This is a genomic window from Natronobiforma cellulositropha (genome assembly GCF_025629245.1).
Lineage (GTDB): Archaea > Halobacteriota > Halobacteria > Halobacteriales > Natrialbaceae > Natronobiforma > Natronobiforma cellulositropha.
The window spans coordinates 229,303-270,905 of the sequence record NZ_JANZXN010000030.1 but is presented as its reverse complement, the minus strand read 5'-3'; the positions used below and the strand labels follow the sequence as shown (position 1 = coordinate 270,905).

The following is a 41,603-nucleotide window of genomic DNA, read 5'->3' as shown; positions in this document are numbered from 1 at the left end:
CGGAGTATGTATCGTCTACACACTCACACGTAACGTGGTCAATTCGGCGACTCCGATCGATTCGACCGATCGAGCGTCACCGAACTATCGAGGCTCACATCAGATCCCTTCTGTACGGCGGACCGCAGGGGAAGGATCCTCATTTCCTTCGGATTTAGTTGTAGTGCCCGACCAGTACTTAACGCCTTCGAACCAACTGCTCATCGACAGAGAATACCACGCCCGATCCGGGTGAGACGAGTGACAGTGAGAGCGACAATATCGAGGCTGACTCGAATTTAGTGTTTCTTTCGCGCGTGCACGCGAGACCGAAGTGTCGGCAGAACCGGGCGGGCGGGACGAACCGACGGCCGCGAGCGGGGGTTACAGCTCGAGGAGTGTCTCGAGCGTCTCGAGCGCGTCGTCTCTCGAGTCACAGTCCTCGCGGAAGACGACACGGTGGCAGTCGGTACGGACGAGTTCGACGCGCCACCGACGACGAACCGACACCTGTCGGCCGAAGAGGGGAAAGTCGGCCCACGAGGTGGCGTAGGCGAGCGCCGTCCGCGGCGGAGCCTCATCGGCGGTGAGTTTGACCGCGTCGTCGTCGGCCCGTTCGACACTCCAGCCCTCGAGAACGGTGTACGAGGGGAGGGGACACTCATCGGAAGACGGCTCGGGAGGGCTGTCGCGAGCGTGGCGCTCGAGTACGCGCATACGCCAAGCCGTCGTGAGACGAGCATATGCTTTCTGGTGGTGCGCGCGAACGTCCGGCGACTCACCGAAGCGCGCCACTCGAGGAGCGTACACGAACCCGAGTACGTATTCCGGCAGCGTACACCGCCCTCCCGAATCGTTTTCCGCGGGCCGCCCGTGCTCGAGATATGGCACGGATTGCGTTACAGCTCTACAGTATCAACGACGTCGACGACGACCTGCTGACCGTTCTCGAGACCGTCTCGGAGACGGCGTTCGACGGCGTCGAGTTCGCGGGAGTCGAAGGGGAGACCTCGGAGATCGCGACGACGCTCGAGGAGACCGGTCTCGAAGCACCGAGCGCACACGTCGGTATCGAACAGCTAGAAGACGACCTCGAGGGGACGCTCGAGACCTACGAGGAACTGGGCGTCACCGAACTCGTCGTGCCCTACCTGCCGCCGGAGGACTTCGAGACGCGCGAGCGCATCGAAGAGACCGCCGAACGACTGTCGGCGGTCACAGCGGGTCTCGGGGAGGGACAGTCACTGCACTACCACAACCACGACCACGAGTTCGTCGAGGTCGACGGGCGGCCGGCGCTCGAGCACCTGATCGACCTGACCGACGACCTGCAGATCGAACCCGATCTGGGGTGGGTCGGCGTCGCAGGCTACGATCCAGTGGCGTTCCTCGAGACCCACGCCGACCGAGTCTCGCTCGTCCACATCAAAGACTACCAGGAGGGTGGCCAGCCGGTCGAAGGAGGCACCGGCGACCTCGATATCGAAGCCGTGTCAGCGGCGGCACAGGAAGCGGGTGCGGAGTGGCTGATCTACGAACACGAAGAGCGCCAGGACTCCTACGAGACGGTAGAGAACGGCGCGGCGTACCTCGAGCCGTACCGCGGGTAGTCGGACGCTCCGTCCGCCCCGACGGAGTGTGGAACAGAGGCAGTGGCCGACTTCTCAACGGAATTTCCGAATGGCGAAGTGATATGTGCGTGCAATCGTACTATCGTCCATGTCAGACAGTGGGCGGACGGCCGCGGTCGGGGTGGTGGGTCTCGGTGGGATGGGATCGAACCACGCAAGCAACGTCGTCGACCTCGGTCACGAGGTTGTGGCGGGGACTGATGTCGTCGAAGCGGGGAGAGACCAGTTCGGACGCGAGTTCGACGCGAGAACGTACGAACACGTCGACGAGATGTACGAGCGTGAGGACCTCGACGCCGTCATCGTCACGACGCCGAATACGTTCCACGAGCAGGCGGCCGTCGGCGCGCTCGAGCACGGGTACGACGTCCTCTGTGAGAAACCGCTGGCGCACACGCTCGAGTCGGCCGAACGGATCGCCGAGGCGGCAGCGGAGTCGGACGCGTTCTGCATGGTCGGCTTCCACAACCGGTTCTCCGCGCCCGCACAGCTGTTCAAGGCCCAGCAGCGGACCGGACGCTTCGGCGACGTTCGCCACGTCGAGGCCAGGTACATCCGCCGCCGGGGCATCCCGGGTGTCGGCTCCTGGTTCACCAACCGGACGCTCGCGGGCGGCGGCGCGCTGATCGACATCGGCGTCCACGTCCTCGACCTCGCGCTCTACGTCCTCGAGTTCCCCACGGTCGTCGAGGTGCTCGGCGTCACCCGCGCGGACTTCGGCGGGAGCGGGTCGTACGCCGACCCGGAGGGCTTCGCGGGCAACTGGGAGGCGGGGAGCGAAACGTTCGACGTGGACGATTCGGTGACGGCGCTGGTGCGCTGTGACGACGGCCAGACCATCTCACTCGACGTCGCCTGGGCGGCGAACCGCCAGCCCTCGAGCGGGCTCACCGTCTGTGGCACCGACGCAGGCGCGGAGTTCTCGCTCTACGAGGAGTCGCTCACCATCCTCGAGGCCGCCACTGCCGGGTCCGATCACTACGCCGACACCGAGTTGCGTGGGTCGCCCGAACGGACGGGCCACGCCGCCGAAGCCGCCTGCTTCCTCGAGGGCGTCCTCGAAGGTGAGGCACCCGAGATCAACACGCTCGAGGAGGCGTTGACGGTCCAGCGGGTCGTCGACGCCATCTACCGCTCGTGTGCCGACGGGGAAGCGAAGAATCTAAAGGATCTGAACAAAGCAGCCACAAGACCTTGATATGAAATGTGGAGGAAAGATACCCTCACCAATTATTGGGAAGGGGCTGGATTGGCTCTGTTGCTAATATGACTTGGCGACTGATTTAGTAATCTCTCAACGATCATCTCTTTTCTTTTGTTGAAGAACGCCTCTGCGTTACTAAGCTCGTAAAGTTCGGGGTCTGTAGGAATCAAGTGGCGTTCAAGATATTCATTAGTCCTCGTCAGAAGCCAATCGCCAGGATCCTTATCTGACTTTTGTCTGTTTTCACCCTTTTGAATGAGTTGAAGATTAGCAGGATTGTCCCGATATCTCGACATAGAGTGTGCTTTTTCAGTAGACATTCCCAATTCATCAATTAGATACTCTTTTTTTAGCTTTGACTTGGGGAAGATGTGATCTAGTTCATAATCGTAATTTTCGTTCGCGATGTTAGGGAAATAGAGTAAAGACAACAGCACCTCAGACACTTGGTTATTGGACGTATTATTGTTGAAACGCCTCTCAATATTTTCCCTATCAAAGGCCATAGACTTATTATAATTATTGATGGCTGCTTCAATGTCAGCTATTGGGAACTCGTTCTTCTTTGCTTCCTTTAAGGCATTCCTCACACCTTGAATGGTTTGTGTGGTACCACCCGTAGTCAAGTCTCCTGTAGTCACCATAGAACAGATCCAATAGAGAATTCTCTGTCTGGTTTCTGCACCCTGGGTAGAGTCGTAGGACAAAGAAGGATTGCCATTTATGTAAAAGTAGTATATTATTGGCAGAGGAATCATTTTGCTTCGGACATGGCTCGTAGTAAATCCATAGCTTGCTAAGAGATCCAGCGTTTTGAAGATGGACTTCTCAAATTCAGGGTCCATCCAGGTTTCCTTCATTTTCGAAAGAGTGGTTTTGTTGAAGTTAGCTAGAGAGAAGGACAAACTAGTCACATCGCCAGCCAATAATAATGCTCGCAACACAAAATTTGAGTCAAACTCTTGACTGCCTCGCGCATTGTGTTGGTTCATTTTATCAACCAGATGTTGGATCTCCTCTCTTGCAACAATTCCCTGAGTATGATCATCATCACTCCAGTGAGCAGTAGCAATTGATAGAAGAATGTCGGACTTCTTTAACTGAGTTCCACCCTCATTCGCCCTAATAAATATATCCAACACTTTGTCTTGGCTTTCTTCACCCTCTTGAAAATAAGAGATAACTTCTTTTTCCCGGATAGCACGATACAAGTGATTGATGTTTTTACTCACTACGCCACGCGCCAGTTCAGCATTAATACCATCAATTCCCTCAATTTCTTCAATTATCCTTTCACCTTCTTCAGCAAAATCAGTCACCTGTAAGATATCTCCGACTCGATACCAATATTCCCCTTCTGTATGTGCAGGGTTAGGTTTTTTAAACTCAAACTGATATCTTCTCCCGTTAACTATTTTGTTGGTCGGTGATAAAAGATTTAAATATAGTTGCTTTCGATCCCACGAATCCAATTTATTACGTCGCTTATTTAACTTCTTAGTAGTCAAAGACCCTTTTAATCCGATATAAAAGGTGGTGAGGCGTTGTTGGCCATCTAAAACCAGATTGATACGATTTGGAGGGTTTTCAAATTCATCTAGATATCGCTCATTATGATAACGGACATCGGATAATTCTTCAGGGTGAATTGGGTCCTCAATGTAATTTTTCACAAACTTGTACTTGATTCTATTTTGCGCATATCCGCCACTAACTCTCCAGAATAAGAAAGATCCAATCGGGTATCCTCGTAATACAGAATCGAATAAATCAAGCATTTGTCCCTTTTCCCAGACAAACTCCCTCTGAATTGCAGGTATCAAGTAGTTATAATTTATGTCTTCGATGATACTGTCGATTGTGGTAGATTGATATCCCATTTACTGTGAGGTCAGTACTCATTACTAATAACATTTGTCTTCCGCATAAAATGGTCCGGTGATGGTTCAAGGGAATCTGTGTATCCACACATAATTTGAAATGGTGTGCGCCGCATTGACACCACGAGACGCATGAGTGAGACGACGACACTGTCGCACGAAACGTTCGAAGCGTACGAAGGAGCGACGTTCGAGGTCGCAGACGCCGCGGGACTCGAACTCGAGTTGGCCACGGTCACCAGGGCGAACGCCCCCGACGGCTGGGAGCGGTTCACACTCGAGTTCGACGGGCCCGACGACGGCGTCCTCGACCCGGCGTGTTACCGACTCGAGCACGGCGACCTCGGCGCCTTCGACGTGACACTGAGTCCGACGCAGTTCCTGACGGCCGATGGGGCGTCGCTGTACTACGAGGCGGTGTTTTCCCGCAGGGCGACGGATGCAGACGGCACAGCGCGGGCAGAGGCGAGGGAGGCGGAGCGAACCGGTGGGCCGGTGGGAATGTCGGTCGATCCGTTCCTCGGGAGTGTCAGTATGTTCGCGGGGAACTTCGCCCCGAGGGGGTTCATGTTCTGTGCTGGCCAGAGGGTTTCAATCGAACAGAATCAGGCGCTGTACAGCCTGCTGGGGACGACCTACGGCGGTAACGGCACCACCTACTACAACCTCCCGGACCTGCGGGGGCGGACCCCAATCGGCGCTGGAGGCGGTCCTGGTCTCACGAGCCGAGAGCCCGGCGACGAAGGTGGCGAAGAGCGCGTCACTCTCGGGACCCATCAGATGCCCGAACACACCCACGAGGCGAGTGCGAGTCTGCCGGTGAGCCGAAGTCTGGCCGACAGTCGGGCCCCGGCGGGGAACCACCTCGCCCAGCAGCCGACGGGAGACCAGGGCGTCGACATCTACGCGGAAGACGGACACGGCGGTCAGATGGCAGTCGATAGTCAGACCTATCCGGCAGGAGGGTCGAGACCACACGACAACATGCCGCCGTTTCTGGCGATGAACTACGTCATCGCCGTCTACGGCACCTACCCCGCACACAAGTGAGCGGCGCACGGCCGGCGTCTCCGAGCGCCGGCGTGCAGACGACCGACACACAAAACCAAATTATTTCCACCGGTAGTTTTTGTTATAAACATATAGGAATGTTAAATAGAGTACCTTCCGAAGCGTTATCATGATCCGGACGACGCGGTATCTCCATTCGGCCCGGCCGTTCGGCCGCTGGCCGGTACTCTGTCTCTGTCTCGTCCTCGCAATCGGCGTCCTCGCCGTCGGCGGGCTGGCGCTCTCGACGAGCGGCGAGCCGGCCGCACCGCTCGAGGAGTCGCTCGGTCCGAACCTCCTCGAGAACGGTGACTGTCGTGACTTCGACAGTGGGTCGATCCACCCCGACGGCTGGGTACAGGTGTCGACCAGCGGAACTGGTGTTCAGTGTCTCGAAGAAGAGGAGTGGTCACCGCCCCCGGTCAGCGGTGATCGGGTCTTCCACGACAACGGAGAATCCGCCGAATCGGTCGTCGAACAGACCGTCTCCGGAGTCGAGGGTGGTCAGGAGTACCAGCTGAGCGGATGGGTCGGCTCCGACGAACTTACCGAGAACGACCACGCCCGACTCGAGGTCCGCTTTCTCGACGGCGATGGAAGCGAGGTTGGCGGTGCACTCACGCTCGACGGACTGCAGTCTGACTCACACGAGGCGATGGAGGAGTTCAGCGACACGACGGTCGCACCTGCCGAGGCGACCCAGGCGGTCGTCAGCATCGCACTCGTCAAGGCTGGCGATGGACTGAATTTCCCGTTGATCTACGTCGACGACGTGCAGCTACGCCAGTTCAGCGGCCCGCCGACCGCCTTCGACGTCGACGCTGGCGAGGTGGGAATCGAGCACACCTTCGAGCCCGAGCAGACGCTGTTCGACGACTGGGGCGAGGGCGCAGACGACCGTGGCGACGAGCCAGCCGAGGTGTCACACTTCGGCGGCGGCGACCTCAGCAGTGAAGTGACCGACTACGCCGCCGGGTCGACGGCGACCCTCGCGGGCGGCGAGCTGGCGGTGAACGCCGACGGCAGCTTCAGCCTGGTCGAACCGACGGAAACCGGCGAGTTCGCGTTCGAGTACCGGCTGGCGAAAGCCGATGGAGTGCGCTCCGACGACGCGACGGTGACGATCACGGTTCGCGACCACCAGCTGTACAACCCACAGTGTGAGGAGGCGGACGGGAACCAGCAGCAGAAACCGGTCGGCTGGGACCGCGCTGAAGGCACGATTCAGTGTCTCGACCTCGAGTCGGACCCGGTGACCGAGCACACGTCCGTCGGTTCCGCCTCGTTCGCGGACTTCCAGTCGAGCGAGGCGTTCGCCCGTCTCGAGCAGACCGTCTACGTCGTCCCCGGCCGAACCTACACGTTCACGGGTCTCTACGGCACGGACGACGTCGACGACTACGGGACGGTGACCGTCGACTTCCTCGACGAGGACGGAGCGGTGCTGACCGAAGGCGCGATCGAACGCACCGACCTCCAGTCCGAGTCGACGACCGACTTCGACCGGTTCACCGAGGCGAGTGAAGCCCCCGCCGACGCACGGCAGGCGGTGATCGGCCTCGAGATCGAGAGCGTCGAGAGCTACCCCGATGAGCCAGCAGGCGTCTACTTCGACGACCTCGAGTTCGAACCCGGTGATCCGGCCGACGAACCCGTGGTCGCCTACGACGTCGACGGGCTCGAGGTCGGACTCGAGCACACGCTCGCACCGAGCGACTCCCTGCTCGCAGACTGGGGTAACGGCGCGGACGAACTGGGCGAGCCCGAGGCCGAGGTGATCGGCTTCGGCGGCGGTGACCTCGGTGGCGACGCCGGAGCGCACGCGCCGGGAGCGAACACCACACTCGCTGGCGGCGAGCTGACGGTGAACGCCGACGGCACCTTCAGCCTGGTCGAACCGACCGAGACTGGCACCTACACCTTCGCGTACCGACTCGAGAACGAGTACCACACGGACGAGGCGACCGTCGAAATCTGGGTCAGAGACAGTAGCCTGCTGAATCCCGCCTGCGAGGAGCAGTTCGAGGAAGGGTGGAGCGACGTCTCACCAGGTGATGGACACATCGGCTGTCTCGACCCACAAGAGTCGTCCGTCGGCGGAACGATGGAGCCAGCGGTGGGTGACGCCGTCCTCGGGGACGTGGCAGGAACCGGTGACGACGCCGTCGCCGAGCAGACCGTCCCCATCAGGCCGGGATACACCTACGAACTTCGCGCGCTGGTCGGAACCGAGACGGTCCCCGAAGACAGCGCCGTCTCGCTCGCCGTCGAGTTCCTCGACGGCGACGGCGAGGTGCTGCCCGACGAGGGACTCGAGCGAGAGGGGCTCCGCTCGGCGGACGCCAGTTTCGAGCCGGTGGAGGAGACGACGGTCGCCCCCGAGTCGGCCACCCACGCCACGGTCCGGGTGACGATCACGAACGGTGCCGAAAGCGGCTACGCGGGCGCGTACGCGGACGACCTCACGTTCGACGCACTCGGCACGCCGCCGACCGCGATGGCCGTCGACGGTCTCGACCTCGCCATCGGGGCCACACTCGAGACCTCGGTCTTCGACGATCACGGCCACGGGGCGGACGACCGCGGCGAGCCGCCCGCCGCCGTCGCTGGCTTCGGCGGCGGGGACCTCGGCGGGGACGTAACGAGCCACGACGCCGGGACGAACACCCCGCTCGCGGGCGGAAACGTCAGCATCGACGCGGACGGGACGCTCAGCGTCGACGCGCCGACCGAAGACGGGACCTACAGCGTCGAGTACCGACTCGAGAACGAGGCCGGAGCCGACGAGGCGACGGTCACGATCACCGTCGAGGACCGCTCGGAATTCGCCGTCAGCATCGAGGAGACACCGGAAACGGTGGTCGAAGGTGAGCCGCTGAACGTCAGCGCTGGCGTCGAGAACGTCGGCGAGAACGAGGGAACCCAGACCGTCACGCTCGAGGCCCGCTACGAGAACGAGACGGTGGCGTTCACCGACGACCACGAGGTAAGCCTCGGTGTCGGGGAGAACGAGAGTCTCGAGGCGTCGTGGGTTCCAACGGCGGCGGAGAACTACACCGTGGCCGTCTCGAGCGAGGACGACCAGGCCAGTACGACCGTCCGAGTGCTCGAACCTGCGGCATTCGCCGTCTCCATCGAGGATACGAACTCGCCAATCGCAGCGAACGAGACGTTGCTCGTGAACGCGACGATTTCGAACACCGGCGAGGTCGACGGTACGCAGACCGTCGAACTCGAGGTCAACGACTCGGTCCGCGATTTCCAGGAAGTGGCGCTCGAGGGCGGCGCGAACGAGACGGTCAGCCTCGCGTGGGAAACGGGCGTGGGCGATATCGGGAACCACACCGTGTCTGTCTCGAGCGACGACGGTCAGAACGAAACAGATGTCCGAGTACTCGAGCCAGCGAACTTCACAGTCTCCATCGACGAGACGAATTCGCCCGTCGTGGCGAACGAGAGTCTCGTGGTGAACGCGACGATTTCGAACGAGGGAGAGGCCGAAGTGACCCAGACCATCGAACTCACGGCGAACGACTCGGTCCGGGATTCGGGGCCAATGACGCTCGAGGGTGGCGCGAACGAGACGGTCAGCCTCGAGTGGGAGACCGGTGAATCGGACGCCGGAAATTACACCGTCACCGTCTCGAGCGACGACGATCAGAACGAAACAGATGTCCGAGTACTCGAGCCAGCGAACTTCGCAATCACCATCGATGGGACGAACTCGCCCGTCGTGGCGAACGAAACCCTGCTCGTGAACGCGACCGTCTCGAACACCGGCGAGGTCGACGGGACCCAGACCGTCGAACTCGAGATCAACGACTCCGTCACCGATTCCGAGGACGTGACGCTCGAGGGCGGCGCGAACGAGACGATCACCCTCGAGTGGGGGACCGGCGAGGGTGACGCCGGGAGCTACAACCTCACCGTCTCGAGTCCGGACGATCAGGACACGGCAGCGGTTCGGGTGCTCGAGCCAGCGAACTTCAGCGTCAGCATCGACGAGACGAACTCGCCGGTACTCGTCAACGAGACAGTGATCGTGAACGCGACGGTCTCGAACACCGGCGAGGTCAACGGTACGCAGACCATCGAACTCGAGGTGAACGACTCGGTTCGCGACTCGACGACCCTGACGCTCGAGGGCGGTGCGAATCAGACCGTGACCCTCGAGTGGCAGACTGGCGAAACAGACGCAGGCAACCACACCGTCACCGTCTCGAGTGAAGACGACGAGAGGAACGCGACCGTCACCGTCGTCCCGTTCGTCACCGTCGAGGGGACCGTCAGCGAGAGCGCGACGGGTGAACCACTCGAGAACGCGACGGTCGAACTGGAGACCGCAACCGAGACGTACACGACAGCGACCAACGCGAGCGGCGTGTTCGCCATCGATGCAGTCCCCGGAACCGGTGAGAACGCCACCGTCAACGTGAGCGCGCGGGCGTTCGACCCGGCGAGCCTCGAGACGACGGTCACGGAGACGGGCGCGACGACCGACGTCGACCTCGAGCGGACGGCACACTTCTTCGGCGTCGAGGGCGTCGACGGACCCGACGAGGTCGAGGCGGACGAGCCGTTCTCGATCACCGCAGCGGTCGCGAACCTCGGCGCATCGGACTGGACGGACACGGTGAACGCCACCGCCGGTGGCGAGCTTCTAGCAACGGAGAACGTCTCGCTCGAGGCGGGTGCGAACACCACTGTCGAACTCGAGGGTGCGCTCGCGGAGACCGGCGTCGTCGACGTGGTGGTCGCGACGGCGAACGAGAGCGAGAGCCACACACTCGAGGTCGTCTCAGCCCCCGGTCCGGGCGGGTCGTCAGGGTCGTCGGGGTCGTCGGCGACGCCCGCGGACATCGTCATCGAGAGCACCACCCTGAGCGAGAGTGAGACCGGCGTCGGCGAGGCGGTCACGGTCGACGTGACACTCACGAACGCTGGCGAGAGAGACGGCAGCACCGACCTGGCGCTCACCGTCGATGGAGAGCACGTCGACTCGACGCTGGTGAACGTCGGCGGCGGCGAGACAGTGACTGAATCGTTCACGCTGACAGTCGACCAGGCGGGCGTCTACGAACTCGCAGTGTCCGGGTTCGACGTGGGAACGCTCAGCGTCGGTGAGGTCGACACCGCGCCGTTCACCTACACTGTCACGGCAGAGCCCGAAACGCCGGTCGCCGGTGACGACGTAGTGATCCGACTCGACGTCGAGACCCTCCCCGGTGAAGAGCGAGACGCCACAGTCACCGTCGAGTTCGACGGGACGATCATCCTCGACGAAGACCGGCGACTCGAGGGTGGAGCGACGACGTCGATCGTCGCACAGACCGGCCCGCTCGAGGCTGGTGAGTACTCCTGGATCGCGATAGTGGACGAACGCGTCGAGACGGGGACGCTGACGGTGGCACCCGACGAGGCGGCGGACGGCGAGCCGGCGGACGAGAGCGACGACGGGACCGGCGGAGCCGACGACATTCCCGGATTCGGCGCCGGGGTCGCACTGCTCGTCCTGACGGCGGTCGCGGTACTGGCTGCTCGGCGCCGACGCTGACGCCGGCTAGCGCCCGACGAGAGAAGGGGTTTGCGGATCGGTGTGGGAGCCACCAGGCGGTGCGAGGTGCTCCGAACGGATTCAGAGGGTTCTCCGGACGGATTTAGGGTTCTCCGGGCGTACGAGCGCCTCCGGCCGGAGCCTGGGGCGGTCGGGAACTGTTCAGTCCTCGAGCCACGACTCGAGCGCACCGACGACAGCCGCCGCGATGGCGTCGCCGATTCGCTCGGGCGCGTCGGTGAGGTCCCAGAGGTACGCACCGTTCTGGGTGACCGTCACGCACTCGAGGAGCCCGTGTCGGTCGAGTTCGACGAGGAGCGGCTCGAGCGCCCCCTCGTCGACGTGACAGTCGAACGCGTCCGCCATGTACGAAGCGAGCTGTGCGGTCGTGACGACGACGCGGTCCTCGAGGTGGCAGCCGGCGGAGAGCGTCGCGGCCGTCGGGACCAGTGGCGTCGGCGGCGATGGCGGCCGGTGGGTCATGTGCGCCGGGAGTTTGGACGCAGCACCTATCAGTGCGTGCGTGTATCGAGACAGTGACGACCCCCCGAGGGCCGAACGCCCCGCACCGACCCCGCCACTTTTCGTCACACTCGTCTATCACCACACATGGAGTTTCCGGACGCCGCCACCATCGACGCTGCACTCGAGTCGGTCACGTTTCCGACGTTCGTCGAGGCACGCCTCGAGCGGTCGACGCCGGTACTCGAGAATCCCACAGACACCGCGCGGGCGGCGCTGGATCGACTCCCGCTCGAGCGCGTCCCCGCCGGTGGGACGGTCGCCGTCGGCGTGGGCAGCCGCGGCATCGGCGAGATCGAGCGGATCGCCCCGGCGGTGGTCGACGAGCTGAGGGCCCAGGGGTTCGATCCGGTGGTCGTCCCCGCGATGGGCAGCCACGGCGGGGCGACCTCGGAGGGCCAGCGGCGGACGCTCGCGGCCCTCGGCCTGAGCGAGAGGCGGCTCGGTTGTGAGATCGACGGCCGGATGGCGACGCGGGCCGTCGGCGAGACCGCGAGCGGCCAGCCGGTGTACGTCGCCGAGGCGGCGCTCGAGGCAGACGGGATCGTCCTCCTCAACCGGGTGAAGCCACACACGAGTTTCGAGGGACCTGTCGAGAGCGGTCTCTGTAAGATGGCGGCCGTCGGCCTGGGAAAACGCGAGGGCGCAGCCGCGATGCACGAACGCGCACTCGTCGATGGCTACGCCGAGACGATCACGGAGGCGTTCGCCGTCGTGCGCGCGGAGACGCCGCTGCTCGGCGGCGTCGCGGTCGTCGAGAACGGGGAGGAACAGCCCGCGGCGGTCGAAGGGATGTCCGCCGACGCGCTGCCAGACGCGGAAGCGGCGCTGCTCGAGCGCGCGAAGGCCCACCTGCCGACGCTGCCGTTCGACGCCCTCGACGTGCTCGTGATCGATCGGATCGGCAAGGACGTCTCCGGGACGGGGATGGACACCAACGTCGTCGCGCGCACGCCGATGGTCGGTGCGAGCGGTCCCGAGGTCCCCGAGATCACCCGCATCGTCGTCCGCGGGGTGAGCGAGGCGAGCCACGGAAACGCCCACGGCATCGGTCTCGCCGACCTCACGACGACGGCCGTCCTCGAGGAGCTGGATCTCGAGGCGATGTACACGAACGCGCTCACGAGCGGGTCGCTCGAGCTAGACCGGCTTCCGGTGGCACTCCCGACCGAAGCACAGGCGCTGACGGCCGCCGTCTCGTGCATCGGTCCCTCCGACCCCGAGACGGTGCGGATCGCCTGGATCCGCGACACCGGCCACCTCACGCGATTTTACGTCTCGAGTGCGCTCGCGAGCGAGTCGCTCGAGGGCGTCCGGTTCGGCGAGCGCTCCCGGCTGGTGTTCGAGGACGGGGAGGCGCGACTCGAGGCGCTCGAGTCGCACACGGCGGACGAACGGGCGTGAGTCAGTCGTTGAGACGCGCCTGTTCGAACGGCCGCGGCGGCAAACGCAGGTCGTCGAGACTCGGGAGGTACTTCACGTCGTAGACGACTTTCGTCTCCTCGGTCGTCGGCGCGCCGACACAGGAGAGGCGAATACCACGCTCGAGCATCTCACTCGGGAGGATGTGATCGACGGGCATCGAGAGGTCGCCCTCGACGACGGCGACCGCACAGTTCGCACACGCGCCGCCCCGGCAGGCGTAGGGCCACGCGAAGCCGCGGTTTTCGGCGGCCTCGAGCAACGACTCGTTCGGTTCGACGAGGAGACGGCCGTGGGCGTCCGGGTCGAGACCGCAGGCGGACGCTCGCTCGAAGAGGTCGTCGTCCTCGAGTTCCCAGCCGTAGTCCTCGAGGACGTCGTAGCTGAGGTACTCGACGCGAGCGCCATCCGGCGTCTCGTCGTCGCCGTCGGCGGTCGGCTCGAGTTCGTCGAGGACGTGGTCCGAGTCGGCGGCCGTGAGACGGAGGTAGGCGGTTCGAACGCGCTGGAATTCGGCGGCCGAGCCGCCGTGGTCGGGGTGGGCGTCGAAGATCCGACGACGGTAGGCGCGCTCGATCTCCTCGTCGCTTGCATCCGGATCGACCGAGAGGACCTCGAACGGAGACTCCACGCGTTCACGTAGCGGAAGCTCCGTATTAAGCACCTCGTCGAACCACGGAGGGTGATTCGAGGGCGACGTCACGGAGTGTCGATGGGACGTCGTTGCCGAACGAACCGCGTGCGGTCTCGCAACGAGAGTACGGTGTGATCGCATCACCAGAGCGAGAGAGTGCAGATGGAGGGGGCGCACCAACGTAACATATATAGTAGTATGTTACTATAACGATGTTTTGGGTATACTCTCGTATGAGAAATCGAATATATCGAATCAGTCAGTGGAGATAGTCAAGAAGATTCGAGAGTTTAGTAGGGAAAGAACGAGAATTTTCTGAAAAGGTTTGTGTGTATCAAATACTGAAGGAGGAGGAGAAGATGGAGAGGGTCGATAGGTAAGTGACGCATAGAATGTAGTTGTTAATACCCATATGGGGTATAGGTATTAGGTTTCCAGAATATATCTCCTCTCCGAAACGGAGAGTACCGGACGAACGGCCTTCCAGTGGCAGCACCACCCGGAACGTTCGAGACGAAGATAACATGGCGGTGATATTTTCGATGTTGGAATTATTGTCACCGGAGAATGTAAATGTTGAGATGAATTACACCAGTATGATTGTAATGTAAAGCTAATGGTTATGCCCTTACGCGGTTCGGCCTGGCGGCAGCAATCGCGAACGGCAATCGGCCACCGGCGGCGAGCGCGTCGGGTTCAGAGAGGGGGTGAGTTCGAGACGGCGAGGGAGGACGAGACGGCGGATTACCCGCACTACATCTGCTATCGTGTAGGTTAGCACACATATATGTGCCCGGGGCGAGAACGACCAGTTGTGACGAGAGGCGAGAAACACCCCACACGGACTGATCGGACGCACGATGTCGAACACACGTCGGACCAGCGGACGGTGATCACACACGAACGGTAATCCAAAATACGGCGACACGGTGGGCAGAGGAGGCTGTTGCACACCCTTCCCCCCACGGTGAGACGGTGTACGAACGCGAGAACGGCTCGAGATTCAGTAACACGTGACACGACCCCAACATCTGAGCGACGGCGCCGGTTCCAGTCAGGCGCGCTGGCAGTCGACGACAGTACTCACGATCCTCGCGACTGCAGCAGTCGTCCCAATGGACGTCCCACTGGTGAGTCCAGGTCTCGGTGAGATCGAACGTGCGTTCGGTATTTCGGGTACGCAAGCGGGTCTACTCGTCACCGTATACGCGTTACCAGCACTGCTCGTCGCCCCACTCGTCGGGATGTACGCCGACCGACTCGGTCGGAAACGGCTACTCACGGCGTGTTTGGTCGTGTTCGGGACAGCGGGCGCAGCGATCAGTGTCGCACCGAGTTTCGAGGTCGTCCTGGCGCTTCGTCTCGTACAGGGGTGTGCCTCCGGCCCGATCCTGCTCTCGCTCGCGACCACACTCGCCGGGGACACGTTCGTCGACAGACGCCACGACACCGTCATCGGCGCGACGATGGCCACCATCTCCCTGGGCGCGGCGATCTACCCAGCAATCGGTGGCTACCTCTCCGCTATCGCGTGGAACCTGCCGTTCGTCCTCTACGGACTGGCGGTCGTCGTCGCCGTCTTCGTCAGTGTTGGATTCGACGAACCGGTGGCGACGGCCGAGGAGAAGCCGCGGGCGCGAGTGTACGTCCGCGAAGCCGCCCGCGCTGTGCCAACGGTTCCAGCAGTTCGGCTGTACGGACTGGTGTTTCTCACCTACCTCCTGGTGTTCGGCCTGTACACAGCGCTGCCGTTCTATCTCGAGCGCGCCTACGGCCTGGGCGCGGCTCAGATCGGTCTCATGACGATGGGCATGCTGCTCGTCTCGGCGACCGTCTCGATGGGGAGCGGCCTACTGTCCGCGTGGGCTCCCGACAGAAGCCTGCTCGTCGGCGGCGTGCTCGCGTACGCGAGCGCCCTGGCACTGCTCGCACTGACGCCGGGAGTCGTCGCGACCTTCTGTACCCTGGGGCTGTTCGGCGTCGGAAGCGGCGTGATCACACCCAGGCTCCTCTCTTCGATCAGCACGCTCGCGCCCGACGAGTTCCGGGCGGGCGTAACGAGCATCCAGACCGTAACCATCAGCGCCGGCCAGGCTGCGGGACCCGTGTTGTTCATCGGTCTCGGGAGCTGGCTCGGTTACCAGCGGCTCTTCGGTGCCACAGCCGTCGTACTCGTCGCGACGACCGTCGGCTCACTGATCGTCTACGAGTTCCAGCGCGTGCCGAGCAGGGAACGGCTGTCGGTCGGTAAGTGAACCCACCGTCACAGCGGGGCACCCGGAGGTGGAACGACCGCACCGGGAAACGAAAGCGACGGTCTCCCGATGTGGTCGCTCCGCCGGACAGTCAGACCACAGTGTATTAAGATGGTCCGCTGCGGGATGTACGGTAGATCATGTCCAGATCGACACAACGGACAGAGGTGATCGAATCGTTCATCAACGGCGACTATCGTCACGACGAGATCCGCGAGAAGGTCGGGACCCCGATCGGTTACCTCGAGGAGGACGCGTTCGACGGCATCGAGACCGCCTCGAGCCAGCCGTCGGACGTGTTCGACGAACTCGAGGAGATCGCAGACGTCTACCGAGAGAACCGAGAGCGCTACGCCGAGACGCTGTGTGAGGAGACGGCGTATCCGTTGTCTGACTGTTTCGACCGCATCGACAGCATTCCCCGGTATCTCGACGGCGTGAGAGAGTACCACGACCACGTCCGAGAGGAGACCGGCGCGGTCGACGACTACAACGCGACGACCGACCACGAGCGACGGGTCGTGACCGTCCCGCGCCCGATCGGACACGTGCTCATGGTGACGCCGCGTAACGCGACGATCCTCGCACCCGTCAACACTGCCTCGGCGCTGGTCGCCGGCAACACCGTCACCGTCCGCCCATCGACGCGAACGCCGGCGTCGGCCGCGGCGCTCCTCGAACCCTTCCTCGAGCGCTTCCCCGAGCGGGTGAACGTCGTGTTCACCGAGCCGGAGATCATCTACGAGCCGTCAGTGCTCTCCCGATTCGACCTCCTCCACTACGAGGGGAGCAGCAACTACTACCCAGAGATCAAAGAGTCCGCCGCGGCGGCGGGCATCGAGAGCAACGTCGAGGGAGAGGGCAACGGCGTCTTCATCGTCGACCACGAACCCGAACGAGCGGCACGTACCTTCGTGCGCGCGCTCGTGCGCTGTAACGGACAGCTGTGTTCGACACCCTCGGGGCTGCTCGTGAACGAGGCGATCGCCGAGGAGTTCGAAACCACACTCGAGAACGAGCTACGGGCGGTGACCGTCGGCGACCCACGCGAGGAGGCGACCGACGTCGACGAGAACGCCGAGGTACACGCACCCGAGGCGGAGCCGTTCGTCGACCTCGGAGACAGCCCCGTTCGCATCCTGACGTTCGAGGAGGGTCTCGAAACCGTCGAACTGTTCGGTCCGGGTGCGTGGTACGACACCTGGGAATCGCTCGAGGAGGTCCGAACGTTCCTCGGAGCGCGCGAACACGGGCTGAGCATGACGATCTTCTCGGACGAGCCAGAACAGTATCTCCGCGAGAGTAAGGCGCTCACCTCGCGCGTGTGTTTCAACCTCGACCCGACGATCATCTCACACTTCTCGCCCTGGGGTGCGCTGAAGCGAAGCGGGGAGAGTCCGGTGACGACCCGAATCGAGAAATTCACCCAGCACGTCACCGTCGTCGACCACCCCGAGAGCGAGACGGACCACGACGCACTGTCGATCTACTGACGGCACTCGAGTAACAGCGGGTCGACGGGTGAGTACCAGAACGTGCCGTTCCCGCGCTCTACCGGACGAATTCGAAAGTCGTCCGCCATCGCCTTCAGCGCCTGCCCGGCCTTCGAGACGCTCACGTCGTACACCGTCGCGACCTCCTGTGCCGTGACGCTGCCGTAGGCGTCGACGAACTCGCCGAGCGGGCGTGGTGCCACCGGGTCGAGCGGCGGGGAAACGTCGGCGATCGCAGCCTCGAACGACTCGAGTGACGTGTTACCATAGAGCCAGGTGGTCCCGCTGGGACCGGTGAGCGAGTAGGTTGGCAGCGCCGTGACGGCGTGTGAACGCGCACGGTCGAGATCCGCCTGGAGCGCCGTGTGTGCAGCGTTTCCCCCGAGGTCGGAACTGAGGCGGTCGCCGTCCAGTCCGACAGCAGTCGCGAGTTCACACAGCGTCGGTTGGTGCTCGAGGTCGACTCGTTCGGTCGCGGCGGCCGCCCGGAGCCGTCTGAGATACCGCCTGGCGAGTGCGCCGTCCTGGAGTTCTGCGGCCTTGTACGCGAGGCTCGACGGCCGACTCGACGGAGAGGGGATTTCGCACCACTTGTCGGCATTGATCGGCATGCTGTGGTACCGGGCCGCGTCGCGCCAGTGGGACGTCACGTCGACTGACTGAGCGGGTTCACTGTGGCCGCTCGTGAGTTCGGTCATGACGAATTCGACGGTGAGCTGCCCGCGGTAGTGCTCAGAGAGTGCGCGGATGGTCGGCTCTGCATCCCACGACCACGCACAGAGCGGATCGGTAAACTGCGTGACCGTAACCGACTCCTCGGTCATGGGTGTGTGTGGGGACCGCACTGCTTCGAAGGTGTACAGAAAGCGGCTACTGACGGCGACATCCGGTGGACGGACCACGTGTCGGAGGTGTCGCTACGCCGTCTGCAACCGTTCAGCGTGCGTCTGCAAGTCGTCTCTTCCATACGTAGTCACGACACGGCCGGACCACATAAGTCTCAGGTAAATTATGATTCACCAGGGGTCACCGGGGTGACCAGGTGTACTGGAGTGGACCACGGCCTGACGGACGAGGGCGTCGGAGATGGGGACGACGCTGTGGGGAGAGGTCTTAGACGGAGTCGGCCGGGACATCGTCGAGCCAGTCAGCAGCCCAGTCGTCGAGTTCGTCGAACACCGGTTTGAGGGCACGCCCCTTCTCACTCAGGCTATAGAAAACAGCGATCGGTGCGGCCTCCTCGGTACGACGTTTTACGTACCCGTTTTCGATCAGGGAATCGAGTGCATTCGAGAGCGTCCGAGACCGGGCGTTCGTCGAACGTTTAAGTTCGTTGAACCGTTTCTCCTCGTCCATCAGGTCGTGGAGGATGTTGAGTCGCCAGATTTCACCGATTTCGTTGAGCGATTGGATCGTCGGACAGGCACTTTGGTTCCGCTTCTCGATTTCCTCCTGTCGATCGTTTGCTGACATGAGCGTTAGCAGATTATCACCAATGCAAATAAATGTAGTGTATACTCGGACTCGCACACACGCGCTAAAGATACTTTGGCCGCTTCGTCACGCGGTCTCGAGGACGGCCGAGACGAACGGAGCGGTCCTAACACGAGCTTTTATATTCATGTACTCAACTATCTATGGCATGAAACTAGAGGAGCGGATTGCTGCTGGACAGCTGATCGAGTCGGGTGACGAACTCACCGACGAGTACCGTGAGCTGCTCTGTGGCATCATCCAGTTTACGGCCAACAGCGAGTTTATGGGAGCGTTCGCGGAGAGCGAGTGGATCCCTCGAGCGCCGAGTTACCAGCGAAAACTCGCCCTGATCGCGAAGAACCAGGACGAGATCGGCCACGCACAGATGCAGTACCAGCTGGCCGAAGACCTCGGACGGGACCGCGAGCAGATGCTCACCTCGCTGTTAGCGGGTGAGAACGGCTTCGGGAACGCGTTTCACTACCCGGCCGACGAGTGGATCGACATCGGGCTGTTGGCCTGGATGCTCGACGGGGCGGCGATGCAACTGCAACACTCGCTGATGAAGACGAGCTACGGGCCGTACGCACGCATCATGAAACGCGTCTGCCGGGAAGAGGAGTTTCACATCCGCCACGGAGAACACATCGTCCGCGAGTACGCGACGGGGTCGCGCGAGAAACAGGAGCGGCTACAGGCGGGTGTCGACCGCTGGTGGTCTCGAGCGGTGATGTTCTTCGGTCTCTCGGACAGCCGCAGTGAGAAGAGCGAGCGGATGGACGAACTCGGAATCAAGCCCAAGACCAACGACGAACTGCGCCAGCAGTACTTCGATACGTACGTGCCGAAGCTTCGGAACTACGGTATCGACATCCCAGACGAGAACCTCTATTACGACGAGGAGACCGAACAGTGGGAGTACACGCCGCCGGACTGGGAGGAGTTCAACAGGATCGTCACCGAAGGTGGGCCGGAGACACAGGCCCGCCTCGACCGGCGACGGACGGCGTTCGAAGAGACCGCCTGGGTACGAGACGCGCTCGAAGCGTACGATGGAACGACGGCGAACCGGTTCGCGAACAACATCACAGCCTAACGATAGATGACACAGCCATACGAAGTATTCGTGCAGTGGAAACGTGGAGGCGCACACGAACACGCCGTGACGGTGACGGCATCGGACCGGGAGATGGCGCTCACCCTCGCCAAGCGTAACGTCGACGTTCGCGGTGCACCCGTGAGCATCTGGGTGACGCCACGGAGTGAGATCGCACAGACGAGCGCGGACGATCCGACGCTCGCACCGAGCATCGAGCGGGAGTACCGAAACGTCTCGTGGTACGCGAGGGAGCGCCAATGAGCGCCGAGAGCATCACTCTCGAGGAACTGGACGCGACCGAGCGGTTCCTGCTCGCGATCGCCGACGACGAGTTCGTGACCGGACAGCGCTTCGCCGAGTGGGTCACCGTCGGGCCGACGATGGAAGAGGACAACGTCCTCTCGAGTCTGGCACAGGACGAGATGGGCCACGCACGCCTGTGGTACGAACTGATCGACCACGGCAGGGATCTCGACACCGTCGGCTACAACCGCCGTCCGAGCGAGCGGCGGAACTCGATCCTGCTCGAGACCGAACACACCGACTTCGGGGACACGATCGTCATCAACTTCCTCTACGACACGGCTGAGACGCTGGTGCTCGAGGCGGTCGCCGAGACGGCGGACGACGCGGTCGGGAGTCGGGCGACGAAGGTGCTCGAGGAGGAGCGCTACCACCTCGAACACGCGACCCAGTGGCTCGAGCGGCTGGTCTCGACCGACGAGGGCCGCCGTCGCGTCACCGCGTCGTTCGAGCGACTGCTGCCTCGGAGCGCCGACCTCTTCGCCTTCGACGCCGCCGTGGGCACGGCACCGTCGACTGCTGGCATCCTCTCGAGACCCACCGACGAACTCAGGGCAGCGTGGCGCGAGACCGTCGAGGAGACCATCTCGTCGCTGCCGCTCGAGGTCTCGGCGGACGCACTCGAGGCGGCGGTGAGCGAACCGGTTACGAACGGACGGGCAGGAGAACACACGGACGCCCTCACGGCGCTGCTCGACAGTATCCACGCCGAGGGGCTGCCGGCGGACCATCCGGCCAGCGGGTACCACGCATGACGTATCCGGCGGACCCAGCGCAGCGCCTGGCCGAGGCGCCGGCGACCGAACGGGCGGTGTGGGAGGCGCTCGGGACGGTCGAAGACCCCGAACTGCCCGTGAGCGTCGTCGACCTCGGTCTGGTGTACGACGTCGAACTCGAGGACGGCGCGGTGACGGTTTCGATAACGCTCACCTACGCTGGCTGTCCGGCCCGTGATCTGATACTCGAGGACGTCACCGACGCGGTGGAGACGGTCGCCGCCGTCGACACCGTCGAGGTCGACCTCGTCTACTCACCGGCTTGGTCGCCGGCACGGATCACCGAACGGGGCCGGAAGGCGCTCACCGAGTTCGGACTCGCCGTCCCGGAGGAGGGACCCGCCGCCGAGGGGTGTCACTGAGATGCGCTCGGTGACGTGTCCGTTCTGTGAGACGGACGACGTTCGGCTCGAACAGCAGGTCGGCTCGGCACTCTGTCGGACGCTGTACTACTGTCAGGGCTGTGGTGAGCCGTTCGAGGAGTTCGGCTGAACGGGCGTCGAACCGTCCCTGGCGTACCGTATTCGAACACAGCAGACAACAGCGAAACACACAACCGATGGAACTCGAGCAAACAGACGGACAGGTAGACTCAATCGAAGCACTGGAACGGATCGACGAGTACACGGTCGTCGACAGCGACGTCCACGAGATCGTCGCCTACTCGACCGAGTTCGCGAGGTACGTCCCCGAGCCGTACAAGAACCGGGTCAAACACCAGCTGACGACGAACGATCCCCTGGCGAAGTCGCTGGTCGGCTCGTTTCCGTTCGACCTGGATCCGACTCCGCACGAACTCGGCTCCGAGGTGAAGACGACGACCCCCGAAGGGATCATGGCGTTTATGGACCGGTTCAACACGGATTACGTCGTCCTCCACGGCCACCAGCTAGAGGGGATCACCGACGTGCCCGAGCAGGATTTCGCGATCGCGCTCTGTCAGGCGTACAACGACTACTTACTCGACAACTTCCTCGACGGAAACGAAGGGCTCAAAGGATCGATCCGAATCGCCCCGCAGGCACCGGAGAAGTCAGCCGAAGAGATCCGCCGCCTCGGCGACGAGACGGACATGGTCTCGGTACACGCGAACTTCTCGTCGAACACGCTCCTCGGTGATCCGCAGTGTGAACCGATCTTCGAGGCCGCAGCGGACGTCGGACTGCCGATGGACTACCACCCATCGTTCCCGAACCCGCCGTGGGGGCAACTCTACGGCGTGGCGAACCTCCAGACCGACGTGGCGAACATCGCCGCGTACAACCAGGCGGCGATGAGCCTCGTCTCGAACATCGTATTTCAGGGCATCCCCGAGAAGTACCCCGACGTCGAGCACGTCTTTCTCGAGGGAGGTGTCGCCTGGATTCCGTGGCTGGTCGGGCGGATGGACAAAAACTACGAGCGACGGAAAGACCACCTCCCCTGGCTCGAACAGAAGCCGAGCGAGTACGTCCGCGAGTACTTCTACTGGGGGACACAGCCACTCGAAGACCCCGCGGGTGGCGTCAACTTGAAACAGTTGATGCAGATGATCGGTATCGACTCGTTGCTGTATACGAGTGACTTCCCACACCTCGACTTCGATTATCCGACGGTGTTGACCATCCCGAAGCTCACACCGGAGGAAGAACGGAAGGTCTTCGGCGAAAACGCGCTCAGCGTCCTCGACATCTAACGCGAGTCGCTCGACTCGAGGCGTCGTTCTCGTCGGTGGCTCGCCGGTTTCCGGAAGACAGCCCACAGCCACTGGCTCGCCGAAGCGGGCGCACCGAGCGGGAGACGACCCCCAGCCGTCCGTGGGAGCGGTGACGACGGGGGCGACGGGCGGACCACCCGAGACCGGCCGCGGGACCAGCACTCGTCGGCGGTCTCGGGCGCGGGCCAGCACCAGTTCGTTGGGTAGCAGACGTAACTGACCGATAGAGTATGTGTTTGTGAAACGACCATACCGTGTCGCTCGAGGAGCGCCCGAAACAGCGATCATACCGTACACGACCCACAGAAGTAGTTTTCAGCAGAACCGGGTGAACCTGCTGTACCGTGAAACACCTGGTGGTGTATTTTACATCTGGTGAACGTTAAGCAACATTAACTATAACATATGCCGACACGACGTTGTAGATGCGACATGAGATTCCACGAACTGGTCGAAGCACGACGGTCGGTACGCGAGTACACAGACGAACCGCTGGACGACGAAACACTGACGGAACTGTTCGACCGGGTGAAGTATACGCCGACGGGGTATAACCTACAGCCCCAGGAGTTTCTCGTCCTCAGAGAGGACGACCGGCAGGCACTGCTCAGGGAGTGTGCGTACAACCAGGAGCAGGTGACGGACGCGGCGGCGGCAGTCGTCGTCCTCGGGAACCTGGATCCCGCAGCCCACGCAGACCGCGTGTTCGACGACTGGCTCGATAAGGACTACGTCCCGAACGAAGAGGTTCGAGACGGACTCGCGAGTAACGTCGAGGGCTGGCGAGAGCAGCCAGCGGAGGAGAACCGAGTCTGGACGGTTCGAAACAGCTCGCTCGCGGCGATGACGCTGATCTACGCCGCCTGGGAGATGGGAATCGCCTCCTGTCCGATGGAAGGGTTCGACGCCGAGGCGGTTCGCGACGAGTTCGATATCGACGACGGCTACGAGCCCGTGATGATCGTCACGCTCGGCTACGCGGAAGCAGAGGCGTCCAGCCCGTCGAAGCCGGCGAAGTTCCGCCGTCCACCGGCGGAGAACGTCCACGAGGAGGTGTTCGTCCCACATGCAGAGTAGTTACGAAGGGTTCTCACACAGCCGCGAGGAGTTCAGCGACTACGCAGACGAAGACGGTCACGTGGTCGCTCGATTCGCCTTCGACCTGCCGACGGCAGCCGACCCGTTAGCTGCGTACGCAGCGCTCGAGGACGCGAGCGACAGCGACTACTCGTTTCTGTTCGAGACCGGACCGAAGATTTCGTCGACGAACCCAGACGGGGCGTTCTCGGCGTCGGCGCAGGGGCAGTATCGACGCTTCTCGTACGTTGGGTACGACCCCGCTGCCGTAATTACCGTCGACGACGGCGAGACGACCGTTGAAGTCGAAGACCCACGGTACGCGGACCTGATCGACGTCGGTGGAGACAACACGGTCGATGCACTCCGCCAGGGTCTCCCCGACGCGAGCGTTCCCGAATCCGGGGACGCGCCGTACGAAGGCGGTCTCCTCGGCTTCCTCGCGTACGACGCCGTCTACGACCTCTGGCTCGGTGACCGGCTCGAGGAGGCGGACACCTCGGACACGGCCGACGCACAGTTCGTCCTGAACACGAAGACGATCGTATACGACCACGCGAACGAGCGAGCATCGATCGTCTTCACCCCCGTACTCGAGCCCGGCGAGGAGACCGACGACCTCTACGATCAGCTGGTCGCCGAAGCGCTCGACGTCGCAGAGTGTGTCACTGGTGTGACGCTCGAGACGGACGGCTTTCACTGCACAGGGTCGACGATCGGTGCCCGTGGAACGTACTGCGACGCCGTCGAGCACACACGCGAACACATCGTCGATGGCGACATCTACCAGGGCGTCATCTCCCGCGAACGGACCTACGAGGGATCGCTCGACCCCTATGCGTTCTACGAGGACCTCCGACAGGAGAGTCCGTCACCGTACATGTACCTGCTCCAGTTCGGCGACCGGTCGGTGATCGGTGCGAGTCCGGAGACGCTCGTCTCCGTCCAGTCCGGAACGGTCGTCTCGAACCCCCTCGCCGGCACGTGTGAACGCGGCTCGAGTCCGATCGAGGACCGAAAGAATGCGGGCGGACTCCTCGCAGACGAGAAAGAGCAGGCAGAACACGTCATGCTCGTCGATCTGGCGCGCAACGACGTGAGACGGGTCGCCCGTCCGGGAAGTGTCTCGGTCGACGAGTTCATGAACGTCGTCAAACACGCGACGGTCCAGCACATCGAGAGCGTCGTCAGTGGCGAACTCGACGACGGGTACGACGCGTTCGACGCGCTCGAGGCGACGTTCCCCGTCGGCACGCTCTCGGGTGCGCCGAAGCTGCGGGCGATGGAGATCATCGACGAGATCGAAGAGACACCGCGTGGCATTTACGGCGGCGGTATCGGCTACGTCTCGTGGGACGCCGACGTGGACGTGGCGATCGCGATCCGAACGGCGACGGTCGAGCACCGCGAGAGCGATCACGTCACCGTCCGTGCCGGTGCGGGCGTCGTCGCCAACAGCGACCCGGACAGCGAGTACGAGGAGACGGAGAACAAACTCGGCGGCATCCTCGGCTCGCTCGAGAACATCAGTGTACCGACCGACGACCAGCGGACCAAACAGACCCACCTCTAATGACCGAAGCGACCACCCACGCGGACCGACCCGACGTACTGTTCATCGACAACTACGACTCGTTCACGTACAACCTCGTGGAGTACGTGAGCGAGTGGGCGAACACCACCGTGGTAACGAACACGATCGATCTCGAAGCGGTCGAAGCGGCCGACCCCGACGCGATCATCATCAGCCCAGGACCCGGCCATCCCGAAAACGACCGCGACGTCGGGGTCTCACTCGACGTCCTCAGAGAGGTGAGTCCGACGGTGCCGACACTCGGCGTCTGCCTCGGTCTCGAGGCCGCGGTCTACGCCTACGGCGGAAGCGTCGGCCACGCACCGACGCCAGTCCACGGCATGTCGTCGTCGATTATTCACGATAGCGATGGAGTGTTCACGGGACTCGACCAGAAGTTTCAGGCGGGACGGTATCACTCGCTGGTCGCCCAGGAGATTCCGAGCGTCTTCGAAGTGAGCGCCGTCTCGGCCGACGACTCGCTCGTGATGGGGCTTCGCCACCGGGAGTATCCGATCGAGTGTGTCCAGTTCCACCCCGAGAGCGTACTCACCGCGACCGGCCACGACATCGTCTACAACTTCCTCCAATGAGCGAGACGATCACCCTCCAGCCGTTCGAAGCCGGCGAACGACGGTTCGTGAAAGCGAGCGGCGTCGAAATAGCGGTCGTAAACGTCGACGGCGAGTACTACGCGTTCAAAAACTGGTGTCCACACATGGGTGCACCACTCGGCCGAGGACCCGTCGAGTCAGCAGGGAACGACGAGTGTGAGACGGCGACCGTCTCCTGTCCGTTCCACTCGTGGTGTTTCGACCTCGAGTCCGGCAAATCGACGTTCAGCGAACTGCAGATTGCGACGTTCGACGTTACCCGTGAAGGCGATGACCTCCACCTCCACGTAGCCTGAGTGCGGAAGCCGACTATTCTACTGCAGTTACTCGTCGAAGATCGCATCGTCAGCGACGTTCGGCACGCCAACGACGAAGAGCGTCGACCGTTCGTGCGCAGAGACGCGTCGCCAGGCCGACGGCTCGACGAGGAGAAACTGACCGGGTGAGAGCGTGTACGGAGTGCCGTCGACGTCGAGAGAGACCTCTCCGTCGATCAGATAGTACAGCTCCTCTTGCTGGTCGTGTCTGTGTCGCTCGTTCGACTCGCCGGGTTCGTACCGCCAGAGGTTCGGGCGCATCGCCGACGCACCGAGTTCGTAACCGATCGCCTGCAGCGTCGGCTCGACGCCGTCGAGCTCGAGTTCGTCGACGTCAGCGGGGTCGATCTGTTCGACCATCAGACACCGTACACCCGCGTTGCGTTCGTTCGAAGGACACGGTCTCTGTCCTCGTCGTCAAGCGACGGCAGCACGTCGACGTCGTCGGCGTTCCAGTAGGGATAGCCCGAGGCGTAGAGCACGTTCTCGGTGCCGACCATCTGGAAGTACTTCGAGAGCACGTCGTCGGGTAACGCAGACATCGAGTACGTCGTCACCCAGCAGTTGTCACGGATGTACTCGCGTGGCTCGCGCTCGAGCGGCGGTGAGAACTGCTCGAGGTTGCGGTAGTAGCGCGTCCCGCGCCACATCGTCTGTGGCAGCCACCCGATTCCCTCGCCGGCCCAGACGACCTCGAGGTCGGGGAAGCGGTCGAAGACGCCCTGATAGATCATACTCAGCATGTTCGCCATGTGGTTCTGGGCGAGGCTCGAATCGTAGCTCACGTAGTGTTCCGGAATGCCGCCTGCGGTCTGTCGGTGAACGGGGTTGCCGGAGGTGTGAATCGTCAGCGGGAGACCCGCCTCGGCCGCCGCCTCGTAGATCGGGAAGTGATACTCGTGTCCGAGCGGGAGGTCGCTACCGCCGTAGAGCAGGACCGTCACCATATTCGGGTCGTCGGCGTACTTCTCTATCTCGGCGACGGCCGCCGTCGGGTTCTTCTGGGTGACGAGAATGCCGCCTTTCAGCCGGTCGGAGTGGGCGAGCCACTCGCGTGCGAGCAGGTGGTTGTACGCCGAGACCAGCGTGGCCGCGTAGTCCGGGTCGGGCTTTCCAGGGATGAACTTCACGGCGTGGCCCAGTAAGAGTCCGGTATCGACGTTGCGTTCACGGAGGTACTCGTCGAATACCGCCGGGGAGCGGAACCGTTCGGGATCGATCTCTTCGTCGACGTCTTCGTTGAACGAGGCGTGATACCAGGGGAGCGTCGGGACGAACGTCCCGCCGATCGGATCCTGAATTTTCGTTTTGATCTCGAGGCGCTCACGCCACTTCGGATCGACGAGGTCGACCATCTGCTCGAGGTCGACCGTCCACTGGTGGAGACACGCGTCCACAATGCCGTTCATCTCGTCTCCCCAGACCCATCATATGACAAAAGTGTTTTCGGTATGAACGCACGGCGACGGCCCGTCGGTCGCCGCCCGGGCGAGCGAGTCGCTACCTACGTGTGGACCCCCGGTGAGAACCGGTGGCCGGTCAGTCGGCGATCAACGGAGATTGACTGTCGCCATCGTCACCGTACTCGCGTTCTCGAAGCTTCGCGCGCTGAATCTTCCCGGATTCGGTCATCGGGAGGTCGTCGACGTACTCGATCTCTCGAGGGTACTTGTAGGGTGCGATCTGCCCCTTCACGTACGTCTGGAGGCGGTCGGTGAGGTCCTCGCTCGCCTCGGTGCCGTCGGCGAGGACGACGAACGCTTTGACGATCGTTCCGCGGATCTCGTCGGGACTGGCGACGACCGCCGACTCGCGAACGGTGTCGAGTTCCTGTAAGACCTCCTCGACCTGTGGGCCGGGAACGTTGTATCCGCTGGTGATGATCAGGTCGTCGCGTCTCGACTGGTGGACGAACCGTCCATCCTCACGGTGGACGAAGATGTCTCCGGGAATCGACCAGCCGTCGTGGACCGCCTCTAGCTGTTTGTCCGAGCGGTTCCAGTAGGAGACGGTGGTCGGTCCGCGAACCATCAGCACACCTGGCTCGCCGCGGTCGAGTTCTTCACCCGTCTCGGGATCTGCAACTTTACACTCGTAGCCCGGAACCGGATAGCCGGTCGCCGTCGGATCGACCTCGTCGCTGGCTCGGTCGCTGATGAAGATGTGGAGCATCTCGGTCGTCCCGATTCCGTCGAGGAGTTCGATACCGAACTCCTCGAGGACGCGGTCGTACGTATCCGAGGGCAGTGGCTCACCGGCGCTGATGCCGGTTCGCAGCGAGGAGAGATCGTAGGTCGTCTCCGCGTCGAGCGCGAGCATCTGGTTGTACGCCGTCGGAACGGAGCCGATGATCGAGATTCCGTACTCGTCGACCGCCTCGAGCAGTGCCTCCGGCGTCTGGTCCTCGACGAGACACGTACTGGCACCGAAACGGAACGGGAAGGCGACCAGCAGGCCGTAGCCGAACGTGAACGCGATCGGTGGGTTCCCGCCGAAGACGTCGTCTGCGGTCGGCTCGAGACAGTTGCGCGCGTAGGCGTCGGTAATCGAGAGCAGTTGTCGGTGCGTGTGGACGGTCCCTTTCGGCTGGCCGGTCGTCCCGCTCGTGTACGCCAGGAGTGCGAAGTCGTCGCGGTGGGTGTCCTGTACGGACAGCGCAGTCGACTGGCCGTCGACGACGTCCGCGTACGAGAGGTAGTCGTGATCTGTATCCGACGTCTCGACGACGAGTACCTCCTCGAGACCGGCGGCGTCGGCTTCTTCGACCGGGCCGAGCAGGTCCTCGTAGACGACGGCGAAGCGCGCGCCCGAGTCGTTGAGGACGTACTCGACTTCTGTCGTCTGGAGGAGTTTCATCGACGGCACCGGAATCGCCCCCACCTTCTGGATGGCGAGACAGGCGACGACGTACTCCGGCCGGTTCGGGAAGCGAACGAAGACGCGGTTCCCCGGCCTGACGCCGAGGTCTCGGAGAGCGTTTCCGAGCCGGTTCGTCCGCTCGTGTAACTCTCCGTACGTAATTTCCTCGTCCTCGAAGTAGATGGCGACGGAGTCACCTCGTCCGCCGCGTACGTGGTCGTCCACCATCACGTCTGCCGCGTTGATGCGCTTCGGATAGTGGAGTTCTGGCGTACCGAACACCTCGTTTCCACTGTCTACGAGCGCATCGACGGTAATCGTGGTGTTCGGTCGCTCAGTTCCGTCTGCCGTCGGATTGAGAGGTCGGGTCACGTTCGTCACAACACCGACAGCACACTTATTCTTAATGTGAATTATAAGTCACCAGATTTGATATGGGACACCAGGTGTTCCCCGGTGAACCACCGCACGTGCACCGACCTACAGCGAGAGAGTCCCGCCGTTCACGGCGGGGAGGATGTCATGACACCAGCGGCCACCGCTCCTCGTCGAGGTCGTCGAGCGTCGACGCGACTCCCTGCTCGAGGCGGTAGACCTGCCCGTCGCGGCTGACCACGCCCTCGCGCTCGAGGTGATCGAGGTGTGCGAACGCCTCGCCGGGACCGTGAAGGATGTGGATGCCCTCGAGTTCGCCGAACAGGGCGCCACTGACGCGCCAGACGTTGGAGGGACCGTGTTCACGGAGCACCTGGAGGACGCGGTAGGCGCGCGTCTCGTGGTGGCGGGCGATGGACTCGGCGCGAGCGGCCGGATCGTCGATGGGGTCTCGGTGGCCGGGCCAGGCCCGGTCGTAGCCCGCGTCGGTGATGTGCTCGAGCGCACCGAGATACTTCTCAAGGGGGCGGTCGACGCGGAGGTCTGCACCACCGACGTTCGGCGTATAGACCGGCAGCAAGGCGTCACCGGTGAACGCCTCGAGCCGGCCGTCGACAGCCACGTCGAAGATGCACGCTCCCGCGGCGTGTCCGGGCGCGTGAACGACGCGGAGTTCCGAGCCGTTGACCGAGAACGTGTCGCCGTCTTCGAACGTGGTGACGGTGGGAACGGGACGCGTCGTGTCGAACCCCGTGATCCGCTCGAAGAGGCGCTCCTGTTTCTCGGCCGGGATCGCCCACTCGTCGAACCGCTGGCGTTTGAGCCGGTCGGCCCGCACGGCCGTCTCCTCGTCGTACTCGACGAGCGGGGCGTCCGCTGCGTGGACGTGGACGGACGCGCCACTCTCGGCCTGGATCTCTCCGGCGAGACCGGAGTGGTCACCGTGCCAGTGAGTGAGGAAGATACGGTCGATGTCGGCGAACGTCACGCCGTGGTCGGCGAGCGCCGAAGCGAGCGCGCTCGCCGTCGCGTTCGTCGAGTCGCCCGTATCGACGAGCACCGTCTCCGGCCCGTCCGCGAAGAGGTAGGCGTTGTTGTTGCCTTCGAACGCGGCGTTCGCCAACGAGATTCGTTCCATACCTACCGGAGCAGGTCCCACCAGCAGAAACGTTTCGCTCCGGGACTCCGCCCCGTCCTCCTCGTCACCCTCGATGCCGCAGGTGAGCGCGCCACATCCGCGCGTTCCGGTGTCCGGGTGGAACCGGTGAACGACGCCGGTGGAGCGCTCGAGTGGCGACGGCGGGGACAAAAGTGTAAAAGTACCACATACGCAGTAGAACGGAGAGGTTTGGCTCGTACCGGGAGAATTGATCGATCACGTGACGGCGACGAACCCGGTACAACCGGTTGACGAATGCCAGCGAACAAGGTGGTCGAAAAAGCGTGGTCGACGGGAAAGAGAGATTCCAGGCCGATAGCTCCTCCACGATCTCCGATGACAGGGGCTTGGTTTCTCTCTCGAGGTGAGAGAGGGTGATGCGAGTGCCACCCGCAAGATGTAGATATATCAATAAGTGTGCCTTTCGAATAGACAGCTCCATTTATCAACTTCCAGTGTCCGCTCTCGGAGAACGGCCGTCGAGCAATAACGAGATGGTGCCGTCAGCCGGCAGTGTCGACGAATCCACCGCCGGTCAAGGATAGTATGTAACGCACACGCACGTGGGGCGAACGGTCGGTGTACTCGAACGCGTCGATGGACGCTACCGGAACGAGGGACGTGGCCGACCAGCGACGGCGAGCGCAGGGAGTCTCGATGGAAGAGCGCAGGCGACGCGCCGGACGGCCCACGATATGATAGATTCGATACCACAATTTTCAAGTCTGTATATTTATCCATAGTTTTATTCCTGGTTCGAAGTGATTCAGTAGATCGAACAACGACACGATCGTACCGCCGTGTGCCGGTTATTGGGTGTGAAGGGCGGACAGGTGGTGTACCCCGGTACATCTGCTTTCCAGGCCTATACGTGGTATCGTTCATGTTGTCTGAACTATAAGTAATGGCCGTTCGTAGGAGAGAGTGTGATGAACGCAACTCACGAACTGACAGCAGGGACGTTACTAACCACGGCCGCCACCGTCGCAGGAGGTGCGTGCTGATGGCGTTCGAAACGGCCGCAACCGGCGAGCTGTTCCTGATCGGCCGTATCGCATTCGCCGCGATCCTCGGCTACCTCGCGATCGGCAACCTCCTCGACCTCGAGGGGACGGTCGCCTACGCCGAGAGCAAGGGCGCACCGCTCGCGTCCATCTCGGTGCCGGTGTCGAGTCTCCTCCTCCTGGGTGGAGTCGTCTCGATTCTCGTCGGTGCGTACCCGCTGTTCGGTGCGCTCGCAATCGCGGCGTTCCTCGTCGGAATCACGCCCGTGATGCACGACTTCTGGAACGCGGAGGGCATGGACAAACAGAACGAGCAGATTCACTTCCTGAAGAACGTGGGTCTGGCAGGCGTCGCGCTGGTGTTCGCCGCACTTGCAGGCATCGAGTGGCCGTACGCCCTCGGGGTGGGGATGTAAATGTCAACCACACTCGTCGGCTTTACGGATCCGTTCTGTACGTGGTCCTGGGGCGCAGAGCCGGTCATCCGACGGACCAGAGCGATCTACGGCGACCAGATCGACCTCGAGTTCGTCATGGGCGGACTCGTCGAAGATTTCGAAACGTTCCACGACGGCGCGAACGGCATCTCCGACCCGGTAGACGTCGCCCCACACTGGGAGGAGGCAGCCAGACGACACGGAATGCCGGTCGACGCGAACGTCTGGTACGAGAACCCGCCGAACTCGAGCTACCCAGCCAGCATCGCCTACAAGGCAGCAGGGTTTCAAGAGGAAGCCCTGGCAAACAGGTACCTCCGACGACTCCGCGAAGCGTTCGCGGCCGAACGTCGACAGATCGACCAGCCCGAGGTCCTGCTCGAACTGGCCGAAGACGTCGGTCTCGACGTCGAACAGTTCGAGACCGATCTCCACAGCGCCCAGGCCCGGGAGGCGTTCAGCCAGGACATGAAACGGACACGGCGCAACCGGGCGACCGCCTTCCCGTCCTTCGTGGTCGAGAACGGTGACGATCGCCAGCTGCTCCGCGGGTTCCAGTCGTTCGACTCGATCGCCCAGGCACTCGAGCGCGTCGACCCATCGCTCGAACAACGGGAGCCGCCCGCCCTCGTCGACTTCGTCGACTCACACAGCCGGGTCGCGACACGCGAGGTCGCCGAACTGTACGAACTCGACCGCGAGGGTGCACTCGAGCGCCTGGAGTCACTCGAAGCCGACGGGCAGCTCACGTCGAGAGAGCGTGGATCAGGGCACTTCTGGAAGACGACCTAGATCGTGGTGACGACGGAACCGACGCGAGAAGCGCGAACGAATACACAGATTTTACTCACATGGGACGATTGATCGACGGCGACTGGCGAACGGACGAGGAACTGGACGAGAGCGACCGCGAGCGTGACCCGACGACGTTCAGAGAGACGATCGGCTCGAGCGCGTTTCCCGCCGACCCGACACGGTACCACCTGTACGTCTCCAGGGCCTGTCCCTGGGCGCACGGTGTCATCGTGGTCCGGAAACTGCTCGGCCTGGAAGACGAACTCACCATGGACGTCGTCGACCCCCACAGACGGACCGACGGCTGGGAGTTCGCGCCGGAGAAGCCGGGGTGTACGCCGGATACTGAGAACGGGAGTTCGTACCTCCGGTCGGTCTACACCGCCGCCGATCCCTCCTACACCGGACGGGTTTCAGTGCCGGTGTTGTGGGATACGGAGACGGAGACGATCGTGAACAACGAGTCGATCGAGATCATGCGAACGTTCGCGGACGCCTTCGGCGACCGGGCGGACGTCGACCTCTATCCGGAGGAACTCCGCGACGAAATCGATTCGACGGCCGACGACCTGTACCGGACGGTCAACACGGGAGTGTACAGAGCAGGGTTCGCGAAGACGCAATCGGCCTACGCGAACGCCACCACGGAGCTGTTCGACGCGCTCGACCGGTGGGAGCGCACACTCGAGGACCAGCGGTTCCTCGTCGGTGAACAGCTGACACTCGCCGACCTCCGGCTGTTCGCGACGCTCGTTCGCTTCGACGCGGTCTATCACACGCACTTCAAGTGCAACGTGCGAAGCCTGATCGAGTACGAGAACCTCTGGGGCTTCACGCGGGACGTCTACCAGCTTCCGGGCATTGCCTCGACGGTGAACGAAGAACACATCAAAGAACACTACTACCGCAGCCACACCGACATCAACCCAACCGGCTTCGTACCGGTCGGCCCGGACCGGGCGTTCACGGCACCGCACGACCGGGACTCCCTCGCCGGGTCGAGCGGCATACAGTGACCACGCGGCGAGTGCGATAGCCGACTGTCGAACGCTGGTGACGGCGCCGGAGGCGGAAAACGCAGGCCCGTCTCGTCCAGAGCAGCGTGGCCGAACACCGGCCGAGTAACCGTATCTTACCTATCCAGCACCACGAACGAACCGGCGAGCCATCGGCTCGGCGAACGGCTGTGAGAGCGCGGTAGCTCGAAGAGAGACAGTCTGTCACCCTGTGAGCGGTAACTCGAGACTGCCGTAGAAACACGACCTTTGGTATCGCTCGAGACGGACTCTGAGACGGACGCGAGAGCGGGCGGCCGTGAGAGTGGCCAAAACAATCGTCGCGCTTTTTCCGGACATCGGTGGAAGCACCGCTGGCGATAGACATGAGTGAGTCACCACCAGACGACCCAAACGCAGGCGCATCACGAACGGAACCAGAGCCGGAGATCGGTGCGGACACGGACAGTACCGATACGCACGGGACGGACGCGCACGGGACAGAGACCCAGAGTGGAGGCGGTGCAGGCGACCCGGAGACGCGGCGTGGACAGGGAGAACCGTCGGGCCAGAAGTGGCTGAGCGGGATCGTCTCCCTGATCGGGCTGTGGGTCGCTATCTCGCCGTTCGTCTACGAAGTGATGGAGTCGATGCTGTGGAACAACGTGCTGGTCGGGGCGGCGATCTTCCTGCTCGCGGGCTACAACTACTACCGGATCGTCAGCAGCCACCCGACGAGCACCGGTGTCATGTCGCTCGTGGCGCTGCTCGGTCTGTGGATCCTGGTCGCGCCGTTCGCGCTCGAGGGAACCGTCGCGATGGAGGGTCTCGACGTGGCGAGTGACGGGCTCGTCTGGAGCAACGTCGTCTCCGGCGTGTTGACGGCGATCTTCGCGGCGTACATCGCCTACGCGGCCGGCAGCGAGATGCGAGCGGGGACAGCCGCCGGGACGAGGTGAGCAGTCACACGGATCGGAAGCACCGACACACGCGCCTCGAGTCGGTATTCATTTTTCGACGGCGAGTGCTCGAGCGGAGAGCGTGGGCTGAAGTGTGTGGCGCACGAGCGAGGAAGCGATGACCGACCCAGCGGAGACACCGACGGAAGGAACGGCCACCGACAGCGAGACGGCGAGCGAGCGGGCAGCCATCCTCGAGAACACGCCCGGAAAGGGACGGACACCCGAAGCAGCGCCGATCGAACCCGCAGCACCCGAAGAGTTCGGTCTCGTCCAGGTGTGGTGGGGCGATGGCAAAGGGAAGACGACGGCGACGATGGGGATGGGGCTGCGAGCGGCCGGCCACGGCTACCGCGTTCACATGCTCCAGTTTATGAAAGGCGGTGCCTCGAGCGTCGAGGCCGTCCGCGGGGAGTACAACGCCATCGCCGCACTCCCGGGGTTCAGTTACGAGAACCTGGGTCACTACGGCTGGCACGGCATGGCCGACGGCAGCGACGAGAACGAGCACAGGGCGAAAGCCGAAGCGGGTCTCGAACGGACGTTCGACCTGCTCGAGCGGGCCACGGCGGCGGATCTCACGGCACCGATCGATCTCGACGCACCGCCGGAGACGGGCGTCCACATGCTGATTCTCGACGAGATACTCTACGCAGCAGATAGCGGATTGCTCGACCACGACGACGTGCTCGCGGTGGTCGACGCGAAACCGGACGACCTCGAACTCGTCCTCTCGGGGAGCCACACGCGACCGGCGTACCTCGAGGAGCGGGCGGACCTCGTCACCAGCGTCGCGAAGGAGAAACACCCGATCGACGCTGGCCAGCGCGCACGTCGGGGAACTGAGTTCTGACGCCGGAGACCGGTGAGACGTTATCGGTGCTCGAGGCGGCTCGCCTTCCACTCGTCGATCGGTCGGTTCCGGTCGGAGTCGTAGACGACGGTACCGTCGCTCGCGACGATCTGATCACAGATCGTCTCCCCGGATCCGGTCTCGCTCACCGCGTCGACGGCAGCCTCGACCGAGGAGACCCACTCCACTTCTCGATTCGTCTCGTACAGTTTCACGACCCTGATGCCACCTTCCTCGAGAAGTGTTGGTTCGACCATCACCGTTAGTTACGATGGGGTACGATAAAAATTGTTCCAAATAATATCATATAGTTCGTCGCTGAACGTATGGAAGCGGACGAGTGTGACGGGAGACTGTATAGCAACATAGAGTGTACGCCGGTGGCTGTGAGACGCCGCTGACTGGCCGGGCCAGCGAGGACGGGTGTACCACCGACATACACTGTATGATGCGATATCATCTGTCCGGGGGTGTGCGGTCCCGTGGCTGCCAGATCCGCCCCCACCGGTCGGATCGGCTCTACACACGATACTCGCCAGAGAGCCGAGAACCAGTGGATACAGACGAGGACATCGCCGAATCGGACCGTCTGCCAGCACAGTTATTACCAATCCACGAGAACGTCGCCTCGTTCGATGGCCACTATCGAGGCGGACGGACTCGCGAAGTCGTACGGTTCCGTCGACGCGCTGGCGGAGATGAGTCTCAGCGTGTCTCGAGGGGAACTGTTCGGCTTTCTCGGGCCAAACGGCGCAGGAAAGACGACGACGATTCGGATTCTTACGGGCCAGGTGAGTCCCGACCGCGGCGAGGCGAGAGTCCTCGGAACCGACCCGACGGCGACACCGCTCGAGACCCGTCGACGGATCGGTATCGTCCCCGAACAACAGCGGCCACCGAGTTTCCTCACCCCCCGGGAGTTCATCGCGTTCGTCGGCGAGGTCCGCAGCCTCGAGCCCGAGGCGGTCGCCGAGCGGACCGAAGTGTGGGCCGACCGCCTCGGCTTCCGGAGTAAACTCGATACGCTCCACGCCGAACTCTCGCGCGGGCAACAACAGAAGGTGATGATCACCCAGGCGTTCGTCCACGAACCCGAGGTCGTCTTCATCGACGAACCGGTGGCGAACCTCGATCCGCTCGTCCAGGAACAGGTCAAACGCCTGCTCGTCGCCTACGCCGCCGCCGGCAACACCGTCTTCGTCTCGACGCACAACATCGACGTCGCCGAAGATATCTGTACGCGCGTCGGGATCGTCGCCGACGGGAGCCTCATCGCCGAGTGCGACCTCGAAACGATGGACGAACCGCTACTCGAGACCTTCCTGCGACACGTCGACGGCGCGAGCCCACGAGACGTACCGAACCCGACTACGAGATGACGGGCACGTCGACGCGAGCCCTGGTTCGAATCCTGTTCCTCGAGGAGTGGCGACTCCACACCGAACTGTTCGGCGGCCGTCGGTTCGTGGCGTTTCCGGCCGTCATCGCGGCCCTCGTCGCCGTCTGCGGGATCGGTCTCGTCCGAACCGGAACCGACCCCGACGCGGTCGTCTTCGGGGTGTCTACCCTCGTCTTCGCGTTCGGTCTATACAGCGGCACTGCGGGGTTCGTCGGCGACGACATGCTCGAGAACGCCCTCGGTGAGGTTTCGTTACTCCTCGGGAGTTCGGCGATGTTACCGCTCTCGGAGCGGCGGCTACTCACCGTCTTTCTGGTGAAAGATGCACTCTACTACTGCCTGCTGTTCGTCCTGCCGATCGCTGCGGGCGTCTCGGTGCTCGCCGGTGGGCCGCTCGAGTGGGCGAGCGCGCTCGGCTACCACTGGCTACTGTTGTCGCTGCTGTTCGTCGCGGGAATGGCGCTGACGGTGGCCGCGATCACGGCCCGAACGCGCGGAGTCTCTGGTCGCACCCTCGCCGGCGTCGTCGTTCTCGGGGTCGGCACCCTCTGGGTCGGCGGCTTCCTCGGCGACCTCTCGGGGCTGGTGGCCGCAGCGACCGGTTCGGTGGGGGGTTCGCTGGTGCTGGCGCTCGCGAGTTGCGGGCTAGCGGCGCTCTCACTCCGGTGGTACGACCCGACCGACAGCAGGCCGACGACGACCGCGGCCGATCGGTTCACGGGTCTCAATCGTCGACTGTCCACGGTCGGTCCGGAGTCGGGGCTCGTCACGAAGACGCTGCTCGAACTGGGTCGCAGCAGCGGCGGCTACTGGAAGCCGGTCGTCTCGGCGAGCATCCTCTTCGCACTCGTCACGTTTCTGGTGGGCGTCGTCCGCGACGTCACCGGCGTCGAACCCGCGCCAGGGATCTTCTTCGGTGGCGTCCTCGGGCTGAGCGCGTTCACCACGTACAACTGGGTGACGCAGTTCGACAGCGTCGAGGAGTACCTCACCTACCCCATCGACGTGGCGACCCTCTTCCGGGCGAAGGCGGTTGCCTTCGTCGTCGTCAACACCCCGGCTGTCGCCGTCCCCTACGCCGGTGCCGTCCTCTGGTTCGGCGCGAGTGGACTCGACGCGGCCGTCGGCGCGGTCGTCCTCGCCGGCTACTCGCTGTACTACTACGGGCTGACGGTCTACCTCGCGGGATTCGACCCCAACGAGTTCCTCTTCGACGGCGTCCGGTTCAGCCTGTTCACCGCCGGGGTCGCCCTCGTGCTCGTCCCGACACTGGTGAGCGGCTTCGTCGCCGTCTCGCCCAGCCCGACCCTCGCACTCGCGCTCTGTCTCTCGAGCGTACTCGTCGGCGGGGTCGGCGTGGCGCTCCTCTCGCGGGCGGGGACGCGCTGGCGTGAGATCTATCACCAGGGCTGAGAGCAGCCGCACATCAACGCCGCTCAGTCGCAAGGGACCGAGCGACGGACGGCGAGGACGATAGGCCGGGTATGCGAGTCGTGTACAAACCGGGCAACGCCTACGAAGAGATCGACTGTTTCGACTTCCGGGAGTTCGAACACGGAATCGTCCTGCGCAACGAAGAGGGGTACAACATCGGTTACGTCCCCCACGAGATCCTGAGCCACATCGAACCGCACCCCGAAGAGCAGGTGACGTTCGAGAGCGACGACGAATCCTGACCGGCCGAGACCGACAGGTGAAAGCCGCTCGAGTCACCTCGTAGAGGCGAATGACTGGGCGCGAGCAACGGACAGCCCCGAGCGACCGGACGGGCGATGTGAACGAACGAACGGCCGACTCGAGTGCGCGAACGATTCTCGTCGCGGGAACAGCGAGTCACGTCGGAAAGTCGACGGTCGCCGCGGGTCTCTGTCGGGCGCTCGCAGACCGTGGCGTCGCCGTCGCCCCGTTCAAAGCCCAGAACATGAGCAACAACGCCCGCGTGGTCGTCCGTCCGGAGGCGACGGCCGGTCGCGGAGGTGAGAGCGAGGACGAGAGCGGAGACCACGAAGAGGGCGAGGGAGTAGGCGACGAGTGGGGCGAGATCGGTGTCTCTCAGTTCGTCCAGGCGCGCGCAGCGCGAGTCACCCCGACGACGGACACGAACCCCGTGCTGCTCAAGCCCCACGGCGACGGCGAGAGTCAACTGATCGTCCACGGGCGGGCCGTCGGTACGTTCTCGGCCGGGTCGTACTACGAAGAACACTGGGAACGTGCTCGTGCGGCCGCGCGGGAATCACACGCCCGACTCGAGCGTGGGACCGACGTCGTCGTCGCGGAGGGAGCGGGATCGATCGCCGAGATCAACCTCCACGAGCGGGACCTCGCGAACGTCGAGACGGCGCGGTTCGCCGACGCCGAGATTCTGCTCCTCGTCGACATCGAGCGCGGCGGCGCGTTCGCGAGCCTCTACGGCACCCTCGAGTTGCTCCCGGCGGACGTTCGCGACCGGGTCGTCGGTGCGCTGATCACGAAGTTCAGAGGCGACCCGTCGCTGCTCGAGCCCGGCATCGAGGCGATCGAAGCGCGAACCGGCGTCCCGATCCTGGGTGTCCTCCCGTACGACGATCCCGGACTGCCGGCGGAGGACAGCGTCTCACTCCCCGGCCCTGGAACGCGCGCGACCACCGGAGCGGACGACGGCGTCCCGGCGTCCCAGTCGGTGACGGTTGCGGTGCTCAGACTCCCCCGAATCTCGAACGCGACCGATCTCGAGGTGCTCGCCGAAGAACCGGGGATCAGACTCGAGTACGTACCCGTGCCCGAGGCGGCTACGTGGGTCGGTAGCGAGGACGAGAACCGGGGATCCGGTGGTGAAACGAACGGCGAGAGCGGGAACCGGGCAGCGAGTGGCGAAGCGAGGGCGACGACGGATGAGGGAAGTGACGAAGCGAAGGCAGCGCTCGAGCGCGCGGACGCGCTGGTCATCCCGGGAACGAAGAACACGGTCGACGACTGTCGGGCACTCAGGCGGTCGGGTCTCTGGGAGGGCGTTCGCACCTTCGATGGACCGATCGTCGGCCTCTGTGGCGGCTACCAGCTACTCGGTGAACGGCTCACGAACGCGCCACTCGAGGGAACGGGCGAGACACCGGATACGGTGTCCGGACTGGGTCTCCTCCCCGTCGAGACGCGGTTCGAGGCGACGAAACACGTCGCACAGACGACGGTGACGGTCGAAGGGGCGGGCATCATCGCCGGTGCGAGCGGGCAGGCATCGGGCTACGAGATTCACACCGGCCGGACGAGCGCGCTCGAGGGAGAACCGATCGCGCGGCCACTCGGTGTCGGAAGCGCCGCCCGCGGGAACGTGCTCGGAACCTACCTCCACGGCGTCTTCGACAACGAGAACGTCCGCGAGGCGTTTCTCGAGACGGTGTTCGCTCGAGCGGGTGTCGAACGGTCCCGCCGGCGCACTGTTCGCGACGAGGGCGACGGCAACGGCAGCCGTGCGAGCGTGTCAGGCTACGACCGCGCCGCGGCACTGCTCGAGCGACACGCAGCCCTCGGGACCCTCGGCGGCGTGTTCGAGAACTGGTGAGCGAGAGAGACGGGAACGGGGAGAGTGGAACGAGAAGCGAGAGAGCAGTGGGGAACGGAGAGAGAGAGAGAGAGAGAGAGAGAGAGAGAGAGAGAGAGTGGAACGAGAAGCGAGAGAGCAGTGGGGAACGGAGAGAGAGAGAGAGAGAGAGAGCAGTGGGGAACGGGGAGAGGTGATGAACGCAGCGGTCTGGGAACGTTCACATCGGGCGGGAGTTCGGAGCGTCACGGTAGGAGCCGAGTAGTTCCTCTAAGATGATACACTCCTGGTCGGTGGGGTCGTAGTGGGTGTCGATGAAGCGCTCTGCAGCCTCGTAGTTGCCACGGAGACCGTGTTTTCGGATCGTGATCACCGCGTCGAGGAAGAACGTTCCGCCGTCGGTGCCGAGCGCGAGGTTTCGGTGTGCCTGTTCGTCGATCGAGAGCTCGGAGAGAATCTCGTCGTAGTTGAACGTCTCCGGCTCGTGGTCCGAGTCGATGAGCGTCAGGACGTACTCGGCGGAGAACCGGTAGAACTCCGATTTGCTCTCGAACATACCGTCCTCGACGAGCGAGTCGATCTGCTCGACGACGTTGTCGGGGTATCTGACGGTATCTTTGGCCATGGCACACACAACGTTGCTCGGGACTAATCACTGTTGTGATCGTTAATTCGGTTCGCTCACGGGGAAAATCG

39 protein-coding genes are annotated in these 41,603 nt (G+C 63.2%); 27 read left to right on the top strand and 12 right to left on the bottom strand.

The features are described from left to right. Window positions 1-363: 363 nt before the first annotated feature. On the bottom strand, window positions 364-696 hold the full coding sequence (locus N0B15_RS14185; RefSeq protein WP_263020361.1) for a hypothetical protein: 333 nt from the start codon (window positions 694-696) through the stop codon (window positions 364-366). Between the two features lie 167 nt (window positions 697-863). On the opposite strand from N0B15_RS14185, the gene N0B15_RS14180 reads away from it, so the two are divergent. Both N0B15_RS14180 and N0B15_RS14175 read left to right on the top strand, forming a co-directional pair. Beyond that, window positions 864-1,589, top strand: a complete 726-nt coding sequence (locus tag N0B15_RS14180) for a sugar phosphate isomerase/epimerase family protein (RefSeq protein WP_263020360.1) — start codon at window positions 864-866, stop codon at window positions 1,587-1,589. Between the two features lie 109 nt (window positions 1,590-1,698). Next, window positions 1,699-2,808: a Gfo/Idh/MocA family protein gene (locus N0B15_RS14175; RefSeq protein WP_263020359.1), complete on the top strand. Its 1,110-nt coding sequence runs from the start codon at window positions 1,699-1,701 to the stop codon at window positions 2,806-2,808. A 32-nt stretch (window positions 2,809-2,840) separates the two neighbouring features. On the opposite strand, the gene N0B15_RS14170 is transcribed toward N0B15_RS14175, so the two are convergent. Continuing rightward, window positions 2,841-4,694 carry a DUF262 domain-containing protein gene (locus tag N0B15_RS14170; RefSeq protein WP_263020358.1) on the bottom strand — a complete coding sequence of 618 codons (1,854 nt, stop codon included), beginning with the start codon at window positions 4,692-4,694 and terminating at the stop codon, window positions 2,841-2,843. 132 nt (window positions 4,695-4,826) lie between these two features. Here N0B15_RS14170 and N0B15_RS14165 point away from each other — a divergent pair, with 132 nt between their 5' ends. Together N0B15_RS14165 and N0B15_RS14160 are read left to right on the top strand one after the other, a co-directional pair. Further along, window positions 4,827-5,744, top strand: a complete 918-nt coding sequence (locus N0B15_RS14165; RefSeq protein WP_263020357.1) for a phage tail protein — start codon at window positions 4,827-4,829, stop codon at window positions 5,742-5,744. A 130-nt stretch (window positions 5,745-5,874) separates the two neighbouring features. Next, window positions 5,875-11,298, top strand: coding sequence for a CARDB domain-containing protein (locus tag N0B15_RS14160; RefSeq protein WP_263020356.1), 5,424 nt, complete (start codon window positions 5,875-5,877; stop codon window positions 11,296-11,298). Window positions 11,299-11,460: 162 nt separating this feature from the next. Here the strand turns inward: N0B15_RS14160 and N0B15_RS14155 are convergent, their stop codons facing one another. Then, window positions 11,461-11,781, bottom strand: coding sequence for a hypothetical protein (locus N0B15_RS14155; RefSeq protein ID WP_263020355.1), 321 nt, complete (start codon window positions 11,779-11,781; stop codon window positions 11,461-11,463). A gap of 126 nt (window positions 11,782-11,907) precedes the next feature. On the opposite strand from N0B15_RS14155, the gene N0B15_RS14150 reads away from it, so the two are divergent. Beyond that, window positions 11,908-13,224 carry a nickel pincer cofactor-dependent isomerase, group 22 gene (locus N0B15_RS14150; protein WP_263020354.1) on the top strand — a complete coding sequence of 439 codons (1,317 nt, stop codon included), beginning with the start codon at window positions 11,908-11,910 and terminating at the stop codon, window positions 13,222-13,224. Between the two features lies 1 nt (window position 13,225). Here N0B15_RS14150 and fer read toward each other — a convergent pair whose 3' ends face one another. Continuing rightward, window positions 13,226-13,873 carry a ferredoxin Fer gene (fer, locus tag N0B15_RS14145; protein ID WP_263020353.1) on the bottom strand — a complete coding sequence of 216 codons (648 nt, stop codon included), beginning with the start codon at window positions 13,871-13,873 and terminating at the stop codon, window positions 13,226-13,228. Window positions 13,874-14,889: 1,016 nt separating this feature from the next. Here fer and N0B15_RS14140 point away from each other — a divergent pair. Together N0B15_RS14140 and N0B15_RS14135 are read left to right on the top strand one after the other, a co-directional pair. Further along, entirely contained in the window at window positions 14,890-16,131 is a 1,242-nt protein-coding gene (locus N0B15_RS14140; RefSeq protein WP_263020352.1) for an MFS transporter, read from the top strand. Between the two features lie 140 nt (window positions 16,132-16,271). Next, window positions 16,272-17,624, top strand: coding sequence for an aldehyde dehydrogenase family protein (locus N0B15_RS14135; protein ID WP_263020351.1), 1,353 nt, complete (start codon window positions 16,272-16,274; stop codon window positions 17,622-17,624). Here the strand turns inward: N0B15_RS14135 and N0B15_RS14130 are convergent. Beyond that, on the bottom strand, window positions 17,618-18,448 hold the full coding sequence (locus N0B15_RS14130) for a DsbA family oxidoreductase (protein WP_263020350.1): 831 nt from the start codon (window positions 18,446-18,448) through the stop codon (window positions 17,618-17,620). The two genes, N0B15_RS14135 and N0B15_RS14130, sit on opposite strands and share 7 nt — an antisense overlap. Window positions 18,449-18,737: 289 nt before the next feature. Continuing rightward, window positions 18,738-19,097, bottom strand: coding sequence for a winged helix-turn-helix transcriptional regulator (locus N0B15_RS14125; protein ID WP_263020349.1), 360 nt, complete (start codon window positions 19,095-19,097; stop codon window positions 18,738-18,740). A gap of 169 nt (window positions 19,098-19,266) precedes the next feature. Between N0B15_RS14125 and paaA the strand changes: the two genes are divergently transcribed. From paaA to N0B15_RS14075, 10 genes are all read left to right on the top strand, one after another. Further along, window positions 19,267-20,196 (top strand): 1,2-phenylacetyl-CoA epoxidase subunit PaaA, encoded by a 930-nt coding sequence (gene paaA / locus N0B15_RS14120; protein WP_263020348.1) that lies wholly within the window; start codon window positions 19,267-19,269, stop codon window positions 20,194-20,196. 6 nt (window positions 20,197-20,202) lie between these two features. Beyond that, a complete protein-coding gene (locus tag N0B15_RS14115; RefSeq protein WP_263020347.1) occupies window positions 20,203-20,460 on the top strand; it encodes a phenylacetic acid degradation protein PaaB in 258 nt (85 codons plus the stop codon). Next, window positions 20,457-21,257: a 1,2-phenylacetyl-CoA epoxidase subunit PaaC gene (paaC, locus tag N0B15_RS14110; protein ID WP_263020346.1), complete on the top strand. Its 801-nt coding sequence runs from the start codon at window positions 20,457-20,459 to the stop codon at window positions 21,255-21,257. Before N0B15_RS14115 ends, paaC begins: the two co-directional genes overlap by 4 nt. Continuing rightward, window positions 21,254-21,640 (top strand): metal-sulfur cluster assembly factor, encoded by a 387-nt coding sequence (locus N0B15_RS14105; RefSeq protein ID WP_263020345.1) that lies wholly within the window; start codon window positions 21,254-21,256, stop codon window positions 21,638-21,640. Before paaC ends, N0B15_RS14105 begins: the two co-directional genes overlap by 4 nt. A gap of 1 nt (window position 21,641) precedes the next feature. After that, a complete protein-coding gene (locus N0B15_RS14100; protein ID WP_263020344.1) occupies window positions 21,642-21,770 on the top strand; it encodes a PaaD-like zinc ribbon domain-containing protein in 129 nt (42 codons plus the stop codon). 67 nt (window positions 21,771-21,837) lie between these two features. Continuing rightward, complete coding sequence (locus tag N0B15_RS14095; RefSeq protein ID WP_263020343.1) at window positions 21,838-22,953, top strand: amidohydrolase family protein; 1,116 nt, start codon at window positions 21,838-21,840, stop codon at window positions 22,951-22,953. A gap of 453 nt (window positions 22,954-23,406) precedes the next feature. Then, window positions 23,407-24,051: a nitroreductase family protein gene (locus N0B15_RS14090; protein ID WP_263020342.1), complete on the top strand. Its 645-nt coding sequence runs from the start codon at window positions 23,407-23,409 to the stop codon at window positions 24,049-24,051. Then, window positions 24,041-25,624, top strand: coding sequence for a chorismate-binding protein (locus N0B15_RS14085; RefSeq protein WP_263020341.1), 1,584 nt, complete (start codon window positions 24,041-24,043; stop codon window positions 25,622-25,624). Before N0B15_RS14090 ends, N0B15_RS14085 begins: the two co-directional genes overlap by 11 nt. Beyond that, window positions 25,624-26,217 (top strand): anthranilate synthase component II, encoded by a 594-nt coding sequence (trpG, locus tag N0B15_RS14080; RefSeq protein ID WP_263020340.1) that lies wholly within the window; start codon window positions 25,624-25,626, stop codon window positions 26,215-26,217. The genes N0B15_RS14085 and trpG overlap by 1 nt, the downstream gene beginning before the upstream one ends. After that, a complete protein-coding gene (locus N0B15_RS14075; protein WP_263020339.1) occupies window positions 26,214-26,534 on the top strand; it encodes a Rieske (2Fe-2S) protein in 321 nt (106 codons plus the stop codon). Before trpG ends, N0B15_RS14075 begins: the two co-directional genes overlap by 4 nt. A gap of 27 nt (window positions 26,535-26,561) precedes the next feature. Here N0B15_RS14075 and N0B15_RS14070 read toward each other — a convergent pair whose 3' ends face one another. From N0B15_RS14070 to N0B15_RS14055, 4 genes are all read right to left on the bottom strand, one after another. Continuing rightward, window positions 26,562-26,915 carry a cupin domain-containing protein gene (locus N0B15_RS14070; protein WP_263020338.1) on the bottom strand — a complete coding sequence of 118 codons (354 nt, stop codon included), beginning with the start codon at window positions 26,913-26,915 and terminating at the stop codon, window positions 26,562-26,564. After that, the gene (locus tag N0B15_RS14065; protein WP_263020337.1) at window positions 26,915-27,964 is read right to left on the bottom strand and encodes an amidohydrolase family protein; all 1,050 of its coding nucleotides are present in this window, start codon (window positions 27,962-27,964) and stop codon (window positions 26,915-26,917) included. The genes N0B15_RS14070 and N0B15_RS14065 overlap by 1 nt, the downstream gene beginning before the upstream one ends. 130 nt (window positions 27,965-28,094) lie before the next feature. Next, window positions 28,095-29,786, bottom strand: coding sequence for an acetate--CoA ligase (locus N0B15_RS14060; protein ID WP_263020336.1), 1,692 nt, complete (start codon window positions 29,784-29,786; stop codon window positions 28,095-28,097). A 148-nt stretch (window positions 29,787-29,934) separates the two neighbouring features. Further along, entirely contained in the window at window positions 29,935-30,927 is a 993-nt protein-coding gene (locus N0B15_RS14055; protein WP_263020335.1) for an MBL fold metallo-hydrolase, read from the bottom strand. A 1,024-nt stretch (window positions 30,928-31,951) separates the two neighbouring features. Between N0B15_RS14055 and N0B15_RS14050 the strand changes: the two genes are divergently transcribed. The 5 genes from N0B15_RS14050 to N0B15_RS14030 all read left to right on the top strand — a co-directional run bounded on the left by N0B15_RS14050 (window position 31,952) and on the right by N0B15_RS14030 (window position 35,991). Further along, the gene (locus N0B15_RS14050; RefSeq protein ID WP_263020334.1) at window positions 31,952-32,368 is read left to right on the top strand and encodes a DoxX family protein; all 417 of its coding nucleotides are present in this window, start codon (window positions 31,952-31,954) and stop codon (window positions 32,366-32,368) included. Further along, window positions 32,369-33,181: a DsbA family protein gene (locus tag N0B15_RS14045; protein ID WP_263020333.1), complete on the top strand. Its 813-nt coding sequence runs from the start codon at window positions 32,369-32,371 to the stop codon at window positions 33,179-33,181. Window positions 33,182-33,240: 59 nt separating this feature from the next. After that, window positions 33,241-34,200 carry a glutathione S-transferase family protein gene (locus N0B15_RS14040; protein WP_263020332.1) on the top strand — a complete coding sequence of 320 codons (960 nt, stop codon included), beginning with the start codon at window positions 33,241-33,243 and terminating at the stop codon, window positions 34,198-34,200. 557 nt (window positions 34,201-34,757) lie between these two features. Next, a complete protein-coding gene (locus N0B15_RS14035; RefSeq protein ID WP_263020372.1) occupies window positions 34,758-35,138 on the top strand; it encodes an SPW repeat domain-containing protein in 381 nt (126 codons plus the stop codon). A 118-nt stretch (window positions 35,139-35,256) separates the two neighbouring features. Continuing rightward, window positions 35,257-35,991, top strand: a complete 735-nt coding sequence (locus N0B15_RS14030) for a cob(I)yrinic acid a,c-diamide adenosyltransferase (RefSeq protein WP_263020331.1) — start codon at window positions 35,257-35,259, stop codon at window positions 35,989-35,991. Window positions 35,992-36,011: 20 nt separating this feature from the next. Here N0B15_RS14030 and N0B15_RS14025 read toward each other — a convergent pair whose 3' ends face one another. Further along, window positions 36,012-36,248, bottom strand: a complete 237-nt coding sequence (locus tag N0B15_RS14025; protein WP_263020330.1) for a hypothetical protein — start codon at window positions 36,246-36,248, stop codon at window positions 36,012-36,014. Window positions 36,249-36,626: 378 nt separating this feature from the next. Between N0B15_RS14025 and N0B15_RS14020 the strand changes: the two genes are divergently transcribed. The 5 genes from N0B15_RS14020 to N0B15_RS14000 all read left to right on the top strand — a co-directional run bounded on the left by N0B15_RS14020 (window position 36,627) and on the right by N0B15_RS14000 (window position 41,104). Beyond that, window positions 36,627-37,370, top strand: coding sequence for an ABC transporter ATP-binding protein (locus tag N0B15_RS14020; RefSeq protein ID WP_263020329.1), 744 nt, complete (start codon window positions 36,627-36,629; stop codon window positions 37,368-37,370). Then, entirely contained in the window at window positions 37,367-38,803 is a 1,437-nt protein-coding gene (locus N0B15_RS14015) for a hypothetical protein (protein WP_263020328.1), read from the top strand. Before N0B15_RS14020 ends, N0B15_RS14015 begins: the two co-directional genes overlap by 4 nt. Before the next feature lie 71 nt (window positions 38,804-38,874). After that, window positions 38,875-39,066 carry a hypothetical protein gene (locus N0B15_RS14010; RefSeq protein WP_263020327.1) on the top strand — a complete coding sequence of 64 codons (192 nt, stop codon included), beginning with the start codon at window positions 38,875-38,877 and terminating at the stop codon, window positions 39,064-39,066. Window positions 39,067-39,164: 98 nt separating this feature from the next. Beyond that, on the top strand, window positions 39,165-40,928 hold the full coding sequence (locus N0B15_RS14005; protein ID WP_263020326.1) for a cobyric acid synthase: 1,764 nt from the start codon (window positions 39,165-39,167) through the stop codon (window positions 40,926-40,928). Further along, on the top strand, window positions 40,925-41,104 hold the full coding sequence (locus N0B15_RS14000) for a hypothetical protein (protein ID WP_263020325.1): 180 nt from the start codon (window positions 40,925-40,927) through the stop codon (window positions 41,102-41,104). The genes N0B15_RS14005 and N0B15_RS14000 overlap by 4 nt, the downstream gene beginning before the upstream one ends. A 23-nt stretch (window positions 41,105-41,127) precedes the next feature. Here N0B15_RS14000 and N0B15_RS13995 read toward each other — a convergent pair whose 3' ends face one another. Continuing rightward, window positions 41,128-41,532 carry a CopG family transcriptional regulator gene (locus N0B15_RS13995; RefSeq protein WP_263020324.1) on the bottom strand — a complete coding sequence of 135 codons (405 nt, stop codon included), beginning with the start codon at window positions 41,530-41,532 and terminating at the stop codon, window positions 41,128-41,130. Window positions 41,533-41,603 lie beyond the last annotated feature (71 nt).

Coding starts and splice junctions, on each gene's coding strand:
- N0B15_RS14185 (WP_263020361.1), bottom strand. CDS start 696: ATGCGCGTACTCGAGCGCCACGCTCGCGACAGCCCTCCCGAGCCGTCT.
- N0B15_RS14180 (WP_263020360.1), top strand. CDS start 864: ATGGCACGGATTGCGTTACAGCTCTACAGTATCAACGACGTCGACGAC.
- N0B15_RS14175 (WP_263020359.1), top strand. CDS start 1,699: ATGTCAGACAGTGGGCGGACGGCCGCGGTCGGGGTGGTGGGTCTCGGT.
- N0B15_RS14170 (WP_263020358.1), bottom strand. CDS start 4,694: ATGGGATATCAATCTACCACAATCGACAGTATCATCGAAGACATAAAT.
- N0B15_RS14165 (WP_263020357.1), top strand. CDS start 4,827: ATGAGTGAGACGACGACACTGTCGCACGAAACGTTCGAAGCGTACGAA.
- N0B15_RS14160 (WP_263020356.1), top strand. CDS start 5,875: ATGATCCGGACGACGCGGTATCTCCATTCGGCCCGGCCGTTCGGCCGC.
- N0B15_RS14155 (WP_263020355.1), bottom strand. CDS start 11,781: ATGACCCACCGGCCGCCATCGCCGCCGACGCCACTGGTCCCGACGGCC.
- N0B15_RS14150 (WP_263020354.1), top strand. CDS start 11,908: ATGGAGTTTCCGGACGCCGCCACCATCGACGCTGCACTCGAGTCGGTC.
- N0B15_RS14135 (WP_263020351.1), top strand. CDS start 16,272: ATGTCCAGATCGACACAACGGACAGAGGTGATCGAATCGTTCATCAAC.
- N0B15_RS14130 (WP_263020350.1), bottom strand. CDS start 18,448: ATGACCGAGGAGTCGGTTACGGTCACGCAGTTTACCGATCCGCTCTGT.
- N0B15_RS14125 (WP_263020349.1), bottom strand. CDS start 19,097: ATGTCAGCAAACGATCGACAGGAGGAAATCGAGAAGCGGAACCAAAGT.
- paaA (WP_263020348.1), top strand. CDS start 19,267: ATGAAACTAGAGGAGCGGATTGCTGCTGGACAGCTGATCGAGTCGGGT.
- N0B15_RS14115 (WP_263020347.1), top strand. CDS start 20,203: ATGACACAGCCATACGAAGTATTCGTGCAGTGGAAACGTGGAGGCGCA.
- paaC (WP_263020346.1), top strand. CDS start 20,457: ATGAGCGCCGAGAGCATCACTCTCGAGGAACTGGACGCGACCGAGCGG.
- N0B15_RS14105 (WP_263020345.1), top strand. CDS start 21,254: ATGACGTATCCGGCGGACCCAGCGCAGCGCCTGGCCGAGGCGCCGGCG.
- N0B15_RS14100 (WP_263020344.1), top strand. CDS start 21,642: ATGCGCTCGGTGACGTGTCCGTTCTGTGAGACGGACGACGTTCGGCTC.
- N0B15_RS14095 (WP_263020343.1), top strand. CDS start 21,838: ATGGAACTCGAGCAAACAGACGGACAGGTAGACTCAATCGAAGCACTG.
- N0B15_RS14090 (WP_263020342.1), top strand. CDS start 23,407: ATGAGATTCCACGAACTGGTCGAAGCACGACGGTCGGTACGCGAGTAC.
- N0B15_RS14085 (WP_263020341.1), top strand. CDS start 24,041: ATGCAGAGTAGTTACGAAGGGTTCTCACACAGCCGCGAGGAGTTCAGC.
- trpG (WP_263020340.1), top strand. CDS start 25,624: ATGACCGAAGCGACCACCCACGCGGACCGACCCGACGTACTGTTCATC.
- N0B15_RS14075 (WP_263020339.1), top strand. CDS start 26,214: ATGAGCGAGACGATCACCCTCCAGCCGTTCGAAGCCGGCGAACGACGG.
- N0B15_RS14070 (WP_263020338.1), bottom strand. CDS start 26,915: ATGGTCGAACAGATCGACCCCGCTGACGTCGACGAACTCGAGCTCGAC.
- N0B15_RS14065 (WP_263020337.1), bottom strand. CDS start 27,964: ATGAACGGCATTGTGGACGCGTGTCTCCACCAGTGGACGGTCGACCTC.
- N0B15_RS14055 (WP_263020335.1), bottom strand. CDS start 30,927: ATGGAACGAATCTCGTTGGCGAACGCCGCGTTCGAAGGCAACAACAAC.
- N0B15_RS14050 (WP_263020334.1), top strand. CDS start 31,952: ATGGCGTTCGAAACGGCCGCAACCGGCGAGCTGTTCCTGATCGGCCGT.
- N0B15_RS14045 (WP_263020333.1), top strand. CDS start 32,369: ATGTCAACCACACTCGTCGGCTTTACGGATCCGTTCTGTACGTGGTCC.
- N0B15_RS14040 (WP_263020332.1), top strand. CDS start 33,241: ATGGGACGATTGATCGACGGCGACTGGCGAACGGACGAGGAACTGGAC.
- N0B15_RS14030 (WP_263020331.1), top strand. CDS start 35,257: ATGACCGACCCAGCGGAGACACCGACGGAAGGAACGGCCACCGACAGC.
- N0B15_RS14025 (WP_263020330.1), bottom strand. CDS start 36,248: ATGGTCGAACCAACACTTCTCGAGGAAGGTGGCATCAGGGTCGTGAAA.
- N0B15_RS14020 (WP_263020329.1), top strand. CDS start 36,627: ATGGCCACTATCGAGGCGGACGGACTCGCGAAGTCGTACGGTTCCGTC.
- N0B15_RS14015 (WP_263020328.1), top strand. CDS start 37,367: ATGACGGGCACGTCGACGCGAGCCCTGGTTCGAATCCTGTTCCTCGAG.
- N0B15_RS14010 (WP_263020327.1), top strand. CDS start 38,875: ATGCGAGTCGTGTACAAACCGGGCAACGCCTACGAAGAGATCGACTGT.
- N0B15_RS13995 (WP_263020324.1), bottom strand. CDS start 41,532: ATGGCCAAAGATACCGTCAGATACCCCGACAACGTCGTCGAGCAGATC.